This window comes from bacterium, assembly GCA_036524115.1.
GTDB lineage: Bacteria > JAUVQV01 > JAUVQV01 > JAUVQV01 > DATDCY01 > DATDCY01.
In genome coordinates, this window is record DATDCY010000315.1 from 1 (window position 1) to 57,671 (window position 57,671).

At 65.8% G+C, this 57,671-nt stretch carries 45 protein-coding genes (1 of these 45 running past the window's edge); 35 read left to right on the forward strand and 10 right to left on the reverse strand.

What is annotated here, in order from left to right; genetic code table 11:
• The coding region (locus VI078_14860; protein HEY6000564.1) for a TCP-1/cpn60 chaperonin family protein at positions 1 to 669 on the forward strand (669 nt) is incomplete at its 5' end.
• A gap of 613 nt (positions 670 to 1,282) precedes the next feature.
• Here the strand turns inward: VI078_14860 and VI078_14865 are convergent.
• Positions 1,283 to 1,462: a hypothetical protein gene (locus VI078_14865; GenBank protein ID HEY6000565.1), complete on the reverse strand. Its 180-nt coding sequence runs from the start codon at positions 1,460 to 1,462 to the stop codon at positions 1,283 to 1,285.
• Positions 1,463 to 2,141: 679 nt separating this feature from the next.
• On the opposite strand from VI078_14865, the gene VI078_14870 reads away from it, so the two are divergent.
• The 26 genes from VI078_14870 (at position 2,142) to VI078_14995 (ending at position 37,970) form a co-directional block, all read left to right on the forward strand.
• Positions 2,142 to 3,122 carry a sigma-54 dependent transcriptional regulator gene (locus tag VI078_14870; protein ID HEY6000566.1) on the forward strand — a complete coding sequence of 327 codons (981 nt, stop codon included), beginning with the start codon at positions 2,142 to 2,144 and terminating at the stop codon, positions 3,120 to 3,122.
• Between the two features lie 354 nt (positions 3,123 to 3,476).
• Positions 3,477 to 3,758: a hypothetical protein gene (locus VI078_14875; protein HEY6000567.1), complete on the forward strand. Its 282-nt coding sequence runs from the start codon at positions 3,477 to 3,479 to the stop codon at positions 3,756 to 3,758.
• A gap of 16 nt (positions 3,759 to 3,774) precedes the next feature.
• Entirely contained in the window at positions 3,775 to 4,359 is a 585-nt protein-coding gene (locus VI078_14880) for a DUF4255 domain-containing protein (GenBank protein ID HEY6000568.1), read from the forward strand.
• Positions 4,356 to 5,273 carry a hypothetical protein gene (locus tag VI078_14885; GenBank protein HEY6000569.1) on the forward strand — a complete coding sequence of 306 codons (918 nt, stop codon included), beginning with the start codon at positions 4,356 to 4,358 and terminating at the stop codon, positions 5,271 to 5,273. Before VI078_14880 ends, VI078_14885 begins: the two co-directional genes overlap by 4 nt.
• Before the next feature lie 30 nt (positions 5,274 to 5,303).
• Positions 5,304 to 8,264, forward strand: coding sequence for a phage tail sheath subtilisin-like domain-containing protein (locus VI078_14890; GenBank protein HEY6000570.1), 2,961 nt, complete (start codon positions 5,304 to 5,306; stop codon positions 8,262 to 8,264).
• A gap of 18 nt (positions 8,265 to 8,282) precedes the next feature.
• Positions 8,283 to 8,738 carry a phage tail protein gene (locus VI078_14895; GenBank protein HEY6000571.1) on the forward strand — a complete coding sequence of 152 codons (456 nt, stop codon included), beginning with the start codon at positions 8,283 to 8,285 and terminating at the stop codon, positions 8,736 to 8,738.
• A gap of 1 nt (position 8,739) precedes the next feature.
• Positions 8,740 to 11,259 (forward strand): hypothetical protein, encoded by a 2,520-nt coding sequence (locus VI078_14900; GenBank protein ID HEY6000572.1) that lies wholly within the window; start codon positions 8,740 to 8,742, stop codon positions 11,257 to 11,259.
• A 2-nt stretch (positions 11,260 to 11,261) separates the two neighbouring features.
• Positions 11,262 to 11,753 (forward strand): phage tail protein, encoded by a 492-nt coding sequence (locus VI078_14905; GenBank protein ID HEY6000573.1) that lies wholly within the window; start codon positions 11,262 to 11,264, stop codon positions 11,751 to 11,753.
• On the forward strand, positions 11,750 to 12,478 hold the full coding sequence (locus tag VI078_14910; GenBank protein ID HEY6000574.1) for a peptidoglycan-binding protein: 729 nt from the start codon (positions 11,750 to 11,752) through the stop codon (positions 12,476 to 12,478). Before VI078_14905 ends, VI078_14910 begins: the two co-directional genes overlap by 4 nt.
• Positions 12,475 to 12,636: a hypothetical protein gene (locus VI078_14915; protein ID HEY6000575.1), complete on the forward strand. Its 162-nt coding sequence runs from the start codon at positions 12,475 to 12,477 to the stop codon at positions 12,634 to 12,636. The genes VI078_14910 and VI078_14915 overlap by 4 nt, the downstream gene beginning before the upstream one ends.
• A 3-nt stretch (positions 12,637 to 12,639) precedes the next feature.
• Positions 12,640 to 13,710, forward strand: a complete 1,071-nt coding sequence (locus VI078_14920; protein HEY6000576.1) for a contractile injection system protein, VgrG/Pvc8 family — start codon at positions 12,640 to 12,642, stop codon at positions 13,708 to 13,710.
• Positions 13,711 to 13,729: 19 nt separating this feature from the next.
• The gene (locus VI078_14925; GenBank protein ID HEY6000577.1) at positions 13,730 to 14,446 is read left to right on the forward strand and encodes a phage baseplate assembly protein V; all 717 of its coding nucleotides are present in this window, start codon (positions 13,730 to 13,732) and stop codon (positions 14,444 to 14,446) included.
• Between the two features lie 4 nt (positions 14,447 to 14,450).
• The gene (locus VI078_14930) at positions 14,451 to 16,475 is read left to right on the forward strand and encodes a hypothetical protein (protein ID HEY6000578.1); all 2,025 of its coding nucleotides are present in this window, start codon (positions 14,451 to 14,453) and stop codon (positions 16,473 to 16,475) included.
• A 2-nt stretch (positions 16,476 to 16,477) separates the two neighbouring features.
• Positions 16,478 to 16,882: a GPW/gp25 family protein gene (locus VI078_14935; protein HEY6000579.1), complete on the forward strand. Its 405-nt coding sequence runs from the start codon at positions 16,478 to 16,480 to the stop codon at positions 16,880 to 16,882.
• Between the two features lie 5 nt (positions 16,883 to 16,887).
• A complete protein-coding gene (locus VI078_14940; GenBank protein HEY6000580.1) occupies positions 16,888 to 19,263 on the forward strand; it encodes a hypothetical protein in 2,376 nt (791 codons plus the stop codon).
• Positions 19,264 to 19,267: 4 nt separating this feature from the next.
• Entirely contained in the window at positions 19,268 to 22,240 is a 2,973-nt protein-coding gene (locus VI078_14945; protein HEY6000581.1) for a phage tail protein, read from the forward strand.
• 60 nt (positions 22,241 to 22,300) lie between these two features.
• Positions 22,301 to 23,617: a hypothetical protein gene (locus VI078_14950; GenBank protein HEY6000582.1), complete on the forward strand. Its 1,317-nt coding sequence runs from the start codon at positions 22,301 to 22,303 to the stop codon at positions 23,615 to 23,617.
• An 18-nt stretch (positions 23,618 to 23,635) separates the two neighbouring features.
• Positions 23,636 to 24,949 (forward strand): hypothetical protein, encoded by a 1,314-nt coding sequence (locus VI078_14955; GenBank protein ID HEY6000583.1) that lies wholly within the window; start codon positions 23,636 to 23,638, stop codon positions 24,947 to 24,949.
• 36 nt (positions 24,950 to 24,985) lie between these two features.
• Positions 24,986 to 26,317, forward strand: coding sequence for a hypothetical protein (locus VI078_14960; protein ID HEY6000584.1), 1,332 nt, complete (start codon positions 24,986 to 24,988; stop codon positions 26,315 to 26,317).
• Positions 26,318 to 26,334: 17 nt separating this feature from the next.
• Positions 26,335 to 28,143: a hypothetical protein gene (locus tag VI078_14965; GenBank protein ID HEY6000585.1), complete on the forward strand. Its 1,809-nt coding sequence runs from the start codon at positions 26,335 to 26,337 to the stop codon at positions 28,141 to 28,143.
• A 58-nt stretch (positions 28,144 to 28,201) separates the two neighbouring features.
• Entirely contained in the window at positions 28,202 to 28,972 is a 771-nt protein-coding gene (locus tag VI078_14970; GenBank protein HEY6000586.1) for a prolipoprotein diacylglyceryl transferase family protein, read from the forward strand.
• A 95-nt stretch (positions 28,973 to 29,067) separates the two neighbouring features.
• Entirely contained in the window at positions 29,068 to 30,843 is a 1,776-nt protein-coding gene (locus VI078_14975; protein ID HEY6000587.1) for a hypothetical protein, read from the forward strand.
• Positions 30,773 to 32,896 carry an ATP-binding protein gene (locus VI078_14980; GenBank protein HEY6000588.1) on the forward strand — a complete coding sequence of 708 codons (2,124 nt, stop codon included), beginning with the start codon at positions 30,773 to 30,775 and terminating at the stop codon, positions 32,894 to 32,896. The genes VI078_14975 and VI078_14980 overlap by 71 nt, the downstream gene beginning before the upstream one ends.
• Before the next feature lie 125 nt (positions 32,897 to 33,021).
• Complete coding sequence (locus tag VI078_14985) at positions 33,022 to 35,811, forward strand: DNA/RNA non-specific endonuclease (GenBank protein HEY6000589.1); 2,790 nt, start codon at positions 33,022 to 33,024, stop codon at positions 35,809 to 35,811.
• 93 nt (positions 35,812 to 35,904) lie between these two features.
• Entirely contained in the window at positions 35,905 to 36,858 is a 954-nt protein-coding gene (locus VI078_14990; GenBank protein HEY6000590.1) for a hypothetical protein, read from the forward strand.
• On the forward strand, positions 36,855 to 37,970 hold the full coding sequence (locus VI078_14995) for a hypothetical protein (protein ID HEY6000591.1): 1,116 nt from the start codon (positions 36,855 to 36,857) through the stop codon (positions 37,968 to 37,970). The genes VI078_14990 and VI078_14995 overlap by 4 nt, the downstream gene beginning before the upstream one ends.
• Before the next feature lie 86 nt (positions 37,971 to 38,056).
• On the opposite strand, the gene VI078_15000 is transcribed toward VI078_14995, so the two are convergent.
• The 3 genes from VI078_15000 to VI078_15010 all read right to left on the reverse strand — a co-directional run bounded on the left by VI078_15000 (position 38,057) and on the right by VI078_15010 (position 40,493).
• Positions 38,057 to 38,356, reverse strand: a complete 300-nt coding sequence (locus VI078_15000) for a hypothetical protein (GenBank protein HEY6000592.1) — start codon at positions 38,354 to 38,356, stop codon at positions 38,057 to 38,059.
• 49 nt (positions 38,357 to 38,405) lie between these two features.
• The gene (locus tag VI078_15005) at positions 38,406 to 39,455 is read right to left on the reverse strand and encodes a M4 family metallopeptidase (protein HEY6000593.1); all 1,050 of its coding nucleotides are present in this window, start codon (positions 39,453 to 39,455) and stop codon (positions 38,406 to 38,408) included.
• Between the two features lie 708 nt (positions 39,456 to 40,163).
• A complete protein-coding gene (locus tag VI078_15010) occupies positions 40,164 to 40,493 on the reverse strand; it encodes a transposase (protein HEY6000594.1) in 330 nt (109 codons plus the stop codon).
• Positions 40,494 to 40,522: 29 nt separating this feature from the next.
• Here VI078_15010 and VI078_15015 point away from each other — a divergent pair, with 29 nt between their 5' ends.
• Positions 40,523 to 40,696, forward strand: coding sequence for a hypothetical protein (locus tag VI078_15015; protein ID HEY6000595.1), 174 nt, complete (start codon positions 40,523 to 40,525; stop codon positions 40,694 to 40,696).
• Between the two features lie 275 nt (positions 40,697 to 40,971).
• Here the strand turns inward: VI078_15015 and VI078_15020 are convergent, their stop codons facing one another.
• Complete coding sequence (locus tag VI078_15020; protein HEY6000596.1) at positions 40,972 to 42,933, reverse strand: ATP-binding protein; 1,962 nt, start codon at positions 42,931 to 42,933, stop codon at positions 40,972 to 40,974.
• A gap of 199 nt (positions 42,934 to 43,132) precedes the next feature.
• Here VI078_15020 and VI078_15025 point away from each other — a divergent pair, with 199 nt between their 5' ends.
• From VI078_15025 to VI078_15035, 3 genes are all read left to right on the forward strand, one after another.
• A complete protein-coding gene (locus VI078_15025; GenBank protein HEY6000597.1) occupies positions 43,133 to 43,834 on the forward strand; it encodes a response regulator transcription factor in 702 nt (233 codons plus the stop codon).
• Positions 43,834 to 45,195: a HAMP domain-containing sensor histidine kinase gene (locus VI078_15030; protein ID HEY6000598.1), complete on the forward strand. Its 1,362-nt coding sequence runs from the start codon at positions 43,834 to 43,836 to the stop codon at positions 45,193 to 45,195. The genes VI078_15025 and VI078_15030 overlap by 1 nt, the downstream gene beginning before the upstream one ends.
• Before the next feature lie 211 nt (positions 45,196 to 45,406).
• The gene (locus VI078_15035; protein HEY6000599.1) at positions 45,407 to 46,099 is read left to right on the forward strand and encodes a hypothetical protein; all 693 of its coding nucleotides are present in this window, start codon (positions 45,407 to 45,409) and stop codon (positions 46,097 to 46,099) included.
• Positions 46,100 to 46,269: 170 nt separating this feature from the next.
• Here the strand turns inward: VI078_15035 and VI078_15040 are convergent, their stop codons facing one another.
• Positions 46,270 to 47,142, reverse strand: coding sequence for an MBL fold metallo-hydrolase (locus VI078_15040; protein HEY6000600.1), 873 nt, complete (start codon positions 47,140 to 47,142; stop codon positions 46,270 to 46,272).
• Positions 47,143 to 47,368: 226 nt separating this feature from the next.
• Here VI078_15040 and VI078_15045 point away from each other — a divergent pair, with 226 nt between their 5' ends.
• Positions 47,369 to 49,684, forward strand: coding sequence for a multicopper oxidase (locus VI078_15045; GenBank protein HEY6000601.1), 2,316 nt, complete (start codon positions 47,369 to 47,371; stop codon positions 49,682 to 49,684).
• Positions 49,685 to 49,774: 90 nt separating this feature from the next.
• The gene (locus VI078_15050) at positions 49,775 to 50,179 is read left to right on the forward strand and encodes an FKBP-type peptidyl-prolyl cis-trans isomerase N-terminal domain-containing protein (GenBank protein HEY6000602.1); all 405 of its coding nucleotides are present in this window, start codon (positions 49,775 to 49,777) and stop codon (positions 50,177 to 50,179) included.
• Positions 50,180 to 50,432: 253 nt separating this feature from the next.
• Here the strand turns inward: VI078_15050 and VI078_15055 are convergent, their stop codons facing one another.
• From VI078_15055 to VI078_15065, 3 genes are read right to left on the reverse strand one after another with little or no spacing between them, the layout of a single operon-like run.
• The gene (locus tag VI078_15055) at positions 50,433 to 50,747 is read right to left on the reverse strand and encodes a hypothetical protein (GenBank protein ID HEY6000603.1); all 315 of its coding nucleotides are present in this window, start codon (positions 50,745 to 50,747) and stop codon (positions 50,433 to 50,435) included.
• Entirely contained in the window at positions 50,744 to 51,073 is a 330-nt protein-coding gene (locus VI078_15060; protein ID HEY6000604.1) for a coiled coil domain-containing protein, read from the reverse strand. The genes VI078_15055 and VI078_15060 overlap by 4 nt, the downstream gene beginning before the upstream one ends.
• A gap of 43 nt (positions 51,074 to 51,116) precedes the next feature.
• Positions 51,117 to 53,090 (reverse strand): FecR family protein, encoded by a 1,974-nt coding sequence (locus VI078_15065; protein HEY6000605.1) that lies wholly within the window; start codon positions 53,088 to 53,090, stop codon positions 51,117 to 51,119.
• Positions 53,091 to 53,321: 231 nt separating this feature from the next.
• On the opposite strand from VI078_15065, the gene VI078_15070 reads away from it, so the two are divergent.
• Both VI078_15070 and VI078_15075 read left to right on the forward strand, forming a co-directional pair.
• Entirely contained in the window at positions 53,322 to 53,759 is a 438-nt protein-coding gene (locus VI078_15070) for a GNAT family N-acetyltransferase (GenBank protein HEY6000606.1), read from the forward strand.
• A 2-nt stretch (positions 53,760 to 53,761) separates the two neighbouring features.
• On the forward strand, positions 53,762 to 56,683 hold the full coding sequence (locus VI078_15075) for a M28 family peptidase (GenBank protein ID HEY6000607.1): 2,922 nt from the start codon (positions 53,762 to 53,764) through the stop codon (positions 56,681 to 56,683).
• Positions 56,684 to 56,757: 74 nt separating this feature from the next.
• Here VI078_15075 and VI078_15080 read toward each other — a convergent pair whose 3' ends face one another.
• Positions 56,758 to 57,671, reverse strand: partial view of a pentapeptide repeat-containing protein gene (locus tag VI078_15080; GenBank protein ID HEY6000608.1) — the 3' portion only. Its footprint extends 484 nt past the window's final position; 914 of the gene's 1,398 nt are visible here — the last part of the coding sequence; the start codon falls outside the window, past its right edge; it ends in the stop codon at positions 56,758 to 56,760.

The window sequence follows — 57,671 nt, forward strand, 5'->3', positions numbered from 1 at the left end:
AAGGAAAACACCACGATCGTCGACGGCGCCGGTCCCAAGGACAAAATCCAGGGCCGCATCAGCGAGATCCGCAAGCAGATCGAAGCCACCACCAGCGACTACGACAAGGAGAAGCTCCAGGAGCGTCTCGCGAAGCTCGTCGGCGGCGTGGCGGTGATCAACGTCGGCGCCAGCACCGAGACCGAGATGAAGGAGAAGAAGGCCCGCGTCGAGGACGCGCTGAACGCGACGCGCGCCGCGGTGGAGGAGGGCATCGTCCCCGGCGGCGGCGTGGCGCTGCTGCGCTGCGTGGCCGGCCTCGACGAGCTCAAGCTCGAGGGCGACCAGGCCGTCGGCGTCTCGATCGTCAAGCGGGCGCTCGAGGAGCCGATCCGCCAGATCGTGGTCAACGCGGGCGTCGAGGGCGCGGTGATCGTGATGGAGGTCAAGAAGAACAAGAAGGCCTCCTACGGCTTCAACGCGGCGACCGAGGAGTACGGCGACATGATCGAGGCCGGGATCATCGACCCGACCAAGGTCACCCGGACCGCGCTGCAGAACGCAGCGTCGATCGCCGGCCTGATGATCACGACCGAGTGCGTCGTGGCCGACAAGCCGGAAGAGGACAAGAAGATGCCCGGCGGCATGCCCGGAGGGATGGGCGGCATGGGCGGCGGGGACATGTACTAAGAGACAGGCGGGAATCCCCCGCCTCGGCGTCACGGGGGGACGGGCACGAGCCCACCCCCCCTTAAAGGGGGAGCGAGGGGGATTTCAGGACTGTCGCGGCCGGCTCACTCAGGCGGCCGATCACATACCGAGGGGCGGGTTCCCGGAAACGGGGGCCCGCCTTTCGTCTTTGAGGCGATGGGAACTGGTACTTCCCGAGTCCGTGCCCTGGAGGAACATGGCGTGGGCGTGCGGCGTGGCCGGCGATAACGCCAAGGCGCCATCCGCCACTCGGATCGATCCCGCTCGCGAACGCACGGCTTCAGCTAGAGCCGCCCGTGGCTACCTGCCACTTGTTCTTCAGGAAGATCCTTGTCACCCGAGGTCGCGTTACGCAAGTCATGGGTCTGCTTCTCACCGCTTCCGACATTCGGGTTTACCTGGCGACGATGAAGCGCGGTCGCGGTCCCATCACAACCGCGAGTTGCTGTGAATGTTGCAGATGCCGATCTGGGCGGAACAATGGGCGTGGCAGTTCGAGCACTACTCCGATCTTCGGTGCGCAGCATACCACTACCGTGGTTCTGAACGTTGGCGCGCCTCGGCATCCAGCGAAATGTGACTCTCGATGCTACTAATAGGCTGTAGACGTATAGACATCACAGATCGGGTCGATCTCGGCGAACAACGACTCCACCATCGGCGACATCATCGCCGAGGCGCGTGGCATGGTAGCCATGCCGTGACTGAGGAAGCGCGGGGGAGAGCCATGGGACACCCTCTTCTTCGAGGTGCCGTCGCTGCTGCTCTTCATGCACAAGCGGCCTCGAAGAAGGCGAGCCTCGAGACGTTCAAGGGGCACAAGAACGACCGGCAGGACTCCTTCGACCTGTTCTTCGCCGCGAACGAGCGCTCCCTCGCCGACCAGGTTTCGCGAATGGCTCCACCTGTTTCGTTTCCCACGGCCGGCGCCACCGCGCCTTGTGACGGACGCACGCCGATGGACCTTGACAAGAGCCAAGTTCTTTGCCAATGTTCCACGCCATCAAGGGACCGGCGGTCATGCCGGCCCTAGCCGTGATCCGATGGAGGCCCAGGGCGTTCAGGCATCTGAGATCGCCCGACGTGTCTTCGAAACGCTCGATCTGACGGACAGAGGACCGGATGAGCGCTGGGGTCAAGGCCGTCGCGGGGTGTGTCCGGTGGCTCGAGGCGCTCGTGCGCCTCCTTGAGGTTCGCGGCGGAGCGGCACAAAGGCGACTGCGTTCTTCTTCCGCCGGATGGTCCGCGCGTTCCTCCTCCGTCGCTGGCAGGCAAGAAGCGGCCTCGCTCTCCATCCCGGCGCGCCGAGTCAGGCTCCCACGGTCACTGAAGGATGAGGGAGTCACGGCGCTCGGAGAAGCTGGCCCGAGGAGGCTGGAAGGGCCGGGTCCAAGCTCACGGCCGAGCCCGCTGCCGGACACGTGGTTGTGCGCCAGGGAAAGGCGACAGGAATGTCCGTAGACTTCCTTGGCAAGCTCAATCTCTTGGGCGAGTCAGCAGCATTTCGGCGCATCTTCGAGTTGATCAAGCGTTTCGCCGCCTGCGAGGCGACGGTGTTGCTACAGGGTGAAACGGGCACCGGCAAGGAAGTCGCAGCTCGCGCCATCCATTTCCTGGGTTCACGACGAGATCGGCCTTTCATTCCAGTGAACTGCGGGGCGCTCCCCGACAACCTCTTGGAGGCCGAGTTGTTCGGCCATGAACGCGGCGCCTTCACTGACGCGCGAGAGAGCCGTGCAGGAATGGTTTGTGAGGCGGATGGGGGAACGCTCTTCCTCGACGAGATCGAGGCGATGACCCCCAAGGCGCAGGTAGTGTTCTTGCGCTACCTCCAGGACGGGACCTATCGCCCCCTGGGCGGTCGATTCGCGCGCTCCAAGGACGTCAGGGTCATGGCGGCCAGCAATGTGGACCTGGAGCAGCTTGTCTCGCGGAACGCCTTTCGCAGTGACCTGCTCTACCGCCTCAAGGTGCTCACGCTGTGGATGCCCCCGCTGCGCGAGAGGGAAGGTGACATCCTGATGCTGGCGGAGGCGTTTCTCCGGCGTTTTGCGCAGCAGCACAGACGGCCGGAGAGACGCCTCCACCCCGGGACCCGGGAGTGGCTTCCTCGGTATCATTGGCCAGGCAATGTCCGTGAGCTGGAGAACCTGATGCTGAGGGAGTTCCTGCTTTGCGATGGCGACTCGATCGACATCGAACCGCCGGCAGAACTGCGGGGACCGGCGGCAAGGCGGACTCCCCTGGACAAGGGCTTTCGGGTGGCCAAGGCCCAGGCCGTCGCGGAATTCGAGCGCACCTACATCAAGGATCTTCTGGCGGCCAGCAAGGGCAACCTTTCGCTTGCTGCGCGTCTGTCGTGCAAGGATCGCAGCACCTTGGTGCGCCTGGTCAAGAAGCATGGGATAGAGGCAGCCCACTTCAAAGCCTGAGCTTTCTCGCGTCCGTCGTCAGCGCGCTGCACACGCACGCTCATCGATTGTAGGGGCCGGGGTACCACAGGTGGGGCGTTGACGCCACACCTCCGCCGACGGCCGGTCTTTCCGACGCCGAGACCTGCACTTAGACGTCAATGCCCACATTGCTGCGCCGTGGCGTGCACGCCCACTCGCTCGCGATCATTACGCAATAGTGTCGCCAGAATAAGCTGTTGCGTCTGTAGATGGTCTTGGCACGCCAGTTGCTATCGATGTCCCCAAGAGACAGGAGTTCGAGGCGATCCCGCATCGGAGCGCGACTTGAGTCTGAGCGGACAGGGGGATCCTCCCAATGGCATCCAGGCGCGGATGAACAGCGAGACCGATGATCAGTTCCCAGATCCGGAAGTGGCGGAACTCGCCAGTGAAGTGATGAGTTTTTTGGAGAAGCACCCGCAGGCGGCGGACACCAGCGAACATATTGCCCGCTGGTGGATACTCAGACAGCGCGTCGAGGTTGCCTTGGCAAAGACCTCCTTGGCGCTGGACTACTTGGAGGCCAGAGGTCTCGTGGAGCGTGGAGTCGGCGGGGTCTATCGGCTCGTCCGGGGGCGCCACCGGTGTGTGCAGGCGCCGATGCATCAGGGATAGGCGGGAGAGGTTTCGGATGGCAAACAGTTCCTCGATCCCCGCGGTCGGGAAGACCATCCTCGGGCTGCTCGAGGACCATTGTCCGGACTCGCTGCTCGAAAGCCCGAAGTTCGAGCTGCAGCAGCCCGCACACTATGGCGACGGAATGAGCGAAGGCTTCTCACTGCTGCTCTATCGGGTGAGCGTCAACGCGACGTTGCGCAACCTCCCGTCGCGGCGTGGCGTCGACGGCCGGCGGCTGCGCCCGTCTCTGCCACTGGATCTGCACTATGTGCTTACACCTTGGGCAAAGAGCGCTGACACCCAACAGGTGCTGCTGGGCTGGGCCATGCGGTTTCTTGAGGACCGCTCGATTCTGCCTGCAGGGATCATCAACTCCTATCTCCCGGGTGTCTTCCGGCAGGATGAAGCGATTGAACTCGTGTGCGACAGCCTCCCGCTTCAGGAGTACTTCAACCTCTGGGACAAGCTCAAGACCAAGATGCAGGTCTCGGCGACCTACGTGGCTCGTATGGTTCTGCTGGATTCGGAGTGCGAGGTCGCCGAGTCACCGGCGGTGCAGACCCGCGAGTTCCAGGTCGGGGAGCCTCTTCAGGCATGAACTCTCTGCTGAGATCTCCGGATCGCGTGACCCGAGCGGCGTTGTTCGGCATTCGCTTTCGGGACGAGGCCACCGGCGCCGAGATCTCCGAGGGACTGAAGGTGACGCTGTTCCCCGAGTCGAATCCCAAACTCCGAGTAGACGCCTTCCGCACCCGCAGTGGCGCCTTTGCCGCCATGCGGCTGCCCGGCCTCCAGCATCTGGCATCCGGCGGCGGAACCCTGGACAACGGCGAAGGGGACGAGGAGTTCTGGACGGAGGCTTTGGGCAAGAGTCGTCCTTACGTTGTGGAGGTTCGGGACCTGCACCATCGCTTTCTAGCCTTCGCCCTTCGCACCAGCCTGCCGGCTCACGGGTGCATCGCTGTCGCGCCAGAATTGCAGTCCCCTCTGCCAACGGCGCATCGGGTGCCCCTGTTCTCCGCGCCGACGCGTCCCGCCCCCAGTGCTATCGGGGTCATACGAGTTGAACTTCGCGACGCGAAGAATCGAGCGCCTCTGGCTGGTGCCTTGGTGCGAGTGGAGCACGAGGGGGAGGAAATCGGCTACGGCTTTGCCGATGAGCGGGGCAAAGCGGCCGTGATGTTTCCCTATCCGGAACCGACACGTCAGCGGCTCGCGCCGCCTGATGGCTCGCACGATACCCAGCCGGCGCGAAGGCTTTTCGACTGGGATCTGAGTCTTCGAATTCACTGGGGAGTCTGGGGGCCTGAGTCACCGACGCGATCATCGTCCCTCCCCGACCTCGGTGATCTACTGGAGCAACGCAACCTGCCTGCGGGGCGGGCCCTGTCCCGTTTGTCCCCAAGGCTCGACCTCGGCTCGGAGAAGCTGCTGCTCGGCAGGGAAACGGTGGTGAGGACGAAGGAATCGGACACCAAGGAATATTCGTGCCTGTACGTTGCGCGCCACTGAGCGGGGCCTTGACCAACAAGGAGGAACGTCATGCCGGAGTATCTTGCCCCAGGCGTCTTTGTAGAGGAAGTCTCATTCCGCGCCAAGTCGATTGAAGGGGTCAGCACCACGACGACCGGCTTCGTCGGGCCGACGCGTTATGGTCCAACGCATCTCGAACCTGAAGTTGTCACGAGCCTCGTCGCCTTCGAACGCGTCTACGGTCGGCCCGATCCCCTGAACTTCAGTGATCTTGGGCGGCTACACAACTACATGTGGCACGCCGTGCGCGCGTTCTTTGAGGAGGGGGGCAAGCGGCTCTATGTGTCACGCGTCTTCCGGCCGATGGTCGGAATTGATGGCGACCCAAAGTCCGCACGCTACGCACCACCGCCCGAGAAGCTTGCGGACGACAAGGCGCGTCCGACGAACGGGCTCTATCGCGAAGACGGTCACGCGCGGGCGTGGCTTACCAAGAGCACGGCAGCAGTCGCCTCGGCGCAGGGTGCCGTCACCGCACTGAAGAACGCCTTTGTGCGCACGTCGGAGACTGTCGAAGAAGCGAGGCGAGCGACGGCGGCAGCGGCAGTAGTGGCTGCAGACGCGAGTGCCACGGAGACGAGCAAGGCCGATGCCGACAGCCTGGCCAACAGGAAAGCCGAGGCCGGCAAGGGTGCCGTCGACACACTGGCTGATACGGTCCAAGCACTCAGGCGTCCAGTCGAAGACGCGAAGACGGCGTACGACGGGAGCACGATCGAAGTCAAGAGTGTGGAGGCGAAGTACGGCGATCTCAAGAAGGCGGTCGATGAAGCAGCGAAAGTGGAGATCGCGGCGACCGTCCTCGCGGCCGCAGCGGCGGACGCCTACACGAGAGCACAGGAGACCGTCAGCAAGACTGCGGCGGTGTCCGCGCTGGCGGGCAAGCTCAAGCAGCTTCCAGAAGCCGGCGATGCCGTAAGGAAGCTCGCTGAGGCGTTAGAAGGCCTGTGCAAGGCAGGCGGCGAAGCGGAGAAGGTCTGCAAGAAGGCGAGTGATGTTGCCGACGAAGCTAAGAAGAAGGGCGAGGAATTCGGCAAGAAGCCGGGTGACGCCAATGCGCGCAAGGCCGCCGTGGACGGTGCCAAGGCCCTTGTCGAGCCCTCGAAGGCAGCAGCCTACCAAGGCGCGACTGTCCTTCAGGGGGCTGTGTGCATCGAGGCACAGACCGCTGCAGACTTGGGCGCATCGCCCAAACCGCTGCCGCCGCCACAACAGGCCATCAGGGATGCGGTGTCAGCGGTGCGCAAGGCGGCGGTGGAGGCGAAGTCCGCGGCGGATGACGCCCTGACGGCGGCAATGATCAGCGCATACCCGCGCGCTTTCGCCGCTGCTGTGGCCGCCAATTGCAGCAAGGATCTCGCCGGTCAAGTCGACACGCTCTCCAATGCCACCGCCGAGACGATGGCGAATGCCATTGCCGATGCCCCCGGAGCCGACCATGCCGGCGCCCTTCTCCTCCGCGCGAGATTCCCGGGCGAGGCCGGCAATCTGACGGTTCGCTTTACGTTGCGACTTGGGCAAAACGGTTTGGTGCATGCTGGTACGCAGGCCGAGGTCCGCGGCTTGGTTTCGGGCGACTTCGTGTGGATCGGCAAGGCAGCGGAAGGCTCCTCTGGAACGCTTCTTGTCGCCCGGCCGAGCGAGGACGGCAAGGACTGGCACTTCAGCGAAACTGGGAAGGCCGCAGACGCCAAGTTCTGGCTTCGACAGCCGCAGCCCCCCAAGCCGAATGCGGCAAGGCTTGTTCCCGGCGAAGACGCGGTGCGGATCTCCTCAGTGCTCGTCGAGTTGATCCAGGACGGTGGATCCCCCGCCTGGGACGGCCTCTCTCTCCAACCCGATCACAGGAGAGCTGGCGCGGCCGACTCTCTCTCGGAGAAATTCAAGACATCCCCGGGGAATGGCGCGGACGCTCGCGAGCTGCCGTTCGTTCTTCTGACCGAAGACTCGGTTGCTACGGCGACCGATCTCTTCAGGACGCTGTTCGGCCAGGGCTCCAATGACTGGACCTCACCGAAGGCATCGCAGCTGGTGGCGATGCACCGGCTCGCCGGTGGCAACGACGGCCAGCGGCCGCGTGCGGCGGAGTACGAAGGCGGCGTCAGCGACCCGGACGAACCGAAGACGGGGCTGAAAGCCTTCGAGGACCTGGAGGACATCTCGATCGTCGCCGCGCCTGGCGCGACCTTCGGTTACGGGAACGGATTCAAGACCGACGCGACCCGAATTACCGGGCTGCTCATTGCGCATGCTGAGCACATGCGATACCGGATCGCGGTCCTCGACAGCGGAAACGGTCTGAGCATTGCGCAAGTGCTTGCCATGCGGGCCGCGTTCGATTCCAAGCACGCGGCGCTCTACTACCCGTGGGTGATGGTCCTCGACCCGGTGACGCGTGCGGAAATTCCATTGCCGCCGAGCGGCTTCGTGTGTGGGATCTATGCCCGCAACGACATTGAGCGCGCCGTGTTCAAGGCGCCGGCGAACGAGGTCGTGCGGGGCGCTCTCCGCTTCGAGAGCATGCTGAACAAGGCGCAGCAGGAGGTGCTCAATCCCGAGGGGATCAACTGCTTCCGGTTCTTCGAGGGGCGCGGCCACCGTCTCTGGGGCGCCCGCACCATCAGCTCCGATTCCGAGTGGAAGTACGTCAACGTGCGACGCTACTTCGCATATCTGGAGCGGTCGATTGATCGCGGCACCCAGTGGGCCGTGTTCGAACCGAACGGCGAGGCGCTTTGGGGAAACATTCGCCGCACAATCGAGGACTTCCTGCTCAACGAGTGGCAGAATGGCGCCTTGCTCGGCGACAAGCCCGAGAAGGCGTTCTTCGTCAAGTGCGATCGCTCCACTATGAGTCAGAACGACCTCGACAACGGGCGGCTGGTGTGTCTGGTTGGCGTCTCGCCGTTGAAGCCGGCGGAGTTCGTCATCTTCAGGATCGGTCAGTGGACCGCCGACCGCAAGGCATAGCGGAGCAAGGAGAAGACCATGGCCGTTCAGCGCGAGCGTCCCTACGTCCAGTTCAACTTCCTGGTCGATCTCGGCGAGGGGTGGAACCCCGACCGGCCCGACGGCGGCTTCCAGGAGGTCAGCGGCATTGGGATGGAAGTGACCGTCGCCGAGTACCGCAACGGCAACGCCAAGGAGAACAGCGTGATGAAGGTCACCGGGCTCAACAAGAGTACGGACGTCACGCTCAAGCGCGGCGTGATCGGCTCGCTGAATCTGTACAAGTGGCTTGATCAGATTCGCAACGGTGATCAGAACGCGCATCGCACGGTAACCGTACAGCTGCAGAACGAAGATCACACGGCGGTGGTGCAGACGTGGAAGTTGCTGCGCGCCCGCATCACCAAGCACACGAGTGGTCCGATGAATGCCAAAGGCACCGACGTGGCCATGGAGGAGTTGGTGCTCGCCTACGAGCGACTGGAGATGGAGTGACATGCAAGCTGCCGCCAGACGGGAACTGCCTGGCATCCGCTTCGAGGGGCAGACCCGCGACCTCGACGAGGTCCTCCCACGCATGGACGTGGCGGTGTTTGTTGGCTTCGCGGAGACCGGACCCCTGCACCTGCCGGTGGCAGTGGAGGACGCACAGCAGTTTCAGAGCATCTTCGGCGGAAACGTGCGGCTGGCCTGGGATCGATTGCGGGGGCGCTGGACGTACGCCCATTTGGCGCCCGCTGTGAACTGCTTCTTCGCCAACGGCGGCGACCGCTGCTGGGTGGTTCGCGTCGCCGGCGAAGCAAGCTATAACCGACATCCCCTGCCGGGTTTGTTCCGTGTGGCCGAGGGGGCGTCCGGCATCGTAGAAGGGATCCGCGCGTACGCGCGGTCCCGGTGCAAGGGAAGCTGGTCCGACCGATTGCGCGTCAGCGCTCGCATCCGCACACAGCCGGCGTTCGTGAAGGAAGTGAACAAGCTCGACCCGTGTCAACTGGTGCTTGCCGTGGCCACCAGCCAGCGGCTGGGCGTGGGGGACATGCTGCGCATCGTCGCCCGGGACCGGGAGACCGCCTACCTTCCCCTGCTGACAACTCAAACCCATCCACGGGACCCGCTCATGGTCGTGACCGCAGACCGGGCCATCCTCGCCTACGGCGAGCCGGCCAGGCCGGGGGAGTGTCCGCAGCTGCGCGTGCTCGGTGGACAGGATGTCAGCCATTCTGTCGTTGAAGGCGCCCCCGCGGAAGTCCTTTCCTTGGATCTGCGGGTCACTTGGCCTGATGGCCTCACCGAAACCTTGTGCGGCTTGGGTTTGGCCGCCGGTCACGAACGCTTCTGGGGCGACCTTCCGACGGATTGTGAAGTGTACCAGCGCACCGCAGGCGGAACGGGCAGGGTGGTCTTCAGCGAAGGCCTTCCCGAAGGGAGGCGCTTCTCGCTCGCGGGCAATGACGTGGACCGGCGCGATGTCTTCATTCCCTGGGGATTGGCCGGCGACTTCACGGAGGGCACTCTGGCGGAGACAGGGCCGGCGTCGCGGCTCGAGCGCGACGGGCTTGCCGATTTCTCGGAGGCCCTCTTTCTCGACCGCGACTTGCGAGCCACCTCGGGGTGGGAGTTGATCGAGCACGCGGACTTTCTGCGCTATCGCTCGGTCGAGCCCCGGAGATTGACGGGCATCCACGCAGCCCTAGGGTGGAACGACTCGCCGGTCATCGACGAAGCGACGTTGATAGCTGTTCCCGATGCGGTGCACCGGCGCTGGGTGCGCCCGGCAGCGAAGAGCTCCAGCTGGTGCGTGCTGGAACTGCCCGCGAGGTCCGCGCAGGGAAAGCTGTTTCGCAATTGCGAGGCATGTGCGGTCCCCGCGGTGACCTGGGTCGATCCCGAGTTCCCCAATAATTCATCCTGGTTTCGTCTGAACTGGAAAGTGTCGAATCCACAGGGTGATCAGGAACCCACTTTCCGACTTGAGGAGTCGGCCACAGGCGACTTCTCCGTCCCCGATTCAATCCTCAGCATATCAGAGTGTTCTGTCGGCATCTTCGACAGGTCCCGCGGCGAGTACTACTACCGGGTTCGTGCTGAGCTGGATACAAGGCCCGGAGAGTGGTCGAAGACGCTTCGCGTCCAACTGCCGGAAGTGCGGGAGTACGAAGTCTCCGAAGGCGGCGAGGAGGAGCAGACTCTTCTCTCCGTGCACCAAGCCCTCCTGCGGATGTGTGAGGCTCAGGCCGGTCTGTTCGCGGTTCTCTCCCTGCCAGACACCTACCGGGCCGCGGCGGCGGTTCTCTATGCGCGAAGACTTGCCGAACAAGTGCTCAGTCCCGGTCGTGCGACGGCAGAGGCGGCACTCGAAGGGGCCGGGGCAAGAGTGCTCAGCTACGGGGCCATCTACCATCCCTGGCCGTCCGTTGCTCTCCCGGCCGGAGGCTGCCAGGACATTCCCCCCGACGGAGTTGCCCTCGGGCTGCTCGCTCGGCGGGCCCTGGAGCGTGGAGCGTGGGTGCCTCCGGCCAATGAGATCCTGCCGGGTATCGCAGCGCTGTCGTCGGCGCTGGCACCTGATCAACTGTTGATCCTACAGGATGCAAGGGTCAACGTGCTGCGGCGCGAACCGAAGGGCCTTACGATCCTGAGCGCCGACACATTGAGCCCTGACCGCGAACTGGGGTCGATCCACGTGCGCCGGCTGCTGACCCTACTGCGGCGTCTCGCGTTGCGGGCGGGAAACGAAGCGGTGTTCGAGGCAAACGGGCAAGCGTTGCGCAGCCTCGTCGAGCACCGCTTCGAGAACGTGCTGGCGCAGCTCTTTCGCAGGGGCGCGTTTGCTGGCGCGAGACAGGAGGACTCCTTTCAGGTGAACACGAATGCCGAGGACGCCCTCTCCGAGGGCAGCGCGGGCGAAGGACGCCTCGTCGTGGAGCTGAGGGTGCGCCCAGCCCAGGCCCTCCGGATGCTGACCATTCGGCTGATCCAGTCCGGCTCAACGGTGAGCGTGAGCGAGGTGTCTTAGTCATGCCCGCGAGCGACAAGCGCGCCTACCCCTTCACTGCGTTCAACTTCGAGATTCGCATCCACAAAGAAGGGGAAACGGCGCCGCTCTGCAACGGGGCCTTTGCCGAGTGCGACGGGCTGGAGGTCACCATGGAGGTGAAGAGCATCCGGCAGGGAGGCGACAACGCCCGTCAGATCCGCCTTGCCGGCCCAGCGGCACTCGGCCAGCTTACGCTCAAGCGGGGGATGACCGAAGGCTTCGACCTCTGGACGTGGTTCGCGCAGACGCTGGATGATCCGGGACTGCGGGCCGATGCGGAGGTCGTACTTCTGGCGGCCGACGGTTCGAGCGAGAAGGCGCGCTTTCTGCTCTCGCGCTGCGTGCCGATCAAGCTCAAGGCGCCGCCCCTCAATGCGCGGGAGGGCGCCGTTGCCATCGAGGAGCTGCAGATTGCCTACGAGACGCTATCCGTCAAGGGGGTTCCCAGCAAGCCGGCCGGAGGAGCGCCATGAGCCAATTCGCCGTTGCCAAATTCAGCGAGCTGGGATCCGACTTCAAGACCCCTAAGAAGAACGGCAAGACCGCAATCGTGCAGTTCAACCCTGAAACACTCAGGGTGAGCTACGCCAACCAGATCCAGAGTCCTTCCTCAGGTGCCGGCAGCCAGAGCGACGGATCAGCGAGCCGGCAGTACGTGGGCGCGGGTACGACCAAACTCTCGCTCCAGCTCTGGTTCGACGTCAACGCGCCGATGCCCGGCACCGAGGCGCCGGTGAACGACGTACGTCGTCTCACCCAACGGGTCACCGACTTGATGAACCCAGAGCCCTCGGGCAAGGACAAGGACAAGTACGTGCCCCCGGCAGTGCGCTTTCAGTGGGGCTCGTTCACCTTCGACGGAATCATTGAATCTTTGGAGGAGTCGCTCGAGTTCTTCTCCGGCGACGGAGTTCCCCTGCGCGCCAGCGTCTCCCTGTCCATGTCCCAGCAGAAGATCCTGTACATCGAATACAAGGGACCGGGGCTGGGCAAGCCGCGGGCTGCTCCCGGCACCCAGCCCCTGGTTCAGGCCGTCCGTGGCAGCACTGTCCAGGGCATGGCCGAGGCAGCGGGTCAAGGTGACAACTGGCAGGCAATCGCCGCCGCCAACGGGATAGAGAATCCCCGGCAACCTGCGCCAGGCCAATTGCTGAGCCTGGCGGGTTCACCCATGACCTCCGGAGGTGTTCTGCGATGAGCGTCGTAATCAACGAGTTCGAAGTCGTAGCCGAGTCACCCCCGGCGCCCGGCGCGCCCGAGGTCGAGCGTCCGCCGACGATGGCGCTTTCCCTGTTCGTACTGCAAGGCATGGCGCGCCAGCTGGCCGAGCGAGCGCTTCGCATCTGGGCCGACTGATCGATGGCTGGAGAAGCAGCCGTCCTGCTGCGCTCTGCGCGTCCGGCGCTCCTCGTCGGCGGCCGCGAGAGTTCTGCTCTCGAGGGGGGGCTCATCGACCTGGCGATCCACGAATCCGTGGAAGGGCTGTACCGCTGCGAGGCGCTCTTCAACAACTGGGGGGCGACCGCGGGTGGTACCGGTTATCTCTACTTCGACCGCCGCATCCTTGAATTCGGCAAACGCTTCGAAGTGCGGCTCGCGGGCGACACACTGTTCGACGGACGCATCATGGCGTTGCAGGCGGAGTTCCCGGAAGGCGCACCGCCACGGGTTCGCGTCCTGGCGGAGGACCGCCTGCAGGACCTGCGCATGACGCGAAGGACGCGCAGCTTTGCCGACGCCAGCGACGCAGACGTCGTCAGCCAGATCGCGCGCGATCATGGCCTCACTCCGCGGACCGACATCAGTGGCCCCGTCCACAAGGTGCTCGCCCAGGTCAACCAGAGCGACCTGGCGTTCATTCGCGAGCGGGCTCGCGCCGTCGGTGCCGAGGTCTGGGTAGACGACACGACGCTGGGCGTTGCGCCGCGAGCGCAGCGCCGCCGGTCGGGGCTGCGGCTCGTCCACGGCGCAAAGCTGAGGGAGTTCGCGGTTGTGGCGGATCTGGCTGGGCAATGCACTGAGCTGGCCTACGGCGGCTGGGATGTGGCCGCCAAGGCCGCTGTGAAGGGCGCAGCCGATGCCACGATCCTCAGGGGGGAACTGGGGACCGATGAGAGCGGCGCAGCGGTCCTGCGCGCCGCCGTCGGCGACCGGGCGCAGACAATCGCCCACGGCGTTCCCCACAACGCGGTGGAGGCCCGCGCCCGCGCCGAGTCGCACTTTCGAGCGCTGGCGCGTCGCTTTGTCGTCGGTCGCGGCGTCGCCGAGCCGGATGCCCGGCTGCGCGTCGGCGCCTCGGTTGAGCTGCAGGGACTCGGGCCCCTGTTCAACGGGACTTACTACGTGAGCGAGACGCACACGCTGTTCGATGGCGCCAACGGGCTGCGCACGGCGTTCGCCGGAGAGCGTCCCGGGCTGGGCCGGCCGTGAGAGGAGACGGCGAACGGTGATGTTCGAAGGCCTCGTCTTGGAGCAAGCGCTGGCGCCGCGGGGGCCGACAGGCCTCGGTGGCCGATGGTATGGAGTGTTTCCGGCCCTGGTCATAGACACGAAGGATCCGGACGGCCAAGGGCGTGTGAAGATCACGCTGCCCTGGGCGCCTGACAGCAGTGGAGGTCGATACGAGGCGTGGGCGCGGCTTGCAACCTTGATGGGCGGCTCAAACCGCGGGAGCTGGTTCGTGCCTGACACGAACGATGAGGTGCTCGTTGCGTTCGAGGGAGGAGATCCGCGCCGGCCCTTCGTGGTTGGCGGTCTCTGGAACGGCAGCGACCAGCCGCCGGAGCGCATGGATGGAGGAGGCAACAACTACAAGAAGGTGCTGCGGTCGCGCAACGGCGTGAAGGTCACCTTGGATGACCAGGATGGCCAGGAGAAGCTGCTCCTGGAGACGCCGGGCGGCCAGAAGGTGACGCTCAAGGACGGACCCGGAGTGGTGGAGATCATCGATAGCAACGGCAACTCGGTGAAACTGGAAGTCTCGGGCATTACCGTGAGCGCCTCTGGCAAGGTCACCGTCAACGCCAGTCAAGTTGCGGTCTCTGCAGGGATCGTCACGGTGGATGCGGGGATGGCGAGGTTCAGCGGCGTGGTGCAGGCGGACACCGTCATCACCAACTCCGTAATCAGCGCCTCCTATACCCCCGGTGCGGGAAACATCTGGTGAGGCCATGAGCCATACCCTGCGATGGATCGTGCCCTCTCCGCTGTGGGAGGGGATTTCCCCGGAAGCGCAGACGGAGTCCGGCGCTTTCGGGCGTCCGGCAATCCTGCGCTTCACTGATGATTCCTTCATGGAACAACTTCTCGCTCTTCTGGAGCGGAATCCGGCGGACCTCGCTTCACTCCAGGCCCGTCACGAAACGTGGCGCGGTCACGCGCCGGGTGCAGAGCGCCCCGGTGAACCGCAACCGACCCTGGTCACGAAGCTGAGTCGCATTGGCCTGGCGCGGAAGGCGCGAAAGGCGCGTGAAGCCCTGCGGGCGCGGCCTGCGGTCGTGGGCAAGCCCGCCGCCACGCATGTGCCCTACCAGCTCAAGCTCTATCAGCCGGCGAGCCAACGCTACTACCTCGTGGCAGCCCATCTCTCCTGCGCGACCGCGGGATTGCCCGACCGGCGGGTAGATGCGGGCCGGCAAGAACGCGTGGGCTTCGTCGTGCGACGGCTGCTCCCACGCAATGCGGCCTCTCTCGAGCCGGATGAACCTATGCCAACTCTGGATCCCAAAGACCTCGGCGATTGGGAGGAATACAGTCTTGCCGTCGGGCAGCGCGGCGAATGGCGTCCGACTTCCGGCCCTGTCCAGGTCCGGCAGGCGGGCGAGGAACTGCTCCCAATGTTCCCGCTCGTCTATCAGGAGACCGACGGCCAACCCCGCCGGCTCTTCGCAGGCCTGATCCCGGTTAGTCGACGCGAGGTCTACATGGGGGCATCGATCCGGACGGCAGAGGGCGCAGCCGGGGCGCCCGCTCAGGAAGACCATCGCTGGCTTCTGTTCCAGACGCGGGTGACCGAGCCCTGGAAGAGGCTTGTCGAGCGCGCCGCTGCCGCCAAAGCCATGCATGAGGCCTCGGAAGCAGAGAACGGGGAGATGCCCCGCTTAGTTCTCGAATCGTCTATCCGGGCCGTGCGGGAGCACGTACAGACTGTTTCGTGGTATATCGTCGCGGACCTTCTGGAATTGCTGCACGAGCACTTGCCCGAGGTGGCGCGGGCTGTGTTGGGGCAGGTGTCGCCCGCGTTGAAGCCATTCGGCGCGGACCTTGCCGCCGCCATCGATCGGATACGGCTTGACCCCTCTCTCAAGTCGCAGCTTCAGCAGCGGGCAAAGACTGCGGAAGGTGAGAGCCCAAAGGTCGCGGAGTCACTGGCCGAAGCGCTGCGCGCTATGGCCGGCTTGGTCCCTTCCCTGGAGGCGCGTTCGGCGGAGTCCTTGCGGGCAGACCTGGAGCGCGTTGACGTCGCGTACACGCACGAGAGTCCCGATCCCGGGTGGCCGGCATTCCTCTTTCCGCTGGCGGACTGCGAGAAGGTGGGGCCGATGCCGCCGCAACCCACTGGCGGCGGCGAAGACGACGTGGAAGCTCTGTTTGGTCATTTCCTGGAAGTGATCAAGTCGGCGCTCGCCGAGACGAAGGTGCAGTCCTCGCCGGCTGCGCCGATCGCTGCCAGCGCGGGAATCGACATGCGTGAGGGATGGTTCGTGCTGCGCTGCGTGTTCGAGCGCCCCGAGTGCGCGCCCCGACACACCGCGGTGGTGAGCGCCCCCACGGTGCCCTTCCAAATGGCGGGCTTTTTCGACCCCGACGCTCCCGCGCGCCCCATCCGCATCGGCCTTCCTGTCGACACGACGCCGGCGGGCCTGCGGAAGTTCGACAAGAACACAGCGTTCATGGTGTCGGACGTTCTGTGCCGCCAACTCAAGCGCTTCAAGGGCATCACGCTTGGCGACTTGGTGCGTTCAGTTCTTCCCTGGCCGCTGCACAAGGATCTTCCCGCGGATGGAAACGCCCCCTGCTCGAAGGAGGGTCCGAATCCTGGCATGATGTGCTCACTCTCGATCCCGATCATCACCATCTGCGCGCTGGTTCTCCTGATGATCATCGTCAGCGTGCTCGACTTCGTCTTTCGTTGGTTGCCCTTCTTCTCCGTGTGCTTTCCCCTGCGCGGCTTCGGGGCCAAGAAGGAATCGTGAGTATGCCTCTGGTGGATCCCGGGAAGGTCTTTGGACGAGGCATAAGTTTTCCGCCACGCGTGGGCGCGGACGGCAGGCTCGTCTGGTCGGAGGGTGAGGCGAATGTGCGCGAGAGCATCCGGATCATCCTCCTTACGGAGCCTCAGGAGCGCCTTCGTGTGTCATCCACCTTCGGCAGCGGCCTGCGGCGGTTTCTGTTCGAGCCCAACAACGCAGCCACCCGTACGCGCATCGCCCGGACCATCGAACAGGCAATCGCTGCGTGGGAGTCCCGTGTGCGCGTCGATTCCGTGACCGTCGAGGCGGACCCGGAGGACGCCGAGTCGGCCATCGCCACCATCACGTACCGGCTGGTTGCGACGCAAGTGCAGGAACGCGTCAGCCTGTCGGTCAAGCTTGCCGGGTGACAACCATGCCCATTCTGCCGCCCCCAATTGACGACAGACGCTACCGGGACATCCTGGAAGAGGCCCTGGCTCGCATTCCGGTGCACACGCCGGAGTGGACCAATTTCTGCCCCAGCGATCCGGGCGTCACCTTGATCGAGATCTTTGCGTTCCTCACCGAGAGCCTTCTCTACCGCGCAAACCAGATTCCCGATCGCAACCGCGTCAAGTTCCTGCAACTGCTTGGCGTGCCGTTGAACCCCGCTGCGTCCTCGCGCGGGATCCTCGGCATAACGAACGAAGTCGAGCCTCCGCAAGCTATAACTCTCAACGCAGGGATTGAGGCGAGTGCGGGCGAGATCCCCTTCCGAACGGAGCGGGGTCTCGACGTCCTGCCCGTGGAGGCCTGCGTCTACTACAAGCGGCCGGTGAGCGATCCTACTGGGGAACTTCGCAAGCACTACGACTTGCTTTATGCCTCCCTCAAGCAGGAGGGGGGCAGCGCAGCCGGCGATCTGGTGCTCTATGAGACCGTGGCCTACGAAGGGCGGGACGATCGTGGCATCAGTCCTGGGGAGGACACGGTAGACGGCTGCCTCTGGCTCGCGCTGCTCACTCCTTCCAGGATGACCCGGAAGGACCCGGCGTCCAGGCTGCGCGAGGAAGTCCGTGGGAAGATCGCCGGCAGAACCCTGTGTGTGGGGGTGGTCCCGGCGCTGGTCGATGCGGACCGTCGCCTCGAGCCTTCGGGCCGCGCGGCCCAGGAGCAGCCGTCGCTGCAGTTCCAGATCCCGCTGGTCCCTCGGGTAGGGGAGCCCTCCAGAGCAGGTCAACCGCGCTTGGCCGACTATCGCACGCTCGCGCACCGGGCGAGCGTCGACGTCCTCCAGGAACCCGGAATCGTGGAACTCGCCTTGCCTGGTGCGGATGACCTGGCCCTCTGGGAGGACCTCGATCCCCTGGAGTCCGGCAGCTGGAACTACCCTCCTGCCCTGGCGGACGGTGGTCTCGAGGGGCGCATCGTCACCTGGATTCGCGTCTCCTCCCTCAATGCGAAGAGTCGTGTGCTGTGGGTGGGGATCAACGCGGTCATGGCAACGCAACGAGACCAGATCACCAATGAGATGCTGGCCGATGGGACGGGCGAGCCGGACCAAGTGCGCCGCCTGGCCCATCCACCGGTCCTCCTCGATTCGGTCCGCATCTTCGTCTGCAGTCCTGGCGGCACCTGGGAGCCCTGGCGCCGCATCGACGATTTGCACGCTGCCCCCGGGGAAGTTGCAGCCAGGACCTCGCGCCTGACGACGGTCGTCACGGTCGACTCGTCCCGAGAGAGCGGCGTTCGGCCTTCCCTCTCGGCTTTGCCTGCCAAGGAACGTGCCGCCGATGTCTTCTGGGTGGACGCGGAGTCTGGTGAGATCCGGTTCGGCGACGGATTCCGGGGCCGTCGACCGCCGCCGGATGCCAAGATCAAGGCCACCTACGATCATAGCCGCGGGGCAGCCGGCAACGTAGGGCCGGGGACAATCAACATGGCTCCTTCCCTGCGCGAGGGACTCAAGCTCAGGAATCCCGTGCGCACCTGGGGCGGCTCCGCCGCCGAGCGCGTGGAGGAGGGCGAGAAGCAGGTTCCGCGCTTCCTGCAGCATCGGGACCGACTGGTCACCGTGGCGGACTTCGAGGCGATCGCCCTGCGCACGCCGGGAATCGATGTCGGGCGCGTCGAGGTGCTGCCCTCCTACAACCCAGACATCGCTCCTGACGCCGTCGGCAACGCTCCAGGCACGGTGACGCTGATGCTGATTCCCCGCTTTGATCCGGCGCATCCCAATGCCCCCGAGGCGGACCGCATGTTCCTCGACGCCGCATGCCGGTATCTTGATCCCCGGCGCGTGGTTACCACTGAGCTGATCCTCCGCGGACCCAAGTACCTGGACATCTGGGTCACCGTGGGCATCGAGGTCTTGGCGCTGGGGCGGAGCCCGGCCGAGGTGAACGAGGAAGTGAAGAGACGGTTGACGGAGTTTCTGTCGCCGCTGCGTGACATCGGTCTGGCGGACCCCGCCGAGACCCAACTCGTGCCCGAGTACGCCGACATGCGCAAGGGCTGGCCACTGCGCAAGGCAGTGTCCGCGCGCGAGCTGATGGCGGTCGCAAGCCGGGTACCCGGGGTGCGTCTCGTGAACGAGGTGCGTCTGGCCGACGCCACCGGGCAGGAGCAGCAGGAGGAGGTGAGCTTGGAGCGCCTGCAGCTTCCCCGGGTGGCAGGCATCGCCGTCGAATTGGGCGACGCACCAGCTCCGGCGGACCTGATCCGCAGCCAGACAGCGGTTGGACCCGCGGTTACCCCAGGTATCGGGAAGCGCATCGTGCCCGTGCCGGTGATTCCGAGGGAGTGCTGAACGCATGGACGCCAACGGCACTCGGTATCAGCTGCTGCTCGGGCGCGAGGACTGGGACGCGTGCTGTTGCGCTGCATTGGATACCGATCCTCGGGGCGCCTGGCTGCCGCCACGTCACGGGGATGCGCCACTGGAATGGAACGCGGACACATGCGAGGTGCTGCTGCGCGCCAAACCGTTTGTCCACACGCCGGCGCCCAGGGACGCGCGCCCCGATCTCGAGCGCGACCGGCGCGGTGCCGCCGTGGACATGTTCGGCAACTGGTACTGGGTTGATGAGACGCGCTCGCGTATCCGGGTGCGTTCCGCCGGCACCGAGCTCGTGTCGGATTTCTGGCCTGTCCCAGCCTCGACACCAACCTGCACGCCGGGTGGCTTCCGGGCGGCCGAGACCTCCCCGCCGCCGACCGGCGCGGAGTTCGGCGGGCTGGCGGTGACGTCGGATCATTTCCTGGTGGCAGGCACCCGGGCCCCAGCCGGCGTCCTGGTCTTTGACCTCTTCGCCGGCGGGCCGCCGGAACAGCTGACCTGGCCTGCCGGCGTGAACTTCGTCCCTTGGGATCTGGCAGCCGGGCCGGACGGCGGGCTGTGCATTCTCGACCGGGAGAACCAGCGCTACTGGTCCTTGGATCGCCGGTTCGAGGTGGTGTGTACGCCAGAGTCCCGGGTGGTGCAGGAGGAAGCCGACCAGACCTTCCAGCCGGTGGAAGGAGAGGCCCGCCGCAAGATCTTCCGTCGCACTTTCCCGATCGGCATCGACGTTGGCGGCGTCTCGACAGTCGGCGCCAATGCCCCGGCGGCCATCGAAGTGCTGGCGGATGGGACCGTCCTGATCCTGGACGGGCCGGCCAGCGGCTCCGCAGGCTTCTCGAAGATTCTGGTCTTTCGAGATGGCGCGTTCGTCAAGAACCTGGACCTCAAGAAGATGAGCGACCGTGTCGATCCGGCGGTTGCAACGAGCTTCTCATTGGTCGGCTACGACATGGCGTTCGTGGGCACGACAGCGCTGGCCGGCCACAGCGGCGTGCTGTACGTCGCGGATGCCGGCGGCAATCAGGGCTATGCATTTCGGCTTTCGATTGACGGGAAGGGCGACTGGCAACAGCAGGCATTGTCAGAATATCTGCCCATGCGCCGTTTCGGAGGGAAGGCGCTGGTGGTCTTCGGGGGGACGGTGTACTACGACTTCGCGGAGGCGTGGGTGCCTCTTGTGCAACAGTATCGCCCGCGTTACCAGCCTGAGGCCTGGCTCGACACCCGTCACTTGGACGGAGGAGAGCCGGACTGCGTCTGGCATCGACTCCTCCTCGATGCCTGCATTCCTTCGGGGAGCAGGGTCGAAATCTGGAGCCGCGCTGCGAACAGCCCCGAGCTGCTCGAGGCCGCTCCCTGGCTGAAGGAACCTCCGCTCTACCTGCGCGGCGACGGGTCCGAGCTGCCGTTTCTCCAACAGCCTTGGTCCACGTCGTCAGGCGCGAGGGGACGTGGCGACGGCACCTGGGAGCTCCTGCTGCAGAGAGCGCAAGGCCGCTATCTTCAGGTGCGGATCAGACTTGTCGGCCAGGAGCGGAGCACGCCTCGACTGCGGGCTCTGCGCGTCTATTACCCGCGCTTTTCCTACCTGAATGAGTATCTGCCCGCCGTCTATCGCGAAGACCAGCCGTCGGCGAAATTCCTGGACGGGTTCCTCGCCAACGTGGAGGGGATATGTACCAGTATCGAGGATCGCATCGCGGCCGCGCACGTCCTGTTCGACTGGCGCAGCGCGCCGGCGGAAGCCCTTGAGTGGCTGGGGAGCTGGCTGGGCGTCGCGCTTGACCCGGCTTGGAACGAAGAGCGCCGCCGGCTGTTCATCCGGCATGCCATGCTGTTCTTTCAATACCGAGGCACGGCTCACGGCCTGCGGCTGGCGCTGTCCCTCGCACTCGGTCCGCAGGTCGATGAGTCGCGCTTCGCAGTGCCCGAGCGGGTGGGCGAGGAGCGCTTCGGCGTCCGCATCATTGAGAAGTACCTGACCCGCAAGCTCCCCGACGTGCTGTTCGGCGACCCCGCGCAACTCGAGGCCCCGGCGGGCGCCGACGAACTCCGACCATGGAGGCCGGCGGATGGACGTGACGCGCTTCGGCGTCGCTATGCCCGCCTCCTCGGTCTGCCCACGAACGCGCCCCTGCCAGAGTTTCCTTTGGTGCCGCCGGTGGATCGACAGGCAGCGGGACTCTGGTCTCTGTTCTGCGAGCAAGTCCTTGGCTTCACACCCTGGGCCGCCGGCTTGGAGCGCGAAGCCTGGCAACGCTTCCTGGAAGCCCGCTATGAGAGTCTCGACAAACTGCATGACGCATGGCAGGCCCCATACCAGGGCTTCGAGGAGATCTTGCAGCCGACGAACCAGCCCCAGGACGCCGTCGTCGCCGACGACTGGGCGCGCCACATGCGCCAGGCAGACCCCCTGCGCACCCCTGGGGAGCGCCTTGATTGGCAGTCGTTCCTGCGCGGGCGCCACGGCGCGGTCTCGCAGCTCAATGCCAAGTATTCGACCGCGTGGGCGGCTTACGACCTTGTGCCGCTGCCGGACACGCTGCCGCCCGACGGGCCGGCGCTCGAGGACTGGTTCCAGTTCGAGGCCGCGTTCCTGGCGATCCGTGGCACTGCCCACCGCTTCAGCGTCCTGCTGCCCATGCCGACCGACAGTGATAGCTCGCCCGCGGAGCCGGGCCGTCGTCTGGAACTGGCCCGGCGCATTGTCGGACTGGAAAAGCCGGCACACACCGTCTTCGATGTGCGCTTCTATTGGGCCATGTTCCTGGTCGGGCAGGCGCGCCTTGGGCGCGACACCCAGGTCGAGCTGGGGATTCGTGAGCGGCTGCTTCACGCCCTGGTTCTCGATCACGGCTATGTCGGCGAGGGCTACCTCTCCCCTGCGGCCAGCGAAAGCAGGAGCGAGCGGCAGATCCTCGGTCGGAACCGTCTCGATCATTGAGCATCCGGAGCGGGGGGAAGAACATCTTGTCAACGGCAGTAGCAACACGGGAGAGCAACGATGAGCTGCATCGCTTCTGATACGGTTAAGGCGCAGGCGAGCGCACCGGTCCCCAACAAGCACGTCAACTACGTCCAGGGGATGGTGCTCGGTGTGGACGATTTCATCCAGGAGTTCGCCTATCATGCCCATCGCGTCCGGTGGTTGGCGCGGGATGCGATCGGCTACGGCACGGTGCGCGGTCTCGCGGTTACGGTCATCGAGGATACCGGACTGGCCGCGGAAGAATCGAATAAGTGGAAAGTCGAGGTCACAGGGGGAGCAGCCCTCGATCCCTGTGGCCGGCTCATCTGCGTGCCGTCTAACCAGTGTGGCTTCCTGAACGAGTGGCTGAGAGACAACCAAAAGGCGGCAAAGGCGGCGCTCACCGAAAGCAATCTGCTCGACCTCCACCTCACCCTTTCCTATCGGGACTGTCCCACCGACACTCGACCCGTTCCCGGAGAGCCCTGCCGCAGCGAGGAGGAACTCGCGAAGCCCTCCCGCATCGCCGACGACTTCCTGCTGGAGCTGACTCCCGAGGTGCCGAAGCAGTGCGAGGAGGACGGGCTACGGTCCTTCACGAGCTGGTTGCACGCCATACCTGTCGCAAGCGGCCCCTCGAGCGATCTCAAGGCCTTCCGCACGGCTGCCGAGAAGTGGACTCCGGATGGACCCGCCCCGCCCGCGGATCTGACGGTGGCACCTGAGGCTGCGCAGACCTACTGGCGCGAGGCACTGCGCATTTGGGTCACCAAGCTTCGTCCGACGTTCAATGGACGCACCTGCAGCTGTACGGCTCCTCTGAAATCCAGCGACCCCAGCGACCGGTTGCTGCTGGCCACCCTCCGCTTGAAGGTGGAGTCCGGCGAGCGCATCTTTGTCACAGCGCCCCCGGATATCGACGAATCATTCCGCCCATTCCTTGTGCAGACGCGCGGGCTCCAGGATCTCTGGACAGGCCCTCGCACGGTTGGCTCAGGGGAGCCAGAGCCGGTGCCTTCCGGGTACCGCGTGGTGGCGGCGGGGAGGATCCGTGGCAGGTTCGCCGACGGTGATCCCACGGTGTTCGGTGGGCTGAAGGTCGTCGACGTTGCAAAGGGGCGAGTCAAGTTCTCTTTTTCCGGATACTCGTTTCCCGACGAGAGGAACCAGTACGTTATCAAGGCCCTCGGCGCGTACAACCCGAAGCTTCCGGTCCCGGCAGTTCGCTTCTCCAGTTTCGAGGATGACGGATTCGTGCTGCGAGTGACCCGGGGCATCAATGAGGTGGAGGTCGAGTATCTCCAGAACATGGAATTCATGATCGAAGTCAGCACGTTTTGGGCCCAGCCCTGAGGTGAAAGGAGGCGAACAATGGCGGCCAAAGTCCTGCAGGAGGCGATCCTCGAGGGCGGGATCCGCTCGGTCAACTTCTTCAACGGCCGACTGCTCACCGGTCAGGACCTGAGCCGCGAGCAGGAAGCGCGGCGCAAGGCCGACCGGCGCGCCGCGCAAGCGTCGGGCTACGGCATCATCTGGGGCCTTGAGGTCTCAGACGAATCGCCCGAAGCGGACGGACAAAGCGTCCGAATCCAGCCCGGGCTCGCGGTCAGTCGGAGCGGCCGCACGCTCTTTCTCGAATCGGCAACCGACGTTCTGCTCGGCCGGCGCGCGCCGCCCTGCGTGGGCGCGGCGCGTACCTTCGACGACTGCGAACGTCTCAAGAGCGGGACATATGCCGCCAAGGAAGGCATCTACGTGCTAACCATCGCGCCCGCAGAAGACCGGGAGGGCACGGCGTTGAACCACGCCCTCGACGACGCGGTGGTGCTCTGCCGTACCGACGCTCTGGTAGAGGCCGTGCAGTTTCGCCTGCATTCCCTCGACCAGTACCTCACGGATGTGGATGAGGCCATCCGCCAGCGCACACCCCAACCCGAAATAGCGGGGCGTCTGAGCCTTATGCGCAATCGCGTTGCCCACCGCTGCTGCGGCGTCGATGCGCTGCGCGCCTTCCTGGAAGATCCCCTGGCCGAAGGCGGGGCACCTACCGGCCTGCTCGCGCAGATCGAGGGCAGTCTGCTGACCCCCTGCGACGTCCCGTTGGCGATCATCGCCCTGCCGACCGCTTCGGCGAAGCCTCGGATTGAATTCCTGGACCTCTGGTCCGTCCGGAGGCGAATGACACGTTGGAGTGCTGCCGGACCATGGGGAATGGTCATCGGCGACCGGCGTCAGGCCGAGGGCGAAGCACTGTTCCTGCAGTTTCAGGATCACGTTGCGTGGCTCGAGCGGAGAGGTGACGCCGTCAAGGCGGTTGCTGCAACACAGCGCTTCGATTACCTGCCTGCCGCCGGCATCCTGCCGATGCCTGGCAACACCAAGGAAGACGAGGCGGCCCTCGCCACGTTCTTTGGCGGACTCACGGTGCGCGGCCCGGCCTTCATCGAGGGTGCGCGTCTCGAGCCGCTCTTGCGCGCCTCGTTCGCCTACCCGCCGATCGACCTCGCCAGCGGCGAGTTGATCTGGCTCTACTGGGTGCGCGAGAACCGCGTGGCGATCGACTCCCGGACGAAACCCATGCCGCGCGCCGCCCTGGTGTTCACCAGCGGGCACATGCCGTATCAGGCGGATGCGCGGTTCGACGTATCGAAGTGGGACTACGCCAATCTGGCGCTCGACGTGTGAGCGCAGTCCCAAGTAGGCACAGGAGAGGAGGCTCTGATGGCATCCGGTCTAGAGAAGGCCATTCGGCTGAGAAAGCCAGGGGAGATGGTGGTCTCGGTCAGCGAGATCCTCGACAATCTCGACGACAAGCTTACGTCCGAGGAGAAGCAGAAACTCCTGGTCGCAGTTATGAGCCAGCGCAAGGAACAGGTGCGCCCCGGGGACCTAATCACCGCGGATCTGCTGAACCAGGTCCTCGCGGACGTCGCCGACCTGCAGTTGAGGGTCGTCAAGATCGAGGCCGGCTGGCAGCCGGACACAGAGACCGTAAAGATTCTCGAACCCAACCCATCAAGCACACTTCGTATCGGGGACCCGCTTGTCATCGTCGGCGTGAACTTCGGATCGGCACCTAGGGTGATGTTGGAAGAAGCTCTAATCACAGGATTCGAGTTGGGAAGCAACGAGCGTATGCTCATCATCAAGTCGATTCCGGCTATTCAGAACATCCCCGAGAAGGGACGGGCGGTCCTGCTCACGGTGACCAATCCGAGGAAGGGCTCTGATTCGACGACCTTCACGCTGGCACAGCCGGAGCTGACGATGCCGACCGGGACCTTGCAGGTGTGGCGCAACGGCACCGTGAGCGATGCGAAGCTCGTCGCCGGCAAGAGCTATACGTTCCCGTACCGCATACGCGCTGTCGCAACCTTAGACGAAACGTACAACCTGGGCGCGGCGATAGATGCTGGCTGGTCGGCCGTCGCTGTCGACAAACCGGATATGACGGGAAAGGTGATTACCAGCATCCCGATACCGAAGGGGACGGTCATCGTTGACGGCACGACCGTGGATCTTGGCGTGCGAGTCACGATTCCAATGGGGATCGCGAGCGGGTCGATCGGCCGTATGCACCTTACGGTGACTTCGCAGAAGAACTCCGCCTTGACCAGAACATCCAGCGACACGGAACTGGTGGTCGACGGGCCACCACCCGGGGCCTCGGCAATCGCGATCGCTCCCAACAGCGTAACCTCGCCCGGAAGCATCGAGCCCGTGACCGGGCAGGCGCCGGTCATTAAGGTGCCCGCCACGGGACAACCCGCCGACGAAGTCGACGTCACTTTTCTCGCCACCGTTCCCGCCAACGGCAAGTACAGCATCAAAACGCCACTTACGTTCGAGGGGAATCCAGCGGGATGGTCGGCGAACGTCGTCGGTGCATCGGCAGGTTTGTCGTGGACGGTGCCGGATGAGACTTTCGTCGTCACGATCAAGGCGCAGACTGGCGCGACCGCGGCGAAACTCAAACTGAGGATCGTCTCGGACGCCAGTGCGGCGGTGTTTGGAGAACTCGAACAGAACGTCAAGCCAAAATGGACAACATAGATAGAAGGAGGCTACCAATGGCCAGTACCTTCCGTACCAACGCTGAACAGTGCGGCAAGCCAAGGAAACTTCATCTGTGTGCGGCGGCAGCCGTGTTGCTCGCCATGTATGCGCCCGCGCTCACACGTGCGGATGAGAAGCTGTGCGCCAACTACAACTACTCCGCGGCACCCACAATTGACGGTGTCATTGCAGGAGACAACGGATGGCGGTACAGCAATATGTACGTGTTCAACAACGGCGTCGATACGCCGCACGCGCGGTTGGAGATGACCCGTGACTCGAACGCCCTCTACTTCGCGCTCGAAATCAATAACGATCCCACATTCGATCGCGAAGACATTATCATCCTGACGCTCGCGCCGACCAGCGCGGCGTCGACTCACCGCCGCATTCACATCTTTCCCGTTGCTGAGAATGTTGGCAACCAGCTATCTGCGCCGGGAGGACCACCGGTGGAAGTGAAGTACTGGACGAATAGCAGCATGTGGCTTAATGCCCCCAACCAGACACCTCCGACCTGGCTTACTCGCAGTAGCGGCGGAGGTTGCCGAAATATCTGCGTGACCTCTTCCAGCTCGGCTCTGGCGATGAAAAGCTATTTCGTGGAGATCAAGGTTCCGATCTCCACGAATCCAGACCAGGGCGTAGAGCTTCCGAACACCGGAGATTTCGGCCTCTACTTCAACATCATCCGGGCGAAGCCCGGTGCGAGCCCCGGCAGCAAGGAGGGACTGGACGAGCTGCGCTGGCCGTCCACTGCACCTGCGATCTCCGCCAATCCTGCATTGCGGATCACCCGCGTCGAAACCAACACTCCGCTAGTCGCAACCTGGGGACAGTCGAGTCTTCAGGGGCCCTGTTCCGGGATCAGCATGAACAGGGCGTATACGAACAACGCAAGCCCGAGCGCGATCAACTACAACAGCACCAATAACATCTTTTCGGTCGAGTTGATTAACACTGGTACCGCTGACGGTGTCGGCGTCACTGCGCAATTGAAAGCCGCCCGCTTCGGCCTGCCAGGCATGAATGATTACCAGCCTTACCCCGCACCGTCGACCTGGCGCAATCCCATAGGTCCGAGCGGCGTCATTGCCGCCAACGGTGGGACTGTCACCCTCCAGACGCCCCCGTGGGACATCCTCAACGATCCCAATCGCGCAAGCTACGTGGGCAGAACAGACGCCTGCTCGATCATCGAGCTGTCCACCACCCCGCCGAGCGGTTCGCCACCCCCGGTTGCCACCACACTGATTTCGAACCGCTTCGGCTCACTCAACATGCACTTCGGAAATGCATCGAAATTCGAGCACACTGCAGTGCTTGGAACCAACGGCTACGAGATGCCGGCCGACGGTTCCAACCTGCAGCGCTTTCAGCTGCTGGTGTCCAAGGAGACCGACGCGGAGATCTTCGGTAAGCCGGAAGTTACTCATGCAGATCCGCGCAGAAGGGCCTTCAGCCATGACATGAAAGGAACATACCTCGAGAAGAGGACGAGATTCCTGCGCAAGACCGTGTGCGGATACCGCGAAACAGGTCGGGAAGTCATCGTAGAAGGTACGACCCTGCGGATGCTGGAAAGCGCCAATTGCTACGGCTATCTCATCGGACACGACGGACCCCTGGCGGAATGGGAAGACCAGATCATTGCCAAGGGCGGGGGCAAACTCGAGGCGGCCCGCGGCAATCCAAATCTGTTCTATGCAGCTGTGGAACACGGACGGTCAATGGAGCTGAGTACGTCCGTGGAGGCTCGCGAACAGCCTAGAGGGCCTTGCACTTGCGGCGATTGGAGGTGCGTGATGGGAAGCCCCCGGTAGGCTTTCGAGTGCAGGGGCCTCCGAAGAAAGAACCAAGTATGGCGCTGAAGGAGGGCACATGGCAACACCGCTGAGCCATCCGCTCCTCTACTGGGGTGGCGCGGTGTTGGTGACGCTCGGCGCCGCTGGATGGCTGGCGGCGCGTGAGCGGCTGAGCCCCTGGACCATGCTCATGGCCGGCGCGGCAGCTCTGCCCGGCGCCGTGCTCGGCGCCAAAGGGTACGCGCGGATGGTTGGACCCGCGGGGGCAGGCGAGCCGACGCAGGCCGGCGGCGCCGTTGGTGTCTTCGCAGGAGCGGCTTTCTTCGCCTGGCTCCTGCTTCGCTTGCGGGGGACACGGTTTCTCGACTACGGGGACGCGGCGGCCCCTGCCGTGGCGCTCGGATATGCGCTGTACCGCATCGGCTGCCACTTCAACGGTTGTTGCTTCGGTACGGTCACCGACGCTCCGTGGGCGGTGACCTTCGGCCCGACGACGGAGGCGTTTGCAGCCCAATTCGGCGGCGGGCTGATCCCGCCCTACGCCGAGCAGACGCTGCCGGTTCATCCCGCTCAGATCTACCACGCCGCTGCAGGACTTGCCGGCTGTGCGTTGTTGCTGCGCATGAAGCACGGACGACCCGGGCTGCGGTTGTCCGCCGCATTCATCCTTTATGGTGTGACGCGCTTTGCGATCGAGTGTGTGCGCGGTGATGCGCGGCCGATCCTGGGCCCGCTCGACGCAAACCAGCTTGCATGCATCGTGCTCGTCGCGTTGGGTGGGCTCTTGAGGGTGTCGCACATGGTCCCGGGGCGGCCGGCGGACCTCCCGCAAGAGGTCGTGCCATGAACCTCACTGGGACGACTGATCGGACAGAGGTTAGGCGGCTGCGCCTGCGGACTTGGGGCGGTGATCCGTTCCAGACGAGGCTACGGGCGGACGCCGTGCTGAGTTCGCTCGACCTGCGCCCGCCCGGCGTCCCCCCGTCGGCTATACTGGTGGTTAGGAGCCTGCCCGACCCTCTGCCCGGCCGGTTATCGCTGGCGCGCCATGGGTCGGCGCCGCCCTCCGAATGGCGCACGGCTCTCGTCAAGGACCTCGATGCTGTGGCGCGCCGCGCCGTGCGACCGGCACTTGGGGCGATCACCGCCGGAGCGGAGGCGGTGCTGTTCGCGGACCCGGCAGAGTTGTTGGCCTGCCTGGCCAGGGACTGGCTCAACGGCGTCGCCGGTACGCGCTGGTGGTGGCGCGCCTTGTTCCGGGATGCAGCCCCGGGGTTCTTAGTGCGCAGTGTGTGGACCGAAGAGGCGCGAGCGGCGCCAGAAGCTCTGGAGCGCCTGGCTGCGACTCGGGAAGCAGTTCCCTTCGTGCTCTCTCTGCCGCCGGAGGCCGCGCGCGGAATCCTCGACGAGGTGCTGCGCAGCCACGCTCTGGTGCCGCTGCAGGTGGCACTAGATGCGCCCGTGTCCGTGGCGGACCCCGTCGTGGATACGGCGCGGAAGGGTAAGTGGGCACCGTACGCCGATCCCGCGCCGCCGCCCGAGATCGTGGTTCGAAAGATACCCGAGGTCCTCGCCGCGGCGATGCCGTCGGCGCAACGGACATTGCTTGCAGTCGGACTGGCCCTGGTCCGGCTGCCCGGCGAAGCGAGGACCTCCGCTTTCGCCCACGGCGTTGGGCGCTGGCTTCACGGTGCGACGAACGATCCGCAGCTCAGGCCCGCGGTTGGGCCATCCGCCGTGCCCCCTTCATCGGCACGTGCGGCCGGGTCGTACCGCGCACCTACACCATTCGCGGCGCGGGCCCACGCGGTTCCCGCGCATGCTGATTGGGCGCAGCGGCGCCGCGCTTCAGAGGCACCGAGAGTCACGCAATACTCCGGAGGCGTGCCTGCGGGGTCGAGGCCTTCCGATTGTCCAGCTCTGACGCCGCCTGTGGGAGCAGTACTCGAGCCCGCCGTTCATTCTGGGCAAGAGGCGATCACAACGGCGTTCGGGGGGGTCTTCTGCCTTATCAACGCCGGGCTCTTCCTGAAGCTCTACGGCGATTTCACGACGCCGCTCGAACCCGGGATCGAGCTCCCGCTCTGGGATTTCCTGGCGCTGGCTGGCGAATCCTTCTCCAATGGTGCCCTGCGCACGGATCCGCTCTGGGGCCTGCTGGGCGACCTGGCTGGACGTGGCCCCGAGGTGGAGCCCGGCTCCTCATTCGTACCTCCCTGCGCCTGGCGCATCCCGCAGGACTGGCTGGTGCCCTTCATTTCCCATCACGGTGCTATGCGCTGGCGCGAGCAAGGCGGCCAACTCGTGGTACGGCATCCGGCGGGCTTCCCAATACTGGACGTGGAGCGGGAAGACTCTCCTCCCCGAAAGCAGCTGCAATCGGAACTGCGACCGTACCGAGGGCTCTTGAAGTGTCGAATCAAACCGGCGCGAGCACTCCGGACGAGGCCGTCCCCCTCGCCGGTTGCGCGCTGGTGCGGCTGGGTGATGCCCTATCTGGGAAGCCGGATTGCGCTGGCCATGAGACGGGCCGGCGCGCGCCGTGCCGCGGGGGATGTCCTGGTGCGCCAGGCGGCGCGCGTGGTGTTGAGTGCGGCAAGAGTGGACATCCATCTCCAACTGGCTCGGCTGCCGATCGAGGTGCGCCTTGCCGGTCTGGATCGCGACCCCGGGTGGGTCCCGTCGGCAGGTCGCGGCATCCGGTTTCACTATGATTGAGTCTTGCGACGTCGCCTCAACCACGGTCCTCTCGACCGGGGATCTCCCCCGTGATCCGGAAACGCACTTCCGGCTCTGCCTGTACTCGGCGGTGCTGCGCGTGGTGGCACGCGCCGTGGCAGCGCACGGCTCCTTTGAGGCCGCCTTTGCGGCATATCCCTTTCTCGCCGGCTACAGCAACCAGCTCGCGGACCACGGTCTGGGGGGGATGTCGATCGAACATGCACCTGCGCGCTGGCACCAGGCGGTGAGGTCCTGGGAGGAGGAATATTCCGCCCACCTTCCGATGCGTGCATTGCGCGAATCTCTCGGTCTCCGCGATGAGGAAGTCTCGTTGCTCATGGGCATCGGGTTGCCGGAGGTGGACGCGCGCTTTGGTGCGCTGTTCGAGCAGCTGAACGGCACCGCGGGTCTGCGTCGCCCGACAGTCGGGCTCCTTTCGGCGTGGTGGGCCGATAGCATGGATGTCGGTGTGCTCGTCCGCAGGCTGCTCGAGGACGGGCTTGTGGCAACAGTCAACCCGGAGGCCCCGCGCGCCGAGTGGCAGCTCACGGTTCCCCCGTTGATCTGGGATGCGATGCAGAATCGTGTAGTCGTGAGCGGCGGACCGTGGATCTGCCACCATCCGGTGACGGAGCTGTCATCACCTGCCTCGCTGATCCTCGATGAGGGCACTCGCCGCCGCCTTGCTGCGATTGCCGCATTGCTCGACCGTGGAGGCGAGGCGGAAGCCGTGATCATTCGCGGGGCCAGGGCGAACGGGCGTCGCACTGCGATGGGCGCGTTGGCATGCGCCACGGGTCGCGGCGTTCTCGAGGTTCGCGCCATGGCGCAACCGAGCGATCCGCGGTGGCGCACCGTGGGACCCCTGGCCACCCTGCTCCATGCCATGCCCGTGATCGTCGCCAACCCTGCGCCGGGGGAGACTGTCGAACTGCCTGACCTTTTGGCCTATCGGGGGCCCGTCGGAGTGACGCTCGGCCGCCTAGGGGGGGTCAGCGGCACTCCGGTGCGTCAGGCTGTCTCCCTGGAACTCGGGCTTCCTGGGATCGAAGAGAGGCGCGCCCATTGGGAAGCGGCGCTGGCCGGCCGCACGTGCGGGGAGTTGGACGTGATCGCTTCGCGCTTCCGACTCACGCGAGGCAACCTGCGGCGCGCAGCGGCGGTGGCCGTCAGGCTCGCCGCCCTGGACGGACGCGCCAGCGTGCTCCGCACCGACGTGGAGGCGGCATGCCGCAGCCTGAACAGGGAAGCGCTCGAAACCCTGGCGACCCGGATTAGCGGCGACGGCGATTGGACGCAATTGGCCGCGCCGCCGCAAACGATGACGAGTCTCCGCGAGTTGGAGACCCGATGTCGGCACCGCGAAGTCCTGGGTCGATGCGCCGGCGTTCTGGCGGCGCCGAATCCGGGGGTGCGCACCCTGTTCAAGGGGCCGAGCGGCACCGGTAAGACGTTGGCAGCCAGGCTGCTCGCCACCGCACTGGGCATGGATCTTTATCGACTGGACCTGTCCGCCGTGGTGAACAAGTACATCGGCGAAACCGAGAAGAACCTGGAGCTGGCGTTTTCGCGCGCCGAGGAGCTGGACGTGATCCTCTTGATCGACGAGGGCGACGCCTTGCTTACCAGACGTACCGACGTCAGCACCGCGAACGACCGTTACGCCAACCTCGAGACCAACTTCCTGCTCCAGCGGCTCGAATCCTATACGGGCATCTTGATCGTCACGACAAACGCCGGCGATCGCATCGACGGGGCCTTCGCCCGGAGGATGGACGTCGTCGTGGAGTTTCCACTGCCTCAGACCCAGGAGCGCTGGTCCATCTGGAACCTGCACCTGCCCGCGGGCAACGGGATCGACCAAGGGCTTCTCTGGGAGATCGCTGACCGCTGTGCGCTCAGCGGCGGCCAGATACGCAGCGCGGCGCTGCACGCGGCTCTGTCGGCGGTGGACCGCGGCGATGACGTGAAGGACCAGGACATTGTGAGTGCAGCGCGGCGCGAGTACCGCCGCTCCGGCGCCGTCTGTCCGTTGCCTGGCAATCCCTGAGGCACAGGACGATGGCCGTTGCTGCTCCCGCCAAGAGCCCTGCGGCTGCAAAAGCGGCCCCGGCACCCGCCCTGCTCGCAAAGGCGGCCCCAGCTCCTTCGACCGGGCAAGCAGGAGGGCCCGCGGTGAAGTTGAGCGCGTCTGCCGCCATGGGTCTGGAGCTCGCCCCTGGTGTGCTCGAGCTCAAGGGGATGGGCGCCCAGTTCAAGCCGTCACCCGCGATTTCGGGCTTCCTCGCGGGACGCAGGATCGCCGCCGTCAACGCCAGATTCGGTGGCATCGCCGCCGGACCCATCGAAGTCGAGACGGTCCAGGACGGCAAGTACACTGTGAAGAATCAGCGGATGCCGCTGCGACATCCCCTGTTCGCCCGCATCGGCGAAGCAGCGCCGGGGATTGCGCCCTGTCTGGTGATCAACGTCAGGGACAGCACCCTGCAGGGCAAGGTCGGGCTTGCCGCAGGTGCCAAGGTCGATTCGCTCGAGGCCTGGCTGAAGAAAGGTCCCGAGATCCTGGGGTTGTTCGGCGTCTCGCTCACGTCGGGCATCGAGTGGGTCAACAGGCTGGAGGGTGGCAGCCTGCGCTTCGGCGCGAGCGGGGTGCCCATGCGCCTTGGCCAGGCGTTCTCCGGCACGTTCACTCTGGTTGTCGTCGACGAGAGCATCAAGTTCGAAGGCGGCGCCGACTTCAGGGTCGGTGGGCTGGCCCAGGGGAAGCTCCGGCTTGAGCGATCGCCGGAGGGAGTCGTCACGGGCACGGCGGCGGTTGGCCTCACCATGCCCAGGAACCTGAGCGGCAGCGTGGATGTGACCTGGGACGGGCGGGCCATCTCCGGCGAGGGCAAGGTCGGCTACAAGGGGGAGAAGCTCTCGGGCGAAGTAACCCTGCGGCTCATGGAAAGGGGTGAAGCAGCCCGTCTGGAGGCGGAGAAGAAGGCTCCGGAAGGAGGCGCGAAGTCACCGGCAGCCGCGGGCGGCGGGGCTGTGAAGGGCAAGGTGGACTACGTGGTTTTCGGCGAGGGTGACCTTACATTCGCCTTCACCGAGTGGCTCAACGGCAAGGCCCGCGTGATCGTCGATCCCAAAGGCTATGTTACGGTCATCGGCAAGATCACCCCTCAGAAGGAGTTCATCCTCTTCCAGCAGAAGGACTACGAGCGCCGGCTGTTCAAGGTCGAGGCGCGGGCGTCCTACGGCCTGCCGGTCGTGGGGAATATCTTCGTCTTCGCGAACGTCAGCATGAGCGCGTTCGCAACCCTGGGGCCCGGCAAGTTCTACAATATCGTGGTCGATGGAACGTACTCCACCGATCCGGAGAAGGCCAAGAGCTTCAGCATTCGCGGCACCCTCAACATCTCCGCTGCGGCGGGCCTGAAGCTCCGTGGGGAAGCCGGAGCGGGGCTCGAAGTTCTGGCACATGACATCAAGGCCGGAGCTGGCGTAAACGGCATCGCCGGCATCAAGGGCTACGCCGAGGCGACCCCCGTCATCGGCTACCGGGAGAAGGCGATGCCGGGCCAGGACAAGAAGGGCGAGTTCTTCATCCGCGGCGAGCTGGAAATCGCGGCCCAGCCCTTCCTCGGTCTGAGCGGCGACCTGTTCGTCGAGGTCGACGCGCCCTGGTGGTCGCCCGTGCCGGACAAGCGCTGGACCTGGCCCTTGTTCAACAAGGAATGGCCCATCGGGGGTTCCCTCGGCGTGGGCGCTTCCGTGGACTATGTGTTCGGCTCCAATGAGTGGCCCAAGCTCGACTTCAAGCCCGTGGAATTCGATTCCAGCAAGTTCATGTCGGACCTCTACGCCGACAAAGCGAAGTCCGGCTCGGGCAAGGACAAGGAGTCCAAGGGCAAGTGGGCGGAGAAGAACGCCAAGGCCACCGACCCGCCGCCGAAGAAGCCGCCCGTGGGCAACGCCAAGCCGGGCAAGGGCGTCGACCCGCCGCCAGCCAAGTCCAGGGTGCAGCCTGGGGGCGGAGGCAAGCGAGCCAAGGCGGCAGATCCGAACGCACATACCAAGGAAGGGAAGACCGTCAAACAGCTTCAGGACGAAGCGACCAAGAGGGGAAAGAAGCCGCCCGGCGGAGAGGTCAAGGCGGGCACCGCGAGGCAGGGAGCAAGCGCGAAGGGGAAAGATAAGGAATCGCGCGATGAACAGGTGAAGCAAGCGCTTGCGGCGTTGGACCAGGTGACAGCTCGCTATATGCGAGACGGTGCGAGCAAGGAGACCGTGGTAACCGGCGTGAAGTCGGTGCGGCGCAAGTTTCCAAAGGTCTTCAGGTCCCTCGAAGTGACTGATGGCGGCGCTACTTGGGACTATGACTACGAAATGAGTCCAGGCACCAGGAAGAAGGGAGCGAGGAAGTCAACGGAATCAAGTCCAGGGCCCAGACCGACTTCAATCTCACGCAAGACCGCAACATTAGCATCCGATACGGTCGGGACGGAGATGACCATAGACTGGTTGGATTCACAATACCCAATCAGACATCCTGGCTCTCCTCCCAAGTCGGGCGTGCAGTCACGACTTATGGAACTCCTAGTTACGGATCCCAGCCAGCGGAGTCCGGACAAGTTCATCCGAGGTCATTTGCTCAACGAACATCTCGGTGGCGAGGGAGAAGCGCATAATCTATTCCCAATCACCGGTAACGCGAACAGCCAACACCTGCATTCTACCGAGAAGAAGATCAAGGAGTGGGTGAAGAAGCCGGATCAGTGGGTATGGTACAAGGTAAAGGTTGCCGCGATCGACGCGAAGTTGGATTCGAGCCGCAAGGACCAGAACTATGTGGACTGCACCCTGAACTGCCAGGCCGTGCTCAAGGACGAAGCCGGGAAGGAAAGAGAGAGCTTCAAGAGCACGATCGAGTCAAAGTACAAGGAAAAGAAGCAGGCGACCGTCGAGAGACCACCGTGAGCGGCGAGGCCGTGGTTCTTGCCGGAGCGATACTCAGTTCACGTGTCATCCGGGTCGATATGGTTGCCGCCAGATAAGGGGGGGGGACGGACAATGGAGGAACAAAAGCAGGCTTGGGAGTTCGTCAAGGAGCTTCCGCAGATTCTCGATCAATACAGCAACTACTCCTACCCGTTGCTGCTCGTATTGCTCATCGGCGGCCTGCTGATTCTGGGCATCCACCTGTACCGAAGGAACGGGGGCGCGGAGAGTCCGAGCGGCGTGATGGTATTCCTTGGTTCAGCCCTTTGCTTCCTCGCCTTGGGCGGATTCTTTCTGAAGTACGTCGGCGCCCGTCAGGCCGCACTCGCGCTAGAACGCGCTCGGAACGAGTTCATTGCGAAGCATCGGGCCCCCGACGGCGAGCACTGGCTGATGGTCTTTGACTTCTCCCTGCCCCCCGCGTTGAGCGATGAGACGCGCAGCATCTATATCGGGCGCATCGGCCGGTTGGTGGATTCCATGAACGAAATCCTGCTCGAGGATCTTCCTCCGGTCTTTCGCCAGCCCCGGGCGGTCCGCGTTGAAGAGACGGCCGTCAGTCCCTGGCAAACAGGCGTCGGAGACGAGAACTACGATGAAATCTTCAAGAAACTGAACGCCTTCGAGGTCATGTGGGGCTCGGTGGACGAGCAGGGGGCGCAAGCCAAGGCATTTCTCGGCCTGAACAGTAAGTTGGCCCCCGAGGAGATGATCTCGCGTATCCCCCTACGCGACTTCCCCATGGGTGAGGATCTGCGTCGCAGCCAGCGGTTTGATGACGTGAGCTACTACCGCCTGCTCGGATTGGTGACACTCGGCATGGCGCTCGACACCTACAGGCGGGCGCAGGAGGCAACGGACGAGAGCCGCAGAGGGCTCTTCCTGAAGGCGGTGCAACAGATGAACGCGGCTCGTGACAAGGTGAGCAACCGCCGAGACGATTCCATGTTGCAGCAAAGCGTCTACAGCCGTCAGGTGGACACTTTGATCAAGAGTGCCGCAGACGAGGCGGGGGTAGGGCAATGAAGAGGCTTTGGGTTGGTGTCGGATTCTTGATTCTTTCCGTGACGCTGGCTCAGAATTGCAGAGCCGGGATGGTCGTTCAGATTCAGGACCCTCGCTACTTCCAGCGGCAGCAAGAGGTCATCTTCCCTTGGGCCGAAGTCAAGCTCGTGACGTTCGAGTTCGAACTCGTCGGGGAGGGCGCCGAGGCAAGCGCCAAGCAGAAAGCAAGGGAACTTCACGATCGTTTCCTGGCAAGGATCCAGAACCTCCAAGGAGGAGCGATAGTCACCTATGTCACCCCACCGGGGCAACGCATAGAGAACTATCGCGTGGAGGCGGAGAAGGTCGGTCAGGCACAGAAGGCACAAATGGTCTTGTGGGGCCGCATCATGTTGGACAGCGAGCAGGTGCCCCTGATCAATCCGCGGCTCATGCTGGTCTCCGCGCCACCTGGCGTGAGCGCGGCGTATTCACGTGCGATCGACAGAGACGTCGAGACCGTCTCGGTGGAGGGCCTTATCGACGCGCCGGTAACTGAGTTGCGAGTGGACTTCAACACCATGAAGCAGGATGTCGCCCCGTTGGTGTCGTTTCTCGCCGGATTGGCCCGCTACTACAAGGGCGCGGCTCGGGAGGGAAGCGCGGCCAGGCCATGGCTAGAGGGCAGCGTCAGGGATTTTTCGGACTATGTGAGGCAGACTCCGGAGCAGCAGGATTCTTCGGCCCTAGCCCAGGCAAATCTGTTCATCGCGCGGGCATGCATCAGGTTGGCTGCTGCCGAAACCGCAAGAAAGCAGAGTCATCTGGCGCGCGCGCGTTCGCACGCTGCTGAGGCGGCGCGCTTGAATCCCTACAATCCCAGCGTCGCTGTGGTGCAAGCCGTCGTCGCTGCGAGAGAGAACGCGGACCCCGCTCTGATTCGCACCTTTCTGGCAAAGGCCGTCCAACTGGCGCCCGCTGATGCCGATGCTCGGATCAACCTAGCCGTCTTCGACGGGGCGCGAGGCGACGTGAAGAATGCCGTTCGCCAGCTCGACGAGGCCGCGTTTGTGCAGAAGTCGCAGGGGAAGGCGATCTCGCCATCCGTGCCGATATTGCGCGGGGAATTTGAACGAATGCGGACGCCGCGATAACGTTGGGTTGTACTTGAGCAGGGGCCGGCAAGCGCCGGCCCCTGCCGGTGGGCGCAGCTTCCCGCCGATGCGCCTTGTTCCACTGCTCACCGCGCGCCCTTGGGTCGCGCGTGGGCGCGAAGCACCTCGACCAGTTTGGCGATCTCGCCGCCGGATGCGGCGGGGGACGCGTGCGAAACGACTGCTTCCCGCACGCGTCCGCCCTCCTGCTCCCAGCGTATCCGGGTGGCTCCAGCGCTGGTGGCGGGAGGCCCAGGCGCCTTTTCGGCCTGGGACATCGCCACCTCCAATGCCGCCAAGACCGTCGTGGGCAGCCCGGAGACATCCACCTCGTACTGCAGAGGTATGCCGACGAATCCCCCGGTTTCCGTCAGGACGATTCTCATGCTGTTTGTCCTCGCTTCCCGTCAGCCTGGATCCGCCCGCAACGGATCCTTAGAAGCCAACAGCCTTCCAGGCCGCCTGAACGGCCTTCTGCTCGCTCGCCCCAGCACCGAACAACTCGAACGCGGCGGCTTCAGTCCCCTTGACTATCTGGGCGAAGTCACTCTTTGCGGTCAGGGCGCACATCGTCTTGTACCAGATCTGCCCAGCCCTTTCCCAGGCACGACCGCCGAGTGACATCGCCACGAGGTAAAATGCATAGTTCGGGATGCCAGAATTGATGTGTACGCCGCCTTCGTCCTCGGCGCCGGTGTACTTGTCCCTCAGATGTTTCGGCTGGGGGTCGTCTCCGAGGATGGGATCGTTCTGATAGGCCGGTTCATTCTTGAAGGTCCGCAAGCACTTGGCGGAAGTGCCGGGGCCCATGATCTCGGCGCCGACCGTCCACGCCGCTTGCTTGACCGTCTGCTTGCGGCGCCACTGGGCGACGAGGACACCCATGACATCGGCAAAGTGCTCGTTCAGCGCACCGGACTCGTTTCGGTACTCGAGGTTGCAGGTGTGTGTGATCACCCCGTGGGTGAGTTCGTGCGCAACCACGTCAAGGGACTTGGTGAACCGGACGAAGATCGATCCGTCGCCGTCGCCGTAGGCCATCTGCTCGCCATTCCAGAAGGCGTTGTTGAACTTGTTCCCCAAATGGACCGAGGAGATCAGCTCCATCCCGTTGCCGTCGAGGGAGTTGCGGGCGAAGATCGTACGGTAGAAATCGTAGACCCGCCCCGAGTGGTCGTACGCTTCATTCGCCGCCGTATCCTTGGACTTCTTGTCGCCCTCAGACCGCACCAGCTTTCCCGGTAAAGACCACATTGAACCGTGCTTTGCGTCGTACACGAGCCGATGTTTCGTCCCCGCCGGCGATGGGATCGCCGCCATGGCCGGCAAGGTGGCTAGCATGAGACGCTGAGTCCGCAACGTCGCTGAAGCCTCCTTGGCGTCAATCCCCAGCTGGCGCACCTTCTTGTCGGACGACTGGCTCAGCCGGTCGATGAGATAGGGCGGCAGAATGCCGTGCAGGGGACTGGGGCAGGATTCGAACATCGTGACCTCCTTGCCTCGACGAGGCGTCGTCAAACGCTCTGCTTGTGCTGCTCGCTGGAAACGAGCGCTCACACTGCATCCGTCGCGTGGCCAGCGCTGTTGCGGCCTCTTGGACTCCCTTCTCGCAGCCAATACTCCATATCGGGCTCGGACATATCACGGAGCAAGTCCGGCGGCTGTGGAGGCTGGTGAGTAACTTCCGGATCCAGTGGGGAAGGCGAACTGTGAAGTGCGGGTCGCGCCCATCCCCCCGCCGGTGGTAACATGCCAGGAGCGGACGGTGCCCCCTTGGACTGGCGTTCCTCGCCCAATCCGACAAGAGGATTGTAGCTGTGAATAGCCCCTGCGCCGCCTCCCTGTTCTCGACTCTGTGCGCCCCGCATCGCGCCTCCCTGTCGGGATCCATTCGCTGGGCGAAGTCGGCTCGTCGCTCGAGGGTGCGACACCAGCCCCTGAACCGATAGATCTGACAGCGAGCACCACCGTCCAATGCACAACCCTGGTTGCCGCTGGAATGGGCGGCACTGGGAACAAGCGCCAAGTGCGTGAGCGTCGGAGGGTAGGATCACTGGACGCTTAGCTCTTGGCAGTTTCATATGGTTGTTCCATAAAGTCAAGAGGACCTAGGCTCTATGAGGAAAAGTGTGGTCCGCCGCAGTAGAGGGTGAAGAGCACCGGGGGCAGGAAGGCCAGCAGCATCTTCTTGATCTAGACCGAGACGTTCCGGAATCCATAGGAGACACGCTTCATCAGCTTGATCTTGGTGTGGGCGCCCTCGGTGTAGGCGTTGGTGCCGCGGGAGAGGAAGTGGTCAAGGATGCACCCCCTCCAGCGCGAGAGCGTGCGGCCCCAGCGCACGATCTCGGCGTCGTCGCTGCTCTGGCAACAGATCAGGATTCGGCTCATGAGGCCCTCGGCCGCCTTGCGATCCGAGCAGCCGTAGAGTTGGCGCGGCCATTCTTTGATCAGGTAGTACTGGCGCAACTGGGGCAGCCGAGCCCAGACCGTGTCCAGATAAGAGCGCTGGCGGGGGAACAACCGCTCCTGACCGACCAGAAATGGCTTTTTTGATCCGCTGCATCGCGGCGCTGGATGAACTGAAGCTCGCCGGCGACCAGGCGGTGGGCGTGGGCATCGTCAAGCGGGCGCTCGAGGAGCCGATCCGGCAGATCGTGGTCAACGCCGGGGTCGAGGGCGCGGTGATCGTGCAGGAGGTCAAGAAGAACAAGAAGAGAGGATGATCACGACCGAGTGCCTCGTGGCCGACAAGCCCGAGGAGGAGAAGAAGATGCCCGGCGGCACGCCCGGAGGGATGGGCGGCATGGGCGGCGGCGACATGTACTAGACCGGCAGGCGGGGATCCCCCGCCTCGGCGCCAAGGGGGACGGGCACGAGCCCATCCCCCTTTGGCAAAGGGGGAGCGAGGGGGATTTCAGGACTGTCGCGGCCGGCTCACTCAGGCGGCCGATCACATACCGAGGGGGGCGCGGTAACGGGGCCCGCCCTTCGTCCTTGTTCAGGATCGCACATGGGCCGTGCCCAAAGGACGATCTGGGAACGGACGAGATGGCCCCTGCACTGATGTCAGTCGCCATCCGCGCTTACGAAGCAGCACCCGGTAGTTGTGAGCCTCGAGGATGTCTCGCGCCAGCTGGCGGATCACCTCCTCGTCCTCGACCAACAGGATCGTTCCCGTCCGCGGCCGCTGCGCCAAGGGGACGGCGCCGTCGCGGACCACCGCGTCGCCCTCGGCCTTCGGCAGGTAGACCTGGATGGTGGTCCCCAGACCCACTTCCGAATAGACGTTGATGTAGCCCCCGTGGTTGCTGACAATGCCGTAGACCATCGAGAGTCCGAGCCCGGTGCCCTTCCCCTGGTCCTTCGTCGTGTAGAAAGGCTCGAAGATCCTCTTGCGCACCTCCGCGGTCATCCCGGTGCCAGTGTCCGTGACGCTGACCCTGGCGTAGGTCCCGGCCGGTATCCGGAAGAGGTCCACCACCTTCTCGTCTTGCAGCCGGTACGTCTCGGTCTTGAGAAAGAGCCGTCCGCCACCCGCCATGGCGTCGCGGGCGTTGACGCAGAGGTTGAGCAGGGCCTGGTAGAGCTGGTTGGCGTCGCCCACGACCGGAAGCGCCCCGCTGGCGGTCTCGAAACCGACCGCGATGGCGCGGTCCAGCGTTTCCTTGAGGAACGCCACCAGGTCGCAGGCGATGCCGTTGACGTCGACGATCTCCGTCCGGTACTTGCCCTTGCGGGCGAAGCCGAGGAGCTGGCGCGTCAGGCCGCTGGCCCTCAGGGCGGACTTTTCAATCATATCCACAAAGCGGAAGCTCTTCTCCTCTGCGGGGAGCATGGTCTTCAGCATCGTCGCGTAGCCGAGCACGCCGGTGAGAATGTTGTTGAAGTCGTGGGCGATGCCTCCGGCGAGGAGGCCGAGGCTCTCGAGCTTCTGTGTCTGGAAGAGCATCTCCTCCAGGCGCCTCTTCTCCGTGAGGTCCATGAAGTAGCCGTCGTAGCCGAGCAGGCGCCCGCCCGCGTCACGTTCCGGGTAGACCGACATCACCACCTGGAATTCGCGGCCCCCCGTTCCCCGGACGCCAAGCTCCACGTTCTTCAAGTCTCCCGCAAGGGCTTGGCGCAGCCGCTCCTCGCCGCCGGGAGCAACGAAGAGCTCCTCAAGCCGGACGGCATGACCGCAGAGCGCTTCGAACTTGCGATTGCGCTCGACGATGGCTCCCGCGGCGTCGAGCCGGAAGATGGCGTGCTCGACCCGTTCGAAGAGATCCTTGATGCGCTGCTCCGAGGCGATGATTCGCGCCTCGCGCTCCTGGATGGCCCGGCTCATCCCGTTGAACTCGCCTGCGAGCTGGCCGAACTCGTCGCCGGTGACGACCGCGATCTCGGGATATTCCCCGCACGAGATCTTCCGCGCCCCCTTCGCGAGGGCCCGGAGCGGACGCGTGGAAATCGTCACCATCAGGGCGACGACGAGACAACTCCCCGTGGTGAAGAGCAGGGCGAGCAGAAGGCCGCGTCGCACGATCCGGCTCTCGCCGGCGATGAGCGAGGCCCGCGAGAAGCCCAGCCGCACCCAGCCGATCTGCTCGCCTGCGGCCTCCGGTGCCGGGTCCTGGCCGAAGACGCTCAGCTCGTCGCTCGTCCGCACCGTGAAGATCGGCGCGTAGCACTCGAGACTGTCCGGGTGCTCGAGGATGATGCTCGCCCGTCCGGAGACTGCCGTGGAGAAGGGCGGGGGCGTCCGTCCCGCCGAGGAGAGCGGTCTGCCTTCGGCGTCGTCGAACGCGGCGAAGACCACGTCCGGCGTGCCGAGGAACGAGCGGAGCGCGCGCTGCATGACCGTGCGGTTGCCCGAGAGCAGTGGCAGTTCGCCGGCGCGGCCGGCCAGGGTCGTGACGACCTCGGCGCGCTTGACGAGCTCCCCACGGACCAACCGCTTGCCGCTGCGGATGGCCTCCACGGTGTATCCGAGGGAAATCGCGATCAGCAGAGGAATGGAGTGCTCCTATAGCACGGCGAGGGAAGCACGGCAACTGCAACCGATCAACGAGAAAACAAGCTCCTCGATGGAGGACCTGCGCCGGGGCGGAGGCGCATCGATAGCCCTCCGTGGTGATCTCAAGTCTCATGGGCATGCGCGCCGAACAGGGGCCGGAACCGTGATCAGCCCCATTCTCGTCGTCGAGGACGATCGCAAGATCGCCAACGTCGTGCGCATCTACCTCGAGAACGCGGGCTACCGGGTCGTCCAGGCCTCCACCGGCCACGCGGCGCTTGAGGCCGCCGGGAAAGAGACGCCGCTGCTGGTCGTTCTCGATCTCATGCTTCCCGACATGGATGGCGAGGCCGTCTGCCAGGAATTGAAGGAGCGGGGGGACACGCCCGTGATCATGCTCACCGCCAAGGCTTCCGAGGAGCAAAGGCTCGCCGGCTTCGCGCTCGGGGCCGATGACTACGTGATCAAGCCGTTCTCGCCCCGGGAGCTGGTGTCCCGGGTCAAGGCCGTGCTCAAGCGCGCGAGCAGGGAGGGGGCGGGTGGCGGCGAAGCGTCGAGCTTCAACAAGGGGGCGCTGGTCGTCGATGCCCGCAGCTATCTCCTCCTGCGGGACGGGAAGCCGGTCGCGCTCACCCCCACGGAGTTCAAGGTGATCGCCGCCCTCGCCGGGGCGCCCGAGAAGGTGTTCACGCGCGAGGAGCTTGTCGCGAAGGCGCTTGGCTACGACTTCGAGGGCTACGAGCGGAGCATCGACGCTCATGTGAAGAACGTGCGCCGCAAGATCGGGGACGACCCGCGGCAGCCGCTCTTCATCCAGACCATCTACGGCGTCGGGTACCGCTTCATCGGCACGAGAGACGTCTGATGCCCGGGCGGCTCTGGGCAAGGCTCGCGGTGCTCCTCCTGCTGGTCGGGGGCCTTTCCCTCGTTGCGATCGTCGTCATGCGGGCCGTCATCTTCCGGGAGTTCAGCGACTATCACGAAGGGGAGATGGCGGACCGCGTCCATTGGGTCACGGCGGACCTGGAGTCGACCTACGAGCGGGGCCGAGGCTGGAGCCGCCAACGGCTCGCCGAGGACGCGATCTGGGCGCTCATGCTCGGCATCGAAACGCGCGTCCTGGATGCCGGGGGCACGGAGTTGATGTCCACCAGGCGGGCGCTCCTGACCATGCCGGCGTTGAGCGCGGACCGCATCGCATCCATCTCCCGCATGAGCGAACCCTCCTCCGCCGGCGCCTTCCTGCCCTACCCGCTCCTTCTCGGCGGGCGGGAGCTGGGACGGGTCGAGGTGCGCTTTCTCCCATTCACGCGGCGCGATCTCTTCCTGAGGCGCTCGAACCGCCTCATCCTCCTGATCTCGCTCGTCCTCGGCGGCGTAGCGCTTGGTCTGAGCATCCCCCTCGCGCGCAGCTTCACCCGGCCGATCCTGCGTCTTGCGGAGGCGGCCGCCGCCATCGGCGAGGGCAATCGCGGCGCTCGCGTGCCGGTGCGGGGCAAGGATGAGCTGGCGATGCTGGCGCGGGACTTCAACCGCATGGCGGAATTCCTCGAGAAGCAGTCCGAGCTGCACCGGAAGCTCTGCGCCAACATGACGCACGAGCTGCGCACGCCCCTCACCGCCATGCGCGGCGAGATCGAGGGGATCGCGGACGGTCTCATCCCGGCCTCGCGCGAGCAGCTCCAGTCGCTCCTCGAGGAGATCGACCGGCTCTCGCGCTTCGTGGCGGCCATGGGCGAGCTCGTGGAGGCCGAGGCCGCGAGCCTCGGACTGCGCAAGACGCGTTTCCCCCTCGAACCCTTCCTCGAAGGGCTTCGCTCCCGGCATGAAGTGCTCTTCAAGGAAAAGGGCGTCCAGTTGTCAATATCGCCAGTCGGGGACCTCGAGGTCTACGCCGATCCCGATCGCCTCGTGCAGATCCTGCGAAACCTCGTGGCGAACGCCCTGGCCGCAACCGAGAGCGGCGGGCGGGTGACGGTCGGCGCCCGGGCATCCGGCGACGGCTTGAAGATCGAGGTCACCGACACGGGGCGCGGCATCGCGGCGGAAGACCTCCCGTTCATCTTCGAGCGGTTCTTTCGCGGGCGGCAGGGCGGCCTCGGTCTCGGGCTCACCATTGTCCGGGAGTTGGTCCAGGCGCACGGCGGGCGGATCGAGGTGGCGAGCGCACCGGGCCGGGGCACGACTTTCACCGTCATCCTTCCGGATTCGGGAATCGACGCCTGATCTTCACAAAGCTTCACAATCTGAACGCGCCCCCTTCACGAGTCCTCGCTAGTTTCTCCTCATCCGCAAGAGCCGGGGAGGCGAGGCGGGAGGCAAGGCGAGGCAGGCGAGGCCCTGAGGCGGTTCCTCGGGGACTTCGAAGAGAGAGTTGGCAACAGATCACGAAAGACGGAAAGGAAGCGTGAGGAGAATGAGAAACGCTGGAAGCAAGATGGTGTTCGCAGTTCTCGTGGCGGCGGGCCTGATGCTCGGGTCCGCAGGCCGGTCGCATGCCATGATGATGGGGTGGGGCGGCTGGACCGGCGGCTGCGGGTGGACCAGCGGCCGTGGCGGCATGATGACGGGCGCCGGCGGCTTCGGGATGATGAGCGGGGCGGCGGGAAAGCCCGTCGTGGGGCCTGACGGCACGGCGTACCTGGTGAGCGCAGTTCCGTCCGCGACTCCGGGCAGCACTCCCCGGTGGTCGTCCTTTCAGTCGCACCTTCTCGCCGTATCGCCAGCGGGCGGGATCCTCAAGCTGACGCTGGACGGGCTCGTCTCCAGCCCGGTGCTGAGCGACACCGACCTCATCGCCACGGCCTCACTGCCGAACACTGCCAATTACGTCATCAAAGCCAACGACGGAAACACGGCCGCGCAGTCGGTGATCTTCTGGCTTCCCGTGCCGCTTTCCTCGTCCTCGGTGCCGCAGGCGGTCCTGATGGACGGCCGCTACGCATCCCAACCGGTGATCGCGAACAACCAGGTGTACGTCACGACCAGCAACTTCGGATTCGGGATGATGCAAGGGAACGACGTCTTCAACAACACCTTCCCCAACTTCACCGTCGCGAACACGGCCAAGGCCTACCTCTACGTCTTCGCCATTGACGGCACGCTGGTTTCGCGCACCGTCCTGCAATAGGCGGGCAGCGACCGGTCCATCGTCGGCCGAGTGCCCGGTCGCAGCCGACGGCGGAGCCGGTTCGCCTGCACCGACAGCGGCCGTCTCTTCCCCGCAGCTGAGGGAAGGGGCGGCCGCATCAGGCGATGCGAAAGGTCGGCAAGGATGGCGCCCCTGCTTCGATCTGCCCCTTAGGAGAGAATACTCTCCTGATCGCGCAGCTTCAGGTGGGCGGCGATCGAGCGGGCGACGATGGGACTTGCCAGCTCCGGGGGGAGCGAGAGCTCCTTGAGGACGCATCTGGTCGTCTCCAGCGGGTCCGGCTTCGGGGATGTCCCCGCGCAGAGTCTGACCGCATCATGGATCCTCTGAAGATATCGAAGTCCCTCCTCCATGCTCGAGAAGATGGCGCTGCCCTTCCGCGGCTCGTCCCAGGAGGGAAGCAGGTAGCGCACGTCCTTGACCGCCATCAGCTTCCGGATCGAGCGGACCGAGGCCAGGACGTCATCGTAGACGGGCGGCTCACCGGGGACCGGGATGGCGTCTCCCGAGAAGAGCGCCTGGTAGCCCAGCAGCAGGATGGAGATCGAACCCGGCGAGTGGCCCGGGGTGTGGAAGACCTGCAGCTTCAGGCCGCAGCCGAGATCGAAGACCTCGCCATCCTCCAGCAGCCGGTCCACGGCAAGGGAGCCGGCCACGAGGGCGTCGAAACCGGGCACCGGTCTCTCCCGGGCCTGGAGCTGCACGTTCTCGATCCACGCCCTCTCCAGGGGATGCACGGCGACCGCGCATCCCGTCTCCCCCTTTATCGTCCGGGTCGCCCCGATGTGGTCCGGGTGGGAATGGGTCTGGACGATCAGCGAGATGTCGTCGACTCTCCGTCCCGTGACCCGCAGATAATCGAAGATCGCCTCCTCGGCGGAGGCCACGCCGCTGTCGATCAGGCAGACGCCGTTCGTGCCATAGATCAGATAGACGTACACGAACCTGTCGATCAGCGCCCCCGCGGGGGTGACGATCGTGAAAGGGACTTTGAGCGCATGAAGATGCTTGTTGATCTGCATGACTCATTGTAGCAAGAGTCCGATGCAGGAAGCAGGGGCGGAAGAGGCGGCCAACGAAGAGGGGACGGACGGTCCTTCCAGCGCAATTTGCTGTGTTTGCCCCATGGTCCCCGCGATTCCCCGGCCATATGTTTTGACGCACCGCGGGAGAACCTCGGTGCCCGCATGGTGGCCGACCGGGTTGTGGTGACGCGGCGGCCAGGGAAACGGGGATGAGGAGAGGCTTATGAGAAAGGGAACGATCCGGACGTTGGGAGCGTGGCTGGCGCTCATGGGGGGCGTGGCCATGGCCCCGGGGGGCGCCGCCGCGAGCGCGTTGACGCCCCAGACCTGGCTGCCGGGGGAGTGCGTGCCGCAGTTCAAGACTTCGCTGCCCGTCTTCGGCCCCGGCTACAACGCGGCGCTCCGGCGGGTCAACGCGGTCACGAACAGCAAGATCCTGGTGAAGATGGTGCAGTCCTCGCGGGCCGTGCTGCCCGACCCGCTGGCGGCTCCCTACAACGCCACGGACAACGCGGGGAAGGCCTGCCCGGCGCCGACCTACAGCCCGACGACGATCTGGGCCTACGAGACCTGGACCGGCGACGGGACCAGGAAGCTCGCTCCGGCGTTCTGGCCGGCGGTGACGCTGGAGGCCAGACGGGGCAGGCCCCTCACCGTCACGTACGAGAACGACCTGCCGAGCTGGAGCGTCGACCCGACCTCGCTGCAGGGGTTGATCACGGTCGACAAGACCATCCACTGGGCCGATCCCCAGCGGATGATGATGATCTGCATGAACAACCCCACGGGCGTCGACCCGGTGACGGGGATCCGGTGCGACACGCCGTACACGGGACCGGTCCCGGCGGTGCCGCACCTCCACGGCGGCGAGGTCCCGTCGGCCTTCGACGGCGGCCCGGAGGCGTGGTTCACGCCGACGGGCCTCAAGGGGAAGGCGTACCGCACGCTCGACTCGCCCGCGTCCAACCAGGCGATCTACCGCTACCCGAACGCCCAGGAGCCGGGGACCCTTTGGTTCCACGACCACGCGCTGGGGAGCACGCGCACGAACGTCTACAGCGGGCTGGAGGCCTTCTACTTCCTCCGCGATCCGGCGACCGAGCCGGCGAACCTCCCAAGGGGCGCCTACGAGATCGAGATGGCCGTCCAGGACCGCCAGTTCGACACGAACAGCCAGCTCTTCTTCCCGGACGGCAGCGGGCCGCTGGACTGCCTCGACGCCTTCCTCAACCCCGTGCCGTGCAGCAACCTCAACGGCCCGCCGACCAACCCGGGGACCCACACCTTCTGGAACCCCGAGTTCGCGGGTGACGTGGCCCTCGTCAACGGCTCGGCCTGGCCGGTTCTCAAGGTCGAGCCGCGGCGCTACCGCTTCCGCCTGCTCAACGGCAACAACGCGCGCGTCTGGAACCTGACTTTCGGCGCGGCCCCCGTCTACGCGATCGGCGCCGACGACGCGTACCTCGACGCGCCGGCCCCGATCACCAGCGTCTTCATGGCCCCCGGCGAGCGCATGGACGTCATCGTGGACTTCACCGGTCTCTCCGGCCTGATCACCGTGACCAACGACGCGCCGGTGCCGTTCCCGGCGGGGCTCTCGCCGGTCCCCTACACCGACCCGGTGCTCTGCCCCGACCCGGCCAATCCTTGCCCCGCTGACCAGCCCCAGATGGCGAGCGTCATGCAGTTCGACGTCTCGCTGCCGCTCGTCGGCACGGACACCAGCTGCAACCCGGCCGCGGCCCAGTGCGGGCGCGTCGTCCCGACCGTGCGGCTGACCAACGGCACCGGCGGCGCGATCGCCGCGGGCGTCAAGGTCGACAAGGTCCGGCGGCTGGTTCTCAAGGAGCACCAGGGGGCGGGCGGGCCGCTCGAAGTGCTCGTGAACAACACGCACTGGAACGGCCTGTTCTCGCCGCGCATCGCGGCGGACTTCCCGACCAACGGCATCAGCGAGCTGCCGCGGCAGGGCTCCGTCGAGCTCTGGGAGATCGTCAACCTGACCATGGACACCCATCCGATCCACACCCACCTGGTGCAGTTCCAGGTCCTGAACCGCGAGAGCTTCGGCATGGCCGCTCCCATGGACTACCCCGCGGCCTGGGCGGCGGCGTTCGGCAACCCGCTGCCGGCGAGCCCGATCTGCGACAACCTCGACCCGCTCAACCCCTGCCCGGGCTACGGCCCCCCGCTGCCCTATGGCAACAACGGCGAGACGACCAGCCTGCCGAACGGACAGACCGGTGTGCGGGTCTTCGGCGGAAACCCCTCGCTGGCCGGCTACCTGATGGGTGACACCACCCCGCCCGCGCCGTGGGAGTCGGGCTGGAAGGAGACGGTGAAGGCCGAGCCGGGGAAGGTGACGCGCTTCCTGGCCCGTTGGACCCCGACGAGCGTCCCGGTCGTGCCCAACGTCTCCCTCGCGGGCCAGAACTTCTACCCCTTCAACCCCACCAAGGGCCCGGGCTACGTCTGGCACTGCCATATCCTCGACCACGAGGACAACGAGATGATGCGGCCGTACCTGGTCGCCAAGTAGAAGAGACCACGCCGAGGCGGCGGGGGAGGGCCGGCAGGCGCGGCCCTCCCCCGCCGCGCGTTCAGCGGCGAGACCACGAAGGGAGGTTCAATGACGACGAGGTTGGCGAAGGTCCTCCTGACCGTGTTCGCCGTGTGCTGGGCCGCGGCGGTGTGCGCCGACGCGCGGGCCGCGGACCAGAAGACCGAAGAGAGTTACGCTCTCGGTTACCAGTTCGGCGAGAACATGAGGAAGCTGGGCCTGTCCGTCGACCAGGAGGCGCTGGTCGGCGCGGTCCGGGACGGGCTGGGCGGCAAGGCCCCGACGATCGGCAAGGACCGCTACCTGGAGGTCTACGAGATACTGCAGCGGCGGATCGTCACGATCCAGCAGAGGAGGGCCGCGGAGGCGAAGAGCGAGAAGGCCCCGCAGGGCCAGGGCGCGAACGCGCCGGCGGCGACCCCGGGAGGGACTCCGCCGGCGCCGCCCGCCGCCCCGGCCGGCACGGGCCGCTAGTGTCGTGTCTCAGAAGTGATGATGATTTCGCTCGTTCACCAAGCCCGTCAAATCCCCCTTTCCCCCTTCGGCAAAGGGGGAAGGGGGGATTTCGAGGACACGACATGACTTTCGGAAGGAGACACTGGCGCCGCGAGTGGCGGCGAGGTCGCCGGCTAGATCGGGGCACGCCAGTCGATCAGCTCCTTGGGGATGGTGCCGCGTCCCGTCGGCGCAGAAGATCCGTGCCTCCAGGCCGCAGCCGTCCCGGCTCCTACTCCCTGTCGTGCCCGCGCTGCCTGCCCTGGCCGCGGTCGTCGCCCTGCCCGCCGCCATGGCCCTTGAACCTGACCTCTTTCGGGTAGCGGTCCCGCGGCAGCTCGGTCCACGGCCCGTTCCTTGTGCGCGAGTAGGACCAACTGTTGTTCTGGTAGTAGTAATAGTAGCCGCCGTGCTGGTAGTAGGGGTCGGCGTCCAGCACCACGATCGACGGCAGCGCCGGCACCACGGCGACGCCATAGCCCCCGCCCACGATGCACCCCGCGAGCAGCAGGGCCGCGATCACCTCGACGAGCAATAGCCTCTTCATCGGCTTCCCTTTCCCGGATGAACGTCGTCCCGCCCCTGTTCCTTGAACTTCGCCGCCGCGGCGCCCACGCCGGCCTTGAGGGCTTCCCAGGAGGTGTCGACCTTCTTCCTGGCGGCGTCCCACGTCTCTTCGCCCGCCGCGGCGAGCTCCGAGAGCCTGGCGCCGGCCTCGTGCATCCTTCGGTCGAGTTCCTCGAGCTGCCTGGTGACCTCGATCTGCGCGCCCGCCTTGGCCCCCGCCGCCTTCGCCTTGAGCTTGGCGACGTCGGCCTTCCACTCGTCCAGCTGCGCTTGATATTTCTGCCGGTACAGTTCCTTCTCGTTCATCGCCAGTCCTCCCGTCGTGTTCCCTTCCGCCGTGTGGCCCGCGTCACTCCGCCGACCCCGGGCCGCGCCCGCCACCTCTCTGACGCTCGTCTCCCGGGAGCTGCTGTCTTTCCTGCTCGCCCTTGCGTCGCGGCCCCGGCGGGACCGTCGGCAGCTCCGGCGGCGCGATCGCACCACCCTGCGGTTCCGGCACTCTCTTGAACTGGTGCCGGCCGGCCGGCGGCTGCGGCTCGCGAACTGCCGCGGCCGGCGGCTCTGGTCTCGTGAAACCCGGTTCAGGCCTTGCGGCCGGCGGCTCTGGTCTCGTGAAACCCGGCTCCGGTCTCGCGGGAGGCGACGCCGGTCTCGTGAAACCCGGTTCAGGTCTTGCGGCCGGCGGCGCTGGTCTCGTGAAGCCCGGCTCAGGTCTTGCGGGCGGCGGCGCCGGATACTGCGCGGGACGTTGCGCAGGAGGCCGCGCCGGTTTCGTGAAGGCCGGCTCCGGCCTCGCGGCAGGCGGCGCCTTCGGGGGCGGCGCCCACTGTTCCAGTTCCTTCTCCTTCACGACGTTCCTGTGCGCCGGCGGCTTCCTCCCCGGCTGGAAGGCGGACTTGTCCCTGGTCGGGGCCACGACTCGCATCTTGATGTCCCTGGCCTGCTTGTCGAGCCGCGCCGGGGGCAACGACGTCCGGGTGATCTGTATGTCCGGCCTGGGCTGCCGGGTCTCCCGTATCGGCTTGATCTCCGGAATCGGCGCCCTGCCGATGACCCTCAGATCGCCGCCGCCGCCCCGCTGGAACGGGTTGCGCGCCGGGGCGATCCGCCCCTGCCTGATCTTGCCCCGCAGGAAGTTGTCCCGCTGGACCACCACGACGCCGTTGTTCACCGTGCTGTTGACGTAGACGTTGGTGATGTTGATATTCGTCGTCTTGTAGACGTTGACGCTGCCGGGGCCGTAGTTCCCGTACCCGTAGTAGACCTCGTTGTACCCGAGCGGCACCCAGCAGACATCGTCCCCGAGGATCGACCAGCCGACGTAGCCTGGCGACCAGTAGGCCCTCCCCCGCGGCGCGACCCAGAACCAGCCGAAGGAGACGCTCCAGTTCCACCTGCCGAAGTGGAAAGGGGCGTACCAGGGATCATACGAGAGCCAGACGTAGTCGTTCGCCTGCCAGACCCAGCGGCCGTTGGAGTACGGCGACCAGCCCGGGTCGACCGCGGGAACCCAGACATAGCCGTAGGTCTGGTCACTGACCCAGCGCCCGGAGGAGTCGAACTCGTGGGCGTACGGCGAAAGGTCCGCCGGCAGATAGCGGCCGCTCGCGGCCGGCTGGTCGTACCGGTCCGCCCGCGACGCGATCCAGGTGTCCCAGTCGTCGGGGCTCGGCAGGAAGTCCAGCAGGACCCTCCCGTCGGGCCGGAGTTCGGCCATCCGGCCGGCGCTCACGTCGGTGATGCCGTCCGTGGTCTCGAGCGCGAGCGTGCCGCTGACGACGCCGATCTGGGCCGTGCCGTCGGGCAGGGTGTTGACCCTGAAGCGGGCCGCGCGGAAGGCGCGGATCGAGGCGCTGGGCAGATCCACCTGGACGACGGAGCCGGGCCGGTCGAAGCCCGTCACGTCGAAGGCCGCCTCGCCCGAGACCAGCGCCAGCTGGATGGTGTCGGCCCGGCTGCCTCGAAGCATCCGGGTGATGTCGAGCTCGGACTGGTAGTTCACCCAGGCCGTCGCCCCCAGGGGAAAGCGGACCTCGGTCCTGGCGCCGTCCTGCACCCAGATCCGATCGCCGACCCGGAGCGAGAGGTTCGGCGCCACGGCGGCCCAGTCCTCGTCGTCCGTGCTCCGGAGCAGCGCGTTGCCGTCCAGGTACGTCACGAAGGCCAGCCCGAGGCCGTCGGAACTCTCCTCGGCGACCTGTCTGGCGGCGTCCGCCATCGCGCCTGGACTCGTCGCCCGTGGAAGGTACTGGCTGGTCGCGAACGACGCGTCGAGCATCAGCGTCATGCTCACCAACAATGGGAGAACGATCTTCCTCTTCATGGTCTTCCTCCTCGGCGCAAGGCCGCCCTTCCTCGGAAGGTACGCTGGCTTCGCCGCAAGGAACATGGGGTGTTCCCTCCATGCCCGCGCCGTTCTCGCGCGCTCCCATTTGTGGCAGTATCTCGTCCTGGTGCCGGCATCGGCGCCTCGCTCGGGGGCTGAATGTACCTGGAGGAAGACTGCATGGTGGCAAGGCCGCTTCAACCGGGGGATCGATCGAGGATCAGGGAGATGGTCGTCTCCACCGGGAACTTCAACGACGAGGAGATCGCGACCGCCCTGGAACTCGTCGACGAGGCCCTCGCCGACGGCGAGGAGAGCGGGTACATCTTCGTCGTGATCGAGGATGGCACGGAAACCCCGGCCAGGGTGCAGGGCTACGCGTGCTACGGTCCGACCCCGCTCACCGACGGCGTCTATGACCTCTACTGGATCGTGGTGCATCGCGCGGCGCACGGGAAAGGATACGGCCGGCGGCTGCTCAGCCTGGTGGAGGAGGACGTGCGCAGGCGCCGGGGCCGGAAGCTCCTGATCGAAACGTCATCCCAGGAGTCGTACGCCGGCACGATCCGCTTCTACGAGCGCAGCGGCTATGCGCTGGCGGCCCGCATCAGGGACTTCTACAAGGTCGGCGACGACAAGCTCGTCTTCTCGAAGGACTTCGCCTAGCGGTGGACGCCGGATCACCGAGCGGCTGGGCGCGCCTCGTCGGCGCCGGCGCCTTCGCGGGCGAGGGAAGCTATCCGATCCCGGCGTACTCCGAGTTCATGCCGGCGGTCCGGCTCGGGGTGAAGCCGTATCGCAACGCCGTCGACCCGCTGTTCTTCTCACGGGACGACCCCCACGGCTGGCCGATCTCCGAGCGTGAGGAGCACCTCGAACTGCGCCCGGGCATGGCGAGCATTGCCGCCCAGGTGCTCAGGGCCCTGCGGCAGCTTGTCCGCGGCGAACGCACACACGGCCTGGCCGGCAGGATGCTGGCGGGCAATCCGTACTGGCCGTCCGATCTGGCGGCCGGGCTGCAGGCGACGCGGCCGGCGACGCACGTTGTCATCCTGCCACTGGCGCTCTCCCGCACCCAGGACGAGATGGGCAGGGTGCGGTGGACGCTGTTTGGCGGCAGCGAACACGGTCCGGCTCTGCCGTTCTGGAAGAGCTTCTTCGTCGCTCCGGGCCGGGAAGCTCCCGCGGAGGACGCGCTGGGTTTCTTTCGCGAACTGCTCCTGACGGCGTATGGCGAGTCCGTCGATTCCTGGGATGAGTTGCGGCGGGCGGGTTTCCGGCTGCTGTCGCCCGAGGGAAGCGGGACATCCCTTCCCGGCTGGGCGGCGCCTCTCGTGTGGCAGCCTGGCATGAGCCTGGCCGGCGTTCGGTTCCTGCTGGCGTTCCAGCCGTTCAGCGAGCTGCCCGGGCCGGTGCGCGAGTCCTACCTCCGCGGGGTTCTCCAGCTGCTGCCGTTTCCCGGGAGCCTTCTCTTCTGGGGAGACCCGGGGTCCCGCGCACTCCGGAAGGAACTGCCCTCGGCCGGACAGATTCCCCTTCTCCACAGCGTGCGCCGGCACGAGGCCTGGCACGGCATCCGGGTGCCGCAGTCCGGGTGGTTCCACGAGCCGCGGCCCGGCCGGCAGGTTCCCCGGGGCGACCTCGGCCCCCTGCGGGAGACCTTCCGGCGGACGCATCGCCACGCCCGGGTGCACCGCCACGAGGATGCACTGGAGATCGGCGCCCGCGAGGAACGCGTGGTTCACGGGCTGTTCAGCACGCGTCCCGAGGACCTCGGGCTCTACGGCAAGCCGATGGCACGGAACAGCCAGATCTGGTGCGAGGAGCACCGGCTCGTCCTCGACGGCCCGAGCGCCGGGCGCCCCGAAATCGAGGCTGCCGTTCGGCGCATCAAGGAGGGAGGCCACTTCGGCTACCGGTTCTTCTACCCGCCGATGACGGTGGGATCCCATCAGGTCGTGTGGCATCGGCCGCTTGTCGCGTGCCTTTCGCCGGACGGCGGCGCTTCGGTTCTCGACGGCGCCCCGGCGGGCTGGCTGACCGCGACTGGTGGCGGCGACGGCCGCGACCTCGAGTTGTGGCCGCGCCTTCTTGACCGCCCGGGCTATCGGGACGCCGTGAGCCTCTTCAAGGACGGTGTCCACGAGCACAAGACGTTGTGCCGGAGCCTCAGCCTCCTCGAGGCCCGGGAGCTGCTTGGGGGCCGCAGGCTCTCCCGCCCCTTCGCCCGCCGGCTCGTCAACCTCCCGCGCGGGCGCGACCTGGAGAACTGGATCCGGGACGTCTCCCAGGCGCGAGCGGCCGCCGACACGGGCGGGAGGCTGGCCGAACTGCTCGCCGGATGCGTCGATCCCGAGACCACCGGGCAGGCGCGCACCCGGAGGACGGAGCCCGCGGGACTGACGTACCGGCGCACCGCCCGGCGTTCATTCGAGGAATCCTACTGGCGGCGGATTGCCTTCCTTGCCGGCGGGCGCTACGTGAACAAGGCCAATGCCGACTGCGTGCGCGACGCGACGACCCTCGCCCGCCTGCGCCATCATCACCGGGACCTCGAGGCCCTCGGCGACCACCTGCTCGCGTATTACCGCGCGGTGGCGGCGCGCCAGGGGCTGCGGCGGCGCGTCATCGTCGGGGAGATGCCGTTCCGCTGGCACACGGACTTCGCGTTCGACTGGTGGGGCGGGTGGCTGGCCAACCAGCACGGTCTCACGGAGGAGCGCAACCTCGTCGTGGTCATTCCCGGGCGCGACCGCAGCCGCGCCGTGATCATGAGCGATCACTACGACACGGCGTACATGGAGGACGTCTACGCCGAGGGCGCCGGGGGCGGGGCCCGGCTCGCCGCCGCCGGGGCCGATGACAACCATTCGGCGACCGCGGCGCTGATGGGCGCGGCGCCGGTGCTGATGGAGCTGAGCCGCGAAGGGCGCCTCGGCTGCGACGTCTGGCTGATCCACCTCACCGGAGAAGAGTTCCCTTCGGACTGCATGGGAGCCCGGCACCTGTGCCAGCGCCTCGTGGACGGTACGCTGCAGGTCCGCAGTGCCGACGGTCGCTGGCACGATCTCTCCGGCGTCGCCATCGACGGCGTGTTCGTGCTCGACATGGTGGCTCACAACAACCCCGCGGAGCCGGACGTCTTCCAGATCTCCCCCGGCACCGGCGGGCGGGCCGTCCAACTGGCCTGCCAGACGCACGAGGCGGCCGAGGCCTGGAACGCAGCGGCTGCGTCCTGGAACCGGCGGCCGGGGAGGCGCGGGCGACCGCGGGGCAGGCGCGGCGCGACCGAGACGGCGGTGCCGCCGCTCGCGCCCCACCCGATTCTCGACGGCCAGGTCCGGCTGCCCCACGACCCGCACAGCACGCTCTACAACACGGACGGGCAGATCTTCTCCGACGCGGGGATCCCGGTCGTCCTGATCATGGAGAACTACGACATCAGCCGGCAGGGCTATCACGACACCCACGACACGATGGCGAACATCGACCTCGACTATGGCGCCGCGGTGGCCGCGGTGGCGATCGAAGCGGTGGCCCGGGTCGCGGGCACGTCCCCGAACCGTCGCGTGGAGCTGGTCAGGGGCTGACGACAGGGCCGCGGGGCCAGGCCGCCGCCGGGTGTGCGGCGGCGGCCTGGCCACGAGCGATCAGCAGGGTGTTCTCAATGCCCGATGCAGGACTGCGGAGTCGTCCCGTTGGTGGCGCTGTTGGTGCCGTCCGGGCAGGTGGTCATTTGCCAGAGAACCCCGGTGAGCGTGGCGCCCGTGAGATCGGCGCCCGTGAGGTCGGCGTTGGCGAGGTTGGTGCCCGTGAGGTTGGCGCCGGCGAGATTGGCGCCGATAAGCTTCACACCCAGGAGATTCATCCCGCTGAGGTCGGAGCCGCTCAGGTTGATTCCCGACAGCGTGCAGAATGCGAGGCCGTTGGTCGCGGTGCTCCGGAGCTGCGCGGCCGTGAGGCCGATCGCCCCCGTCAGGTTCGCCATGGAGATCGTGGCGCCGGTGAGGTTGGCGCCCGTGAGGTTGGCGCCCGTGAAGTTCACGTCGTTCAGGTCGAGACCGCTCAAGTCGAATCCGCTCAGGTCCAGGCCGGAGAGATTGCACCCTCCCGGGGAGACCGCGCTGCGGAGCTGAGCGGCGGACAGCCCCGTCACCCCGGTCAGGTTCGCGCTTCCGATCCTGGCACCGGAGAGGTTCGCGCCGGTGAGGGTGGCCCCGGTCAGGTTCGTGCTGACGAGCCTGGCGCCGGCGAAGGTGGCGCCGGTGACGTTGGCGCCGGAGAGGTTCGCGTAGTCGAGATTGAGCGCGCTGAAGTCGAAGCCGCTCAGGTCGAGTCCCGCGAGGTTGCAGCTCATCAGGCCAAGCTCGCCGATCCCCTGGAACTGGCCGGTCGAGAGCCCGGTGGCGCCGCTCAGATTGGCGCCCTTGAGGCTGGCGTTGGCGAAGGAGACGCCGGCGAGGTTGGCGCCCGAGAGGTTGGCGCGCTCGAGGTTGTAGCTGGAGAAGTCGGATCCGTGGAGGTCGGCCCCGTGAAGGTCCACGTTCGGGCTGTAGGTGGCCAGGACGCAGATCGGGC

Bases quoted from the DNA above. Each gene is read 5' to 3' on its own strand.
- VI078_14900 (HEY6000572.1), top strand. From the start codon at position 8,740: ATGCAAGCTGCCGCCAGACGGGAACTGCCTGGCATCCGCTTCGAGGGG.
- VI078_15000 (HEY6000592.1), bottom strand. From the start codon at position 38,356: ATGAGAATCGTCCTGACGGAAACCGGGGGATTCGTCGGCATACCTCTG.
- VI078_14895 (HEY6000571.1), top strand. From the start codon at position 8,283: ATGGCCGTTCAGCGCGAGCGTCCCTACGTCCAGTTCAACTTCCTGGTC.
- VI078_14910 (HEY6000574.1), top strand. From the start codon at position 11,750: ATGAGCCAATTCGCCGTTGCCAAATTCAGCGAGCTGGGATCCGACTTC.
- VI078_15065 (HEY6000605.1), bottom strand. From the start codon at position 53,090: ATGAAGAGGAAGATCGTTCTCCCATTGTTGGTGAGCATGACGCTGATG.
- VI078_15005 (HEY6000593.1), bottom strand. From the start codon at position 39,455: ATGTTCGAATCCTGCCCCAGTCCCCTGCACGGCATTCTGCCGCCCTAT.
- VI078_14880 (HEY6000568.1), top strand. From the start codon at position 3,775: ATGGCAAACAGTTCCTCGATCCCCGCGGTCGGGAAGACCATCCTCGGG.
- VI078_14885 (HEY6000569.1), top strand. From the start codon at position 4,356: ATGAACTCTCTGCTGAGATCTCCGGATCGCGTGACCCGAGCGGCGTTG.
- VI078_14925 (HEY6000577.1), top strand. From the start codon at position 13,730: ATGTTCGAAGGCCTCGTCTTGGAGCAAGCGCTGGCGCCGCGGGGGCCG.
- VI078_15070 (HEY6000606.1), top strand. From the start codon at position 53,322: ATGGTCGTCTCCACCGGGAACTTCAACGACGAGGAGATCGCGACCGCC.
- VI078_14870 (HEY6000566.1), top strand. From the start codon at position 2,142: ATGTCCGTAGACTTCCTTGGCAAGCTCAATCTCTTGGGCGAGTCAGCA.
- VI078_14990 (HEY6000590.1), top strand. From the start codon at position 35,905: ATGGAGGAACAAAAGCAGGCTTGGGAGTTCGTCAAGGAGCTTCCGCAG.
- VI078_14950 (HEY6000582.1), top strand. From the start codon at position 22,301: ATGAGCTGCATCGCTTCTGATACGGTTAAGGCGCAGGCGAGCGCACCG.
- VI078_14940 (HEY6000580.1), top strand. From the start codon at position 16,888: ATGCCCATTCTGCCGCCCCCAATTGACGACAGACGCTACCGGGACATC.
- VI078_14920 (HEY6000576.1), top strand. From the start codon at position 12,640: ATGGCTGGAGAAGCAGCCGTCCTGCTGCGCTCTGCGCGTCCGGCGCTC.
- VI078_14960 (HEY6000584.1), top strand. From the start codon at position 24,986: ATGGCATCCGGTCTAGAGAAGGCCATTCGGCTGAGAAAGCCAGGGGAG.
- VI078_15030 (HEY6000598.1), top strand. From the start codon at position 43,834: ATGCCCGGGCGGCTCTGGGCAAGGCTCGCGGTGCTCCTCCTGCTGGTC.
- VI078_14915 (HEY6000575.1), top strand. From the start codon at position 12,475: ATGAGCGTCGTAATCAACGAGTTCGAAGTCGTAGCCGAGTCACCCCCG.
- VI078_14935 (HEY6000579.1), top strand. From the start codon at position 16,478: ATGCCTCTGGTGGATCCCGGGAAGGTCTTTGGACGAGGCATAAGTTTT.
- VI078_14875 (HEY6000567.1), top strand. From the start codon at position 3,477: ATGAACAGCGAGACCGATGATCAGTTCCCAGATCCGGAAGTGGCGGAA.
- VI078_14890 (HEY6000570.1), top strand. From the start codon at position 5,304: ATGCCGGAGTATCTTGCCCCAGGCGTCTTTGTAGAGGAAGTCTCATTC.
- VI078_15045 (HEY6000601.1), top strand. From the start codon at position 47,369: ATGAGAAAGGGAACGATCCGGACGTTGGGAGCGTGGCTGGCGCTCATG.
- VI078_14955 (HEY6000583.1), top strand. From the start codon at position 23,636: ATGGCGGCCAAAGTCCTGCAGGAGGCGATCCTCGAGGGCGGGATCCGC.
- VI078_14905 (HEY6000573.1), top strand. From the start codon at position 11,262: ATGCCCGCGAGCGACAAGCGCGCCTACCCCTTCACTGCGTTCAACTTC.
- VI078_15055 (HEY6000603.1), bottom strand. From the start codon at position 50,747: ATGAAGAGGCTATTGCTCGTCGAGGTGATCGCGGCCCTGCTGCTCGCG.
- VI078_14945 (HEY6000581.1), top strand. From the start codon at position 19,268: ATGGACGCCAACGGCACTCGGTATCAGCTGCTGCTCGGGCGCGAGGAC.
- VI078_14865 (HEY6000565.1), bottom strand. From the start codon at position 1,462: ATGAAGAGCAGCAGCGACGGCACCTCGAAGAAGAGGGTGTCCCATGGC.
- VI078_14965 (HEY6000585.1), top strand. From the start codon at position 26,335: ATGGCCAGTACCTTCCGTACCAACGCTGAACAGTGCGGCAAGCCAAGG.
- VI078_15035 (HEY6000599.1), top strand. From the start codon at position 45,407: ATGGTGTTCGCAGTTCTCGTGGCGGCGGGCCTGATGCTCGGGTCCGCA.
- VI078_14970 (HEY6000586.1), top strand. From the start codon at position 28,202: ATGGCAACACCGCTGAGCCATCCGCTCCTCTACTGGGGTGGCGCGGTG.
- VI078_15050 (HEY6000602.1), top strand. From the start codon at position 49,775: ATGACGACGAGGTTGGCGAAGGTCCTCCTGACCGTGTTCGCCGTGTGC.
- VI078_15060 (HEY6000604.1), bottom strand. From the start codon at position 51,073: ATGAACGAGAAGGAACTGTACCGGCAGAAATATCAAGCGCAGCTGGAC.
- VI078_15040 (HEY6000600.1), bottom strand. From the start codon at position 47,142: ATGCAGATCAACAAGCATCTTCATGCGCTCAAAGTCCCTTTCACGATC.
- VI078_14930 (HEY6000578.1), top strand. From the start codon at position 14,451: ATGAGCCATACCCTGCGATGGATCGTGCCCTCTCCGCTGTGGGAGGGG.
- VI078_14995 (HEY6000591.1), top strand. From the start codon at position 36,855: ATGAAGAGGCTTTGGGTTGGTGTCGGATTCTTGATTCTTTCCGTGACG.